Annotated in this window: 57 protein-coding genes, 1 tRNA gene and 1 riboswitch (2 of these 59 cut by a window edge); of the genes, 36 read left to right on the top strand and 22 right to left on the bottom strand. The window is 64.7% G+C overall.

The window, feature by feature from the left end; genetic code table 11:
- From malQ to GTW58_RS01065, 11 genes are all read left to right on the top strand, one after another.
- A protein-coding gene (malQ, locus tag GTW58_RS01015; RefSeq protein ID WP_119932207.1) for a 4-alpha-glucanotransferase crosses the window boundary here: on the top strand, window positions 1-88 show its 3' portion. It extends 2,240 nt beyond the left edge of the window; only the last 88 of its 2,328 coding nucleotides appear in the window; the start codon falls outside the window, past its left edge; the stop codon is at window positions 86-88.
- Between the two features lie 383 nt (window positions 89-471).
- On the top strand, window positions 472-708 hold the full coding sequence (gene rpmB, locus GTW58_RS01020) for a 50S ribosomal protein L28 (protein ID WP_047692204.1): 237 nt from the start codon (window positions 472-474) through the stop codon (window positions 706-708).
- A gap of 1 nt (window position 709) precedes the next feature.
- Complete coding sequence (gene rpmG / locus GTW58_RS01025) at window positions 710-877, top strand: 50S ribosomal protein L33 (RefSeq protein ID WP_047692205.1); 168 nt, start codon at window positions 710-712, stop codon at window positions 875-877.
- A gap of 3 nt (window positions 878-880) precedes the next feature.
- The gene (gene rpsN, locus GTW58_RS01030) at window positions 881-1,186 is read left to right on the top strand and encodes a 30S ribosomal protein S14 (protein ID WP_047692206.1); all 306 of its coding nucleotides are present in this window, start codon (window positions 881-883) and stop codon (window positions 1,184-1,186) included.
- A 66-nt stretch (window positions 1,187-1,252) separates the two neighbouring features.
- The gene (locus tag GTW58_RS01035) at window positions 1,253-1,537 is read left to right on the top strand and encodes an HU family DNA-binding protein (protein ID WP_047692207.1); all 285 of its coding nucleotides are present in this window, start codon (window positions 1,253-1,255) and stop codon (window positions 1,535-1,537) included.
- A gap of 348 nt (window positions 1,538-1,885) precedes the next feature.
- The gene (locus GTW58_RS01040) at window positions 1,886-2,668 is read left to right on the top strand and encodes a hypothetical protein (RefSeq protein ID WP_047692208.1); all 783 of its coding nucleotides are present in this window, start codon (window positions 1,886-1,888) and stop codon (window positions 2,666-2,668) included.
- Window positions 2,669-2,808: 140 nt separating this feature from the next.
- Complete coding sequence (locus tag GTW58_RS01045; protein ID WP_081994320.1) at window positions 2,809-3,480, top strand: copper resistance CopC family protein; 672 nt, start codon at window positions 2,809-2,811, stop codon at window positions 3,478-3,480.
- 52 nt (window positions 3,481-3,532) lie between these two features.
- A complete protein-coding gene (locus tag GTW58_RS01050; protein ID WP_119932172.1) occupies window positions 3,533-4,243 on the top strand; it encodes a copper chaperone PCu(A)C in 711 nt (236 codons plus the stop codon).
- Complete coding sequence (locus GTW58_RS01055; protein ID WP_232817919.1) at window positions 4,240-5,742, top strand: Dyp-type peroxidase; 1,503 nt, start codon at window positions 4,240-4,242, stop codon at window positions 5,740-5,742. The genes GTW58_RS01050 and GTW58_RS01055 overlap by 4 nt, the downstream gene beginning before the upstream one ends.
- The gene (locus GTW58_RS01060) at window positions 5,739-7,940 is read left to right on the top strand and encodes a bifunctional copper resistance protein CopD/cytochrome c oxidase assembly protein (protein WP_047692209.1); all 2,202 of its coding nucleotides are present in this window, start codon (window positions 5,739-5,741) and stop codon (window positions 7,938-7,940) included. Before GTW58_RS01055 ends, GTW58_RS01060 begins: the two co-directional genes overlap by 4 nt.
- A 240-nt stretch (window positions 7,941-8,180) precedes the next feature.
- Window positions 8,181-10,079 carry an NHL domain-containing thioredoxin family protein gene (locus tag GTW58_RS01065; protein WP_047688999.1) on the top strand — a complete coding sequence of 633 codons (1,899 nt, stop codon included), beginning with the start codon at window positions 8,181-8,183 and terminating at the stop codon, window positions 10,077-10,079.
- 107 nt (window positions 10,080-10,186) lie between these two features.
- Here the strand turns inward: GTW58_RS01065 and GTW58_RS01070 are convergent, their stop codons facing one another.
- The 3 genes from GTW58_RS01070 to GTW58_RS01080 form a co-directional block, all read right to left on the bottom strand.
- The gene (locus tag GTW58_RS01070) at window positions 10,187-10,543 is read right to left on the bottom strand and encodes a type II toxin-antitoxin system PemK/MazF family toxin (protein ID WP_119932173.1); all 357 of its coding nucleotides are present in this window, start codon (window positions 10,541-10,543) and stop codon (window positions 10,187-10,189) included.
- Window positions 10,540-10,773 (bottom strand): ribbon-helix-helix protein, encoded by a 234-nt coding sequence (locus GTW58_RS01075; protein WP_047689004.1) that lies wholly within the window; start codon window positions 10,771-10,773, stop codon window positions 10,540-10,542. The genes GTW58_RS01070 and GTW58_RS01075 overlap by 4 nt, the downstream gene beginning before the upstream one ends.
- Before the next feature lie 79 nt (window positions 10,774-10,852).
- Entirely contained in the window at window positions 10,853-11,845 is a 993-nt protein-coding gene (locus GTW58_RS01080) for a hypothetical protein (RefSeq protein WP_119932174.1), read from the bottom strand.
- A 145-nt stretch (window positions 11,846-11,990) separates the two neighbouring features.
- Here GTW58_RS01080 and GTW58_RS01085 point away from each other — a divergent pair, with 145 nt between their 5' ends.
- Entirely contained in the window at window positions 11,991-12,653 is a 663-nt protein-coding gene (locus tag GTW58_RS01085; RefSeq protein ID WP_119932175.1) for a hypothetical protein, read from the top strand.
- Window positions 12,654-12,792: 139 nt separating this feature from the next.
- Here the strand turns inward: GTW58_RS01085 and GTW58_RS01090 are convergent, their stop codons facing one another.
- The 8 genes from GTW58_RS01090 to GTW58_RS01125 form a co-directional block, all read right to left on the bottom strand.
- Window positions 12,793-14,046, bottom strand: a complete 1,254-nt coding sequence (locus GTW58_RS01090; RefSeq protein WP_047689008.1) for an ABC transporter ATP-binding protein — start codon at window positions 14,044-14,046, stop codon at window positions 12,793-12,795.
- Between the two features lie 59 nt (window positions 14,047-14,105).
- Entirely contained in the window at window positions 14,106-14,945 is an 840-nt protein-coding gene (locus GTW58_RS01095; protein ID WP_189587229.1) for a carbohydrate ABC transporter permease, read from the bottom strand.
- Window positions 14,945-15,898 carry a carbohydrate ABC transporter permease gene (locus GTW58_RS01100; protein ID WP_047689014.1) on the bottom strand — a complete coding sequence of 318 codons (954 nt, stop codon included), beginning with the start codon at window positions 15,896-15,898 and terminating at the stop codon, window positions 14,945-14,947. Before GTW58_RS01100 ends, GTW58_RS01095 begins: the two co-directional genes overlap by 1 nt.
- Window positions 15,895-17,214, bottom strand: a complete 1,320-nt coding sequence (locus tag GTW58_RS01105) for an extracellular solute-binding protein (RefSeq protein ID WP_119932177.1) — start codon at window positions 17,212-17,214, stop codon at window positions 15,895-15,897. Before GTW58_RS01105 ends, GTW58_RS01100 begins: the two co-directional genes overlap by 4 nt.
- 249 nt (window positions 17,215-17,463) lie before the next feature.
- The gene (locus GTW58_RS01110; RefSeq protein ID WP_119932178.1) at window positions 17,464-18,474 is read right to left on the bottom strand and encodes an AEC family transporter; all 1,011 of its coding nucleotides are present in this window, start codon (window positions 18,472-18,474) and stop codon (window positions 17,464-17,466) included.
- 5 nt (window positions 18,475-18,479) lie between these two features.
- Window positions 18,480-18,899: an aspartate 1-decarboxylase gene (gene panD, locus GTW58_RS01115; RefSeq protein ID WP_047689022.1), complete on the bottom strand. Its 420-nt coding sequence runs from the start codon at window positions 18,897-18,899 to the stop codon at window positions 18,480-18,482.
- A gap of 98 nt (window positions 18,900-18,997) precedes the next feature.
- Complete coding sequence (locus GTW58_RS01120) at window positions 18,998-19,675, bottom strand: class I SAM-dependent methyltransferase (protein WP_157980419.1); 678 nt, start codon at window positions 19,673-19,675, stop codon at window positions 18,998-19,000.
- Window positions 19,676-19,801: 126 nt separating this feature from the next.
- A tRNA-Gly gene (locus tag GTW58_RS01125) sits at window positions 19,802-19,875 on the bottom strand.
- A 129-nt stretch (window positions 19,876-20,004) separates the two neighbouring features.
- On the opposite strand from GTW58_RS01125, the gene dcd reads away from it, so the two are divergent.
- A complete protein-coding gene (gene dcd / locus GTW58_RS01130; RefSeq protein WP_119932209.1) occupies window positions 20,005-20,580 on the top strand; it encodes a dCTP deaminase in 576 nt (191 codons plus the stop codon).
- An 81-nt stretch (window positions 20,581-20,661) separates the two neighbouring features.
- On the opposite strand, the gene GTW58_RS01135 is transcribed toward dcd, so the two are convergent.
- The gene (locus GTW58_RS01135) at window positions 20,662-22,011 is read right to left on the bottom strand and encodes an MFS transporter (protein ID WP_232817920.1); all 1,350 of its coding nucleotides are present in this window, start codon (window positions 22,009-22,011) and stop codon (window positions 20,662-20,664) included.
- A gap of 208 nt (window positions 22,012-22,219) precedes the next feature.
- Here GTW58_RS01135 and GTW58_RS01140 point away from each other — a divergent pair, with 208 nt between their 5' ends.
- The 9 genes from GTW58_RS01140 (at window position 22,220) to GTW58_RS01180 (ending at window position 32,775) form a co-directional block, all read left to right on the top strand.
- Complete coding sequence (locus tag GTW58_RS01140) at window positions 22,220-25,306, top strand: Na+/H+ antiporter subunit A (protein WP_119932180.1); 3,087 nt, start codon at window positions 22,220-22,222, stop codon at window positions 25,304-25,306.
- Window positions 25,303-25,833: a Na(+)/H(+) antiporter subunit C gene (locus GTW58_RS01145; RefSeq protein WP_119932181.1), complete on the top strand. Its 531-nt coding sequence runs from the start codon at window positions 25,303-25,305 to the stop codon at window positions 25,831-25,833. The genes GTW58_RS01140 and GTW58_RS01145 overlap by 4 nt, the downstream gene beginning before the upstream one ends.
- Complete coding sequence (locus GTW58_RS01150) at window positions 25,830-27,614, top strand: Na+/H+ antiporter subunit D (protein WP_119932182.1); 1,785 nt, start codon at window positions 25,830-25,832, stop codon at window positions 27,612-27,614. The genes GTW58_RS01145 and GTW58_RS01150 overlap by 4 nt, the downstream gene beginning before the upstream one ends.
- Complete coding sequence (locus GTW58_RS01155; protein ID WP_119932183.1) at window positions 27,611-28,243, top strand: Na+/H+ antiporter subunit E; 633 nt, start codon at window positions 27,611-27,613, stop codon at window positions 28,241-28,243. The genes GTW58_RS01150 and GTW58_RS01155 overlap by 4 nt, the downstream gene beginning before the upstream one ends.
- Window positions 28,240-28,716 carry a monovalent cation/H+ antiporter complex subunit F gene (locus GTW58_RS14955; protein ID WP_081993655.1) on the top strand — a complete coding sequence of 159 codons (477 nt, stop codon included), beginning with the start codon at window positions 28,240-28,242 and terminating at the stop codon, window positions 28,714-28,716. Before GTW58_RS01155 ends, GTW58_RS14955 begins: the two co-directional genes overlap by 4 nt.
- 1 nt (window position 28,717) lies before the next feature.
- Window positions 28,718-29,116: a monovalent cation/H(+) antiporter subunit G gene (mnhG, locus tag GTW58_RS01165; protein WP_052209396.1), complete on the top strand. Its 399-nt coding sequence runs from the start codon at window positions 28,718-28,720 to the stop codon at window positions 29,114-29,116.
- Window positions 29,117-29,150: 34 nt separating this feature from the next.
- On the top strand, window positions 29,151-29,408 hold the full coding sequence (locus GTW58_RS01170; RefSeq protein ID WP_119932185.1) for a DUF4235 domain-containing protein: 258 nt from the start codon (window positions 29,151-29,153) through the stop codon (window positions 29,406-29,408).
- A 116-nt stretch (window positions 29,409-29,524) separates the two neighbouring features.
- A riboswitch (TPP riboswitch) is annotated at window positions 29,525-29,628 on the top strand.
- A gap of 85 nt (window positions 29,629-29,713) precedes the next feature.
- Window positions 29,714-30,361 (top strand): ECF transporter S component, encoded by a 648-nt coding sequence (locus tag GTW58_RS01175; protein ID WP_119932186.1) that lies wholly within the window; start codon window positions 29,714-29,716, stop codon window positions 30,359-30,361.
- Window positions 30,362-30,363: 2 nt separating this feature from the next.
- Entirely contained in the window at window positions 30,364-32,775 is a 2,412-nt protein-coding gene (locus GTW58_RS01180) for an ATP-binding cassette domain-containing protein (protein WP_304999790.1), read from the top strand.
- Between the two features lie 70 nt (window positions 32,776-32,845).
- Here GTW58_RS01180 and GTW58_RS01185 read toward each other — a convergent pair whose 3' ends face one another.
- The 3 genes from GTW58_RS01185 to GTW58_RS01195 all read right to left on the bottom strand — a co-directional run bounded on the left by GTW58_RS01185 (window position 32,846) and on the right by GTW58_RS01195 (window position 35,566).
- Window positions 32,846-33,439 (bottom strand): nucleoside/nucleotide kinase family protein, encoded by a 594-nt coding sequence (locus tag GTW58_RS01185; RefSeq protein ID WP_119932187.1) that lies wholly within the window; start codon window positions 33,437-33,439, stop codon window positions 32,846-32,848.
- A 3-nt stretch (window positions 33,440-33,442) separates the two neighbouring features.
- A complete protein-coding gene (locus tag GTW58_RS01190) occupies window positions 33,443-33,961 on the bottom strand; it encodes a low molecular weight protein-tyrosine-phosphatase (protein WP_119932188.1) in 519 nt (172 codons plus the stop codon).
- A 105-nt stretch (window positions 33,962-34,066) separates the two neighbouring features.
- Window positions 34,067-35,566, bottom strand: a complete 1,500-nt coding sequence (locus GTW58_RS01195) for a hypothetical protein (RefSeq protein WP_119932189.1) — start codon at window positions 35,564-35,566, stop codon at window positions 34,067-34,069.
- 250 nt (window positions 35,567-35,816) lie between these two features.
- Between GTW58_RS01195 and dnaK the strand changes: the two genes are divergently transcribed.
- The 4 genes from dnaK (at window position 35,817) to GTW58_RS01215 (ending at window position 40,061) form a co-directional block, all read left to right on the top strand.
- On the top strand, window positions 35,817-37,673 hold the full coding sequence (gene dnaK / locus GTW58_RS01200; RefSeq protein ID WP_119932190.1) for a molecular chaperone DnaK: 1,857 nt from the start codon (window positions 35,817-35,819) through the stop codon (window positions 37,671-37,673).
- A 105-nt stretch (window positions 37,674-37,778) separates the two neighbouring features.
- The gene (locus GTW58_RS01205; protein ID WP_119932191.1) at window positions 37,779-38,384 is read left to right on the top strand and encodes a nucleotide exchange factor GrpE; all 606 of its coding nucleotides are present in this window, start codon (window positions 37,779-37,781) and stop codon (window positions 38,382-38,384) included.
- Window positions 38,385-38,581: 197 nt separating this feature from the next.
- Window positions 38,582-39,580, top strand: a complete 999-nt coding sequence (locus GTW58_RS01210; RefSeq protein WP_119932192.1) for a DnaJ C-terminal domain-containing protein — start codon at window positions 38,582-38,584, stop codon at window positions 39,578-39,580.
- Window positions 39,581-39,605: 25 nt separating this feature from the next.
- Window positions 39,606-40,061, top strand: coding sequence for a heat shock protein transcriptional repressor HspR (locus GTW58_RS01215; protein ID WP_047690317.1), 456 nt, complete (start codon window positions 39,606-39,608; stop codon window positions 40,059-40,061).
- A gap of 52 nt (window positions 40,062-40,113) precedes the next feature.
- Here the strand turns inward: GTW58_RS01215 and GTW58_RS01220 are convergent, their stop codons facing one another.
- On the bottom strand, window positions 40,114-40,779 hold the full coding sequence (locus GTW58_RS01220; protein WP_119932210.1) for a MerR family transcriptional regulator: 666 nt from the start codon (window positions 40,777-40,779) through the stop codon (window positions 40,114-40,116).
- A gap of 80 nt (window positions 40,780-40,859) precedes the next feature.
- On the opposite strand from GTW58_RS01220, the gene GTW58_RS01225 reads away from it, so the two are divergent.
- The gene (locus tag GTW58_RS01225) at window positions 40,860-41,372 is read left to right on the top strand and encodes a DUF4188 domain-containing protein (protein ID WP_119932211.1); all 513 of its coding nucleotides are present in this window, start codon (window positions 40,860-40,862) and stop codon (window positions 41,370-41,372) included.
- Here GTW58_RS01225 and GTW58_RS01230 read toward each other — a convergent pair.
- A complete protein-coding gene (locus GTW58_RS01230) occupies window positions 41,333-43,345 on the bottom strand; it encodes a BCCT family transporter (RefSeq protein ID WP_119932193.1) in 2,013 nt (670 codons plus the stop codon). The genes GTW58_RS01225 and GTW58_RS01230 overlap by 40 nt on opposite strands.
- A 126-nt stretch (window positions 43,346-43,471) precedes the next feature.
- On the opposite strand from GTW58_RS01230, the gene GTW58_RS01235 reads away from it, so the two are divergent.
- Window positions 43,472-43,729: a ribbon-helix-helix protein, CopG family gene (locus GTW58_RS01235; protein ID WP_119932194.1), complete on the top strand. Its 258-nt coding sequence runs from the start codon at window positions 43,472-43,474 to the stop codon at window positions 43,727-43,729.
- Window positions 43,726-43,965, top strand: a complete 240-nt coding sequence (locus GTW58_RS14465; protein ID WP_119932195.1) for a DUF4258 domain-containing protein — start codon at window positions 43,726-43,728, stop codon at window positions 43,963-43,965. The genes GTW58_RS01235 and GTW58_RS14465 overlap by 4 nt, the downstream gene beginning before the upstream one ends.
- 13 nt (window positions 43,966-43,978) lie before the next feature.
- Here the strand turns inward: GTW58_RS14465 and trmB are convergent, their stop codons facing one another.
- Window positions 43,979-44,773 carry a tRNA (guanosine(46)-N7)-methyltransferase TrmB gene (gene trmB / locus GTW58_RS01245; protein WP_119932196.1) on the bottom strand — a complete coding sequence of 265 codons (795 nt, stop codon included), beginning with the start codon at window positions 44,771-44,773 and terminating at the stop codon, window positions 43,979-43,981.
- Between the two features lie 97 nt (window positions 44,774-44,870).
- Here trmB and GTW58_RS01250 point away from each other — a divergent pair, with 97 nt between their 5' ends.
- The 3 genes from GTW58_RS01250 to GTW58_RS01260 all read left to right on the top strand — a co-directional run bounded on the left by GTW58_RS01250 (window position 44,871) and on the right by GTW58_RS01260 (window position 48,709).
- Entirely contained in the window at window positions 44,871-46,091 is a 1,221-nt protein-coding gene (locus GTW58_RS01250) for a multidrug effflux MFS transporter (RefSeq protein ID WP_119932197.1), read from the top strand.
- A gap of 280 nt (window positions 46,092-46,371) precedes the next feature.
- Window positions 46,372-47,805 (top strand): alanine/glycine:cation symporter family protein, encoded by a 1,434-nt coding sequence (locus tag GTW58_RS01255; RefSeq protein ID WP_232817926.1) that lies wholly within the window; start codon window positions 46,372-46,374, stop codon window positions 47,803-47,805.
- A 70-nt stretch (window positions 47,806-47,875) separates the two neighbouring features.
- Window positions 47,876-48,709, top strand: a complete 834-nt coding sequence (locus tag GTW58_RS01260; protein WP_052209426.1) for a D-hexose-6-phosphate mutarotase — start codon at window positions 47,876-47,878, stop codon at window positions 48,707-48,709.
- 148 nt (window positions 48,710-48,857) lie between these two features.
- On the opposite strand, the gene GTW58_RS01265 is transcribed toward GTW58_RS01260, so the two are convergent.
- Window positions 48,858-49,259, bottom strand: a complete 402-nt coding sequence (locus GTW58_RS01265; protein ID WP_047689686.1) for a hypothetical protein — start codon at window positions 49,257-49,259, stop codon at window positions 48,858-48,860.
- 381 nt (window positions 49,260-49,640) lie between these two features.
- Between GTW58_RS01265 and GTW58_RS01270 the strand changes: the two genes are divergently transcribed.
- The 3 genes from GTW58_RS01270 to GTW58_RS01280 all read left to right on the top strand — a co-directional run bounded on the left by GTW58_RS01270 (window position 49,641) and on the right by GTW58_RS01280 (window position 52,439).
- On the top strand, window positions 49,641-51,296 hold the full coding sequence (locus tag GTW58_RS01270) for a DEAD/DEAH box helicase (protein WP_232818056.1): 1,656 nt from the start codon (window positions 49,641-49,643) through the stop codon (window positions 51,294-51,296).
- A 329-nt stretch (window positions 51,297-51,625) separates the two neighbouring features.
- The gene (locus GTW58_RS01275; RefSeq protein WP_047689681.1) at window positions 51,626-51,814 is read left to right on the top strand and encodes an antitoxin VbhA family protein; all 189 of its coding nucleotides are present in this window, start codon (window positions 51,626-51,628) and stop codon (window positions 51,812-51,814) included.
- A 34-nt stretch (window positions 51,815-51,848) separates the two neighbouring features.
- A complete protein-coding gene (locus GTW58_RS01280) occupies window positions 51,849-52,439 on the top strand; it encodes a Fic/DOC family protein (RefSeq protein WP_342453284.1) in 591 nt (196 codons plus the stop codon).
- Here the strand turns inward: GTW58_RS01280 and GTW58_RS01285 are convergent.
- Window positions 52,436-53,104, bottom strand: coding sequence for a TetR/AcrR family transcriptional regulator (locus GTW58_RS01285; RefSeq protein WP_119933155.1), 669 nt, complete (start codon window positions 53,102-53,104; stop codon window positions 52,436-52,438). The two genes, GTW58_RS01280 and GTW58_RS01285, sit on opposite strands and share 4 nt — an antisense overlap.
- Window positions 53,105-53,282: 178 nt before the next feature.
- On the opposite strand from GTW58_RS01285, the gene GTW58_RS01290 reads away from it, so the two are divergent.
- Complete coding sequence (locus GTW58_RS01290) at window positions 53,283-54,242, top strand: NAD-dependent epimerase/dehydratase family protein (RefSeq protein WP_119933156.1); 960 nt, start codon at window positions 53,283-53,285, stop codon at window positions 54,240-54,242.
- A gap of 46 nt (window positions 54,243-54,288) precedes the next feature.
- On the opposite strand, the gene GTW58_RS14470 is transcribed toward GTW58_RS01290, so the two are convergent.
- Together GTW58_RS14470 and GTW58_RS01300 are read right to left on the bottom strand one after the other, a co-directional pair.
- Window positions 54,289-55,710 (bottom strand): HAD family hydrolase, encoded by a 1,422-nt coding sequence (locus GTW58_RS14470; protein ID WP_232818057.1) that lies wholly within the window; start codon window positions 55,708-55,710, stop codon window positions 54,289-54,291.
- An 80-nt stretch (window positions 55,711-55,790) separates the two neighbouring features.
- Window positions 55,791-56,008, bottom strand: partial view of a cation diffusion facilitator family transporter gene (locus GTW58_RS01300; protein ID WP_342453285.1) — the 3' end only. 706 nt of this gene lie beyond the right edge of the window; the window shows 218 of its 924 coding nt (coding positions 707-924); its start codon lies beyond the right edge, outside the window; it ends in the stop codon at window positions 55,791-55,793.

The raw sequence follows: 56,008 nt of genomic DNA on the forward strand, positions 1-56,008 counted from the left end.
CCGCCTCCACGACACCGCTCAGGCACCGAAACAGCCACTGACCCAGGACTCCGGGTCCCCTGCCCATCCCTGGGGCGCCCAAGGGTGATTCCCGCCACCGGTGGTTGGCCGGGCGTGCCGTGTCGTCTAGACTTGCCTGTTGTCCCTGACCCGAAACACGTACGTTGTGCACCTTCACGGTGTGTCGCTACCGGGGCAGGGGCAAAAAGTTGCGGGCGCGTCACCTCAAGCCTATGATTTTAGGCTGTTGTATGGGGCAGTCCGCACCCGACACCAAGATCTTCACCGTCGTCGTGGCGAACCCGTAACCGGTTGCCACCGTGCGGAGGTCTGTTGGATCAGACCCCCGGGTTCATGAACGGTGGTTGCAACAAAAGGTGATGGGACGTTCGACTGCGCGGTACCGGTGACTGGTTCACCGGTGAGCGCCGGGATCGTGCCGTCATACGTCGACATTTGGAGGAGAGAACTATGGCAGCGCACTGCCAGGTGACCGGGGCCAAGCCGGGCTTCGGGCACAGCATTTCGCACTCGCACCGCCGCACCAAGCGCCGGTTCGATCCCAACATCCAGAAAAAGCGTTACTGGGTTCCGTCCCTGCGCCGCACCGTCACGCTGAACCTCAGCGCCAAGGGCATCAAGGTCATTGACGCCCGCGGAATTGATGCCGTCGTCGCAGAAATGATCGCCCGAGGGGAGAAGATCTGAGATGGCCAAGGACAAGGACGTACGTCCCATCATCAAGCTGAAGTCCACCGCGGGCACCGGGTTCACCTACGTGACGCGTAAGAACCGCCGGAACAACCCGGATCGCATCGTCCTCAAGAAGTACGATCCCGTGATCCGTAAGCACGTCGATTTCCGTGAGGAGCGCTGAGTAATGGCTAAGAAGTCCAAGATCGCCAAGAACGAGCAGCGCAAGGTCATCGTGGCTCGCTACGCTGCCAAGCGCGCTGAGCTGAAGAAGACCCTGGTTGACGAGAACGCCTCCCCGGAGGACCGTGAAGCCGCACGTCTGGGCCTGCAGAAGCTGCCCCGCGACGCTTCCCCCGCTCGTGTTCGCAACCGCGACCAGATTGATGGCCGCCCCCGTGGCACCTTCCAGAAGTTCGGAATCTCCCGAGTTCGCTTCCGCGAAATGGCGCACCGGGGCGAATTGCCGGGAATCACCAAGTCCAGCTGGTAATTTCCCCCTGTAGTGGGTTCTCACTAGGAGCCCCGATACAGACCCGACGTCCAGGAGGACATCAACATGGCTAAGAACCGCAGCGAGATCGTGGCCGAGGTTGCCGAGAAGGCCGGCACCACCCAGGCACAGGTCAACAGCGTGCTGGACGCACTGTTCCAGTCTCTGGAGACCTCCGTGGCCAACGGTGAGAAGGTCACCATCCCCGGCTGGCTGTCCGTGGAGCGCACCGAGCGCAAAGCACGCACCGGCCGCAACCCCCAGACCGGCGAGACCATCAACATCCCGGCCGGTCACAGCGTCAAGCTCTCCGCTGGTTCCAAGCTGAAGGCTGCTGCCTCCGGCAAGTGATCGAACAGGTCACGGTTGCTGACCGTTGACCATCAACGAGCGGTGACATCCCATCCGGGATGTCACCGCTCGTTTTTCATCTCCCGGGTGATGGCCGCCTGCCCCTGCCCCTGCTCCGTGTGCAGTTGCGCCAGGTCTGTATTCGGTTGCGCCACGTGGGGGCCGGATCAGTGGTTGAGACCGAACCCACAGGTGGCGCAACCGCGCTCAGGTCCCAGGGGGCGTGAGCTGCGGCGCAGGTTGCCACCACCGGGATCCCGGTTTGACGGCGGCGGCATAATGGAGGGGTTCTCACCCTGATCACGGGTGAGATGTGCTTGATGCGATCTTCAAGGAGAGGGGCAGTCCATGACACCGCGTGCGCTGCGCCTGATCCGGGGGTGGGCAGCCGCCTTTGTGGCCACCACTCTTGCCGTTCTGGCCCACGTGGCCGCCGGCGGGCAGTGGCCGTCCGTGATGTTGTACGTACTGTGCGTGGCGCTGGCCGCGCCGGTGTGCATGGTTCTGGCAGGACTGGGCACCCGGGACTCTGACCCCGGCCGCACGGCCCGTGCTGATCGCAGCGGTCTTTCCCGAGCGGTCCGCGGTGGCCGAAAGCACTTCTCGGGTCTGGCAGGGATGGCCGGACTGGGCCTGGCCGTGCTGGGCTCACAAACCCTGTTCCACGTTCTGCTGTCCTTGGCCGGCGGTTACGTCTCCACCACCGACCACACCGGTCACGCCGCCCACACGGCGGGCGCTGTGGGCACTCAGACCGTGGCGGCGTCTGCGCAGCTGGTTTTGGAACCGGTGACTTCCGTGTCCGGACACGCCGCCCACATGGCTCACGGAGTCGATGGTGTGAGTGCCGCTCAGGGTGTTCTGGCTGGTGGTCACACCATGCTGCTTCTGCACCTGGTGGCTGCGGCTGTGGCCTTTGTGGTGCTGCGCTACGGCGAGCTCGGCGTGCTCAAGGCCGTGGCCACCCTCCTGGTCCGGGCGGTGCGCCTGGCGGTGGCCGTTGCCATGCCGTGGGTCTCCGTTCGTCCGTGGCAACCGGGCTATCTTCAACCGCTTCCCGCCCGGGTTCTGATCTGGGCCCGTGGCTCTCTGCAATACCGGGGTCCTCCGCAGGCTGCTGTCCTGGCCTGACAGTTCCACCCCGCGGTACACACGTCCGTGAATTTTTGGCGAGCGTGCGCTGGTGGGCGCAAGCGTGGGCCAGGCAGCGCATCTGCACCGACCCCACAGAGATCACCCCGGACAGGGGTGCGCCATCAGAGAGAAGCCTCATGACTTTGAAACCCCGCTACAACCACGCAGACCACTCGTTTGAACTCGAACCGCAGGGGCGTCGTCGTCTCCGATCGAGGATCACAGGGGTGGCAGCGGCCGTGGGAACAGCGGCGCTGGTGGCCCTTCCGGGCCCGGTGTGGGCGCATGACACGTTGGTGTCCTCCAACCCGGGCGACGGTGCCCGGGCCACTGAAGCACCCGATGAGGTCGAGATGACGTTCTCGGCCGATCTGCTGGACGTGGGAACACAAGTGCGTGTGACTGACGCCCAGGGTGCAGACGTCACCGACGGCGAACCACAGGTGTCCGGAACCGCGGTCACCCAGAACGTCACCCCCTCGGAGCAAACGGATGACACCTACACCGTGGTGTGGCGTGTGGTCTCCTCCGACGGGCACCCCATTGAAGGCACGTTCAGCTACGACGTCGGTGAGGGGGCTGCCGCTGACCAGACCAGCGCCGGCTCGCCTGCACCCGACACGGCAGAGCCCACCACCGCCGGGGAGGCAACAGGGGAGACCCTGTCCACCCCTGCGGCCACGGAGGCCGGTGACGACGCCGGTGCCCCGGTCTTGCTCTACGCCGTGGGTGGCGCGGTCCTTGCCTTGCTGGTGCTGGGGGCAGTGGTCCTGGTTCGTCGGATCGGTAGAAACGACTCCGATCGCTGAGCCCACCCGAAGATTCGGATGAGCCCGGTACGAGCTTGAAAAGAGAACAACCATGAACACGATCACTTCGAACCGATCCGCACGATTCGCCCTGGCCACAGCAGCGGTGGGGGTCCTTGGCCTCAGCGGCTGTGCCGCCGGTGGCGGTGACGGTGAGTCCACAGCGGCTGCCACGGAGACATCCGCTGCAACCGCCGCGGCCACTGACACCGGCGCCGCCACGGATGGTGCGCAGCAGATGCTCACCGTGCAGGATCCGTGGATGAAGGCAGCTGATTCCGGGATGACGGCGGTCTTTGGCACCCTGACCAACGACGGTGACTCTGCCGTCACCCTCAGTGGGGCCGAGGCCACCGGGATCGCGGAGTCCGCGGAACTGCACGAGACCGTGATGGGTGAATCCACGGGTTCAACCGTCATGCAGGAGATGACCGACCCCCTGGTGATTGAGCCAGGTGAGTCGGTGACGTTGGAACCCGGTGCCGATCACATCATGCTGATGGATCTGACCTGTGCTCCCATGGCAGGGCAGAACCTGAACATCCAGTTGGCCTACGCCCATGGTGAGGATGGTGAGAACCAGACGGTGAAGGTTCCCGTGCGGGATTACCAGGGTGCCCAGGAGGAGTACTCGCATGAGGGTGGCGGGTCCACCATGTCACCCTCGGAGATGCCCTCCCACATGGCTTCTGCCATGCCCAGCATGGGAGCCATGCACTCTGACCAGGATGATGAGCTGCCGATGTGTCAGGAGTCCCAGTGACTTCTGAGCATGATTCGGCCACTCCGGTTGCCTCGGGCGGGTCTCACCACGGTGAGTCCCCGTCCGAGGCCCCCGAAGGTGGCCTGAACCAGCGGCCGGTGGCAGCGGAACAGGATTCCGCTGCCACCGGCAGTGCCGGTGGATCTTCAGGATTCAGCAGACGCGGTGTGTTGATCGCCGGAGGAACCGCCGGTGTGGGTGCTGCCGCGGGGCTGGGGGTGGCTGCTGCGCAGCGATCCGGGTTGTTGGGTGCAGCTGGATCCTCTGACCGTGAGGATTCCGGGACGGCGACTGAACCGGCACGGACGGAAGCTGTGGGGGCCCGCTCGGAAGCGTTCTACGGACCACGCCAAGCTGGGATCGACACCATGCCACAGTCGTTCGCGACCTTCTTGGCCGTGGACCAGGCCGAAGGCACCGAACGGGAAACCATTCGCCGGATGATGCGCGTGCTCACCCAGGATGCAGCGGCCCTCACGGGTGGTGACGCCCCCATCAACGACCAGGAACCGGAGCTGGCACTGAACCCGTCCCGGTTGACGGTGACCTTTGGCTTTGGTGCCCGCATCCTGAACCTGGTGGCACCTGAGCGGGCACCGGAATGGTTGCGGCCACTGCCCGCCTTCGGCATCGACCAACTCGAGGACCGATGGAACGACGGGGACCTCCTGATCCAAGTGTGCTGCGAGGACACCGTGAGCCTGGCGCACGCCCAGCGGGTGCTGCTCAAGAACCTCCGGTCATTCGGCACCGTGCGGTGGGTGCAGAACGGGTTCCGCTCCGTCCCCGGCGCTGAAGCAGCCGATCCGCCCAGCATGCGTAATCTGTTCGGCCAGGTGGACGGCACCGTGGACACCCAGCCGGACACCCCGGAACACGAGCAGATCGTGTGGGGCGTGGGGGAGCAGGCGTTCCAGCCCTGGATCCAGGACGGTACCTCTCTGGTGCTGCGCCGTATCCACATGAATCTGGACACCTGGGACGAGGCTGATCGCCCGGCACGCGAGGATTCCGTGGGCAGAACCCTGGACACGGGTGCGCCTTTGACGGGAACTGCCGAGCGTGATGAACCCGATTTCGAGGCCGTTGGCCCCCTGGGGTTCAAAATCATTCCGGACTACTCCCACATTCGCCGTTCCCGCCACCCGGATGACCGGGTCAGGATCCACCGGCGGCCCTACAACTACGACGTCCCCGTCATGGATGCCAGTGGTTTTGCCTCCGCGGGATCCAGTTCCGGTGGGGTGAGCGACTCCGGGCTGCTGTTCGCCTCCTATCAGGCGGACGTGGACCAACAGTTCGTCCCCATTCAACAGCGCCTGGATGACCTGGACATGCTCAATGTCTGGACCGTGCCGGTGGGATCCGCAGTGTTTGCGATTCCACCTGGCTGCCAGAAGGGCGGTTTTGTGGGGGACGTGTTGTTCAACGACGACGACGCCGCACGTGACGTTGATGCGCGTGATGGCCAAACCGCTGATGCAGAAGGTGGAGCATGAGTTCGAGTACCAGGGCACGCAGTGACGCTTCCGTGGATCGCTCCGACCAGAAACAGGGGCCGAAACCGAACGATCATTCGGTCTCGGTCGCCGGAATCTCCGTGTGGTGGTTGGCTGCTCCCGCTGTGCTCACGCTTCTGGCTCTGGCCGCAGCCCTGTCCTTCTCCGGGGCCGCGGCGCCCCAGCAGGTGGCTGACCCCGGTGCATTGGTCCGCTGGGGCCTGCCCCTGAGTGAAACGGTGCGCAACGTGGCACTGATTTCCACGATCGGTGCCCTTCTGGTGGCTGTGGGCGTGGTGCCCAACACTGTCCAGACCCGTGGACGGGGCAAGAATCGCAAGGACGAACCGGCTGAGGAACACCCTCTGTTCAGCAGAGTCTTGCAGTTGGCAGGGGGCAGCGCGGTGGTGTGGACCGTGGCAGCCGCCGTGGTGACGGTGTTCACCTACGCAGAGGTCTCCGGGGTTCGGCTGAGCCCGAGTACCGCCTACACCCAACAGCTGATCAGCTTTCTCACGGAGATCCCCACCGGGCAGGCCCTTGGCGTGGGTGTGGTGGTGGCCGCGGTGGTGACCACCCTGGTGTTCGGTGTCCGCTCACTGTTGGGTCTTTTGTTGACCACAGCACTGGCCTGCATCGCCCTGGTGACCATGGCCCTCAATGGGCACTCAGCCGGAGGCGATGACCACATGGGTGCCGTCAACTCCCTGGGCCTGCACCTGCTGGGGGTGTGCGCCTGGATGGGGGGCCTGATCGCTCTGGCTTGGATCTCGCCGCAGTTGGCACGGGATCGCACCACGGCCAGACTGCCGATCGGAACACGCGCCCGCCGGGATTCGGACACCGATCACGCGGCCCGTGGGCGCAAGGTCCCGTTGGAAGCCGTGGTGCTCAGCCGGTTCTCCCACCTGGCGCTGTGGAGCTTTGTGCTGGTGCTGGCCTCCGGGGTGATCAATGCCGCGGTGCGCATCGGGACCTTGGCGCAACTGGGCAGTGCGTATGGGACGCTCGTCGTCGTGAAACTGGTGTTGACCCTGGCACTGGGGGTGGCCGGGTACGTCCACCGGCGGGCCGTGATCCCGGCGTTGATCGCGCAGCGGATGAGCGGCCGCCGTGCGGTGTGGCAGATCATCCTGGGCGAGCTCTTGTTGATGGGTGCCCTGGTGGGGGTGGCCGTTGCGTTGGGCAACTCGGCCCCGCCGGTTCCGGAGGATCTGGCCCCAGATGCCACCCCGGCGCGCATTTTGACCTTCTACGACCTTCCCCCCGAGCCCACATGGGCCAATGCGATCACCCAGTGGCGCCCGGACTGGCTGTGGGTTGCCATCATCGCGCTGTTCGGCATCAGCTACGGGTGGGCCATGTTCAAGGTGGTCCGCACCGGTGGCAAGTGGTCCGTCTTGCGGGCCGTGTCCTGGTACATCGGACTCATCCTGCTGTTCCTGGCCACCTCCGGGCCCGTGGCCGTCTACGCCCGGGTGCTGTTCAGCTGGCACATGGTGGAACACATGTCCCTGACTATGATCATCCCCGTGTTCATGGTCCTGGGCTCGCCCGTGACACTGCTGCTGCGCGCCCTGGAACCACGCCAGGACGGCACCCGCGGCCCGCGCGAGTGGATCCTGCGTCTGGTGCACTCCACCTGGGGCAAGATCGTGACTCATCCGATTTTTGCGGCCGTGAACTTTGCGGGGTCGATCGTGCTGTTCTACTTCACGCCATTGCTGGGATTCACGCTGCGCACGCACGTGGGCCACGAGTTCATGATGGCCCACTTCCTGTTCACCGGGTACATGTTCGCCCTGGTGCTGGTGGGTCAGGACCCCATCCCCAAGCGTCCGGCCTACTTCATGCGCTTGATCATGCTGATCGCGACCATGGTCTACCACGCCTTTGTGGGGGTGGCCATCATGGGCATGGACTGGCTGCTGGAAGCCTCCTGGTTCGGCAACATGGGTCATGACTGGGGCATCACCGCCATTGCGGACCAGCAGCGTGGTGGCGCCCTGATGTGGGGCATCGGCGAACTGCCCACCGCCATCCTGGCCGTGGTGGTCATGGTCCAGTGGGCCATTGCCGGCAACCGGGAGAACCGCCGTGTGGACCGGGAAGCAGACCGCACCGATGGCGCCGAATTGAAGGCCTACAACGACATGATGGAACGCTTGGCGGAAGAAGATGCCAGAACCGGGCGCTGAGCCGGTTGAGACGCCGAAACCAGGCGCAGAGTCGGAATAGTTGACCCGCCTGGCGCTGTTGAGCCCATCAGTTGCAGTACCAGCCGTCAGTTGCAGTACCAGCCGTCAGTTGCAGTACCAGCCGTCAGTTGCAGTACCAGCCGTCAGTTGCAGTACCAGCCGTCAGTTGCAGTACCAGCCGTCAGTTGCAGTACCAGCCGTCAGTTGCAGTACCAGCCACCAAGATCGAAAGGGATCACCATGAGCACCATCTCGCGCGTGCGCGCCTCCGAACTGACGGGGCGCACCTGGCTCAACACGGGCGGCGAGTCCCTGGATTGGCAAAAGCTGCGCGGCAAGATCGTGATTCTGGACTTCTGGTCCTTCTGCTGCATCAACTGCCTGCACGTGTTGGATGAGTTGCGTCCGTTGGAGGAGCAGTACAAGGACGTTCTGGTGACGGTGGGAGTCCACTCGCCAAAGTTTGAACACGAGGCCGATCCGGACGCCCTGGCCGCGGCCGTGGACCGTTACGAAATCCACCACCCGGTGCTGGATGATCCCGAACTGGGCACGTGGGATGCGTTCACGGCCCGCGCCTGGCCCACGTTGGTGGTGGTGGACCCGGAGGGCTACATCGTGGCGCACCTCTCCGGAGAAGGTCATGTCCAGGGCCTGGTCTCCCTGGTTGAGGAGTTGGTGGCCAAACACCAGGCCAACGGCACCTTGCACCGCGGGGACGGCCCGTACGTGCCCCGCCCCCAGCCGGAGGGTGACCTCCGCTTCCCGGAGAAGGCCATTCTCCTGGAGGACCACAGCGTTCTGGTGGCTGACACCGGCCACCATCGTCTGGTCCAGATGGAGGAGGACCTGACCACCGTCCGCGCCACTTTCGGTGCCGGTACCAAGGGCCATCACGACGGCGGCCCCACCGCCGCCGAGTTCAACGAACCCCGTGGGCTCGCCCTGCTCCCGGCGCAGGTGCGCGAGCAGGTGGGTTGCGACGTCGTGGTGGCTGACACGGTCAATCACCGTCTGCGTGGGTTGAACCTGAGCACCGGTGAGGTGAGCACCCTGGCCGGAAACGGCGTCCAGCGGCTGTTGGACTCGGCGCGAGCGCAGGGTGTGGATCCCGACTTCATCGATCCCCAGGCCCAGCCCACTGATGTTGCGCTGTCCTCGCCGTGGGATGTCCTGTGGTCGGAGGCCACGGACCAATTGATCATCGCCATGGCTGGAACCCACCAGATCTTCGGCTTTGACCCACGCACCGGTGTGTTGTCCGTGCTGGCCGGAACCGGTGATGAGGGCCTGCTGGATGGTTCGGCTCGGGAGGCATGGTTTGCCCAGACCTCGGGTTTGGCGCAGTCCTCGGACGGTTCCGTGTGGATGGCGGACTCCGAGTCCTCGGCCCTGCGGGCACTGCGCGTTGCTGATGGCGCCGTTTCCTCCGTGGACTCAGCCGTGGGGCTTGGTCTGTATGACTTCGGTTTCCGTGACGGGGACTCCCAAAACGCTCGCCTCCAGCATCCGCTGGGTGTTGCCCCACTGCCGGATGGCTCGGTGGCGGTGGCGGACACCTACAACGGCGCCATCCGCCGGTGGGAACCCGGTGCGGGGAACCTGTCCACACTGACCCGCGGACTGGAGGAACCATCAGATCTCCTGCTGGACCTCACGGCTGAGACTCCCGTGCTGATCGTGGTGGAAACCAACCAGCACCGCCTGGTCCGCGTTCCCGTACCTGCGCAGGCTCTGGAAGCCGTGGATGAGGGAGCATCCGTCTCCCAACGTCAGCGCACCCCGGTGGCACCGGGTCAACTGCTGATCGATGTCCGCTTTGCCGCACCGGCAGGTCAGAAGCTGGATGACCGGTGGGGGGATCCCACCCAGCTGAAGATCTCCACCTCACCGGCAGAGGCGCTGGTCAGCGGTGATGGGACCGCTCAGGGTCTGCAGCGCCAACTGGTGCTGGCCGAAGGCGTCACGGAGGGTGTTCTGCACATCACGGCTCGCGCTGCCGCCTGCGACGGTGAGCCCGGCGGGCAGATCCCGGATCACGCGGCCTGCCATCTCTACCAGCAGGACTGGGGCATCCCGTTCACCGTGACCGAAGGTGCTGAGGACCAGCTGACCCTGGAGCTGCGCGGCCTGAACTGAGGGCACCGCCACGGACCGCCGAGGGGCAGCGTTCGTCCCACATCAAGCGTTGATGCGGGACAAACGCGGTGGCCGGGTGGAGGCCGGAATCAGCGGGTCATGTGTGTTCAGTACAGGGCCAGGAAATCCCGTAACCACATGTCGACCTCACGCATGCAGGAGCGATCCACCGTGCCTGCCATTCCCACCAGACGCTCGCGGCTGACGGTCCTGGGCTGCTCCGTCATGGCGAACGTGGGTCGGCCCAGGATGAGGTCAGGACCGCGCAGCAACACGTGGTTGGGCCAGCCGCGATCCGTGGTGGAAGCCGGGACGATCACCGCCAAGGTGTGGGCCTGTTGCAGGAAGAGATCACTGGCGATCACCAGGGCTGGGCGACGACCAGCTTGTTCCCGGCCGCGAACCGGGTCCAGCTCGGCCCAGACCACCTGACCTCGGTGCAGCTCTGAGGCAGACCGCGTCATGAGGTCGATGAGTGATCGGTGCTGTCCGTGATGACGTCCCAGGCCTGGAATTCATCCCAGTAGGTTGACTCCGCCTGCCGGAAGGAGCGTCCGAAGGCCTCCATGCGACGTCGGCGGTCGTGACCGTCCAGCAACGATTCGATGAATCCTGCCGCGGTCATCCCGCGGGCACGTGCATCACGGTTGAGCCGGTCGCGCAGATCTTCCGAGACTTTGATGGTGGTGGCCATGCCATCGAATATACCTGTGCGTATACCGGTGTGGAAGTGGGTCACCGGGACCAACATGTAGCCCGGGCCGAGACCGGAATCAGCGGGATACGGTCACCGCACCGGCGTCGTCGAAACCAAGCTCTGCGTCATAGGTGAAGGGCACGCGCTCGGTGACCTCCTCCGTGGAGCCGTCGTAGAGGTCCAGGGACGTGAAGCTGACCTCGGCAACACCGTTGGCGGGGGACAAGGACCAGCCGCGGGAGGAGTCGGCGGAGCCTGCTGAAACGGAGATGGAGGGTTCCGGCTTCTCCACGATCTTCCACGTGGGGGTGCCCTGCACCCGGCCGTCGAACTCATAGGAGAACGGGCAGCCTGACGGGTAAAGGCTCTGCTGATCCGTGCAGGTCTTGAGATCCGCGCTGATGGACTGCTGAACCTGGTCCTTCATGGCCTGTGAGGCGGATGGCTCCAAGGTCACGGACTCGTCCTGGTCAGCGGAGGTCAGTGCCACCGACTGCGGCTGGGCGTCGACGTACTCGGAGTTGTAGGAGGCCGTGTAGATCCCGGGGGGCAGCGCCGCGAACTCCTGCTGGGAGCCCGGCAGGGCGGCGGAGGTGCCGTTGATGTCCGCACTGGTCACACCGGGCATGGACACGGTGAGCGTGGGCAGGGGCGTTTCATCGAAGGCCCAGACGGTGAAGAAGCCCCACTGGGTTTGCGCCGGGTGCAGGTTGTAGTCCGTGGAGTGCTGCTCACCGGCCAGGGTGTATTCGGCGCGGACCACGGCACCCTCAGAGTCCTGGGAGATGGTGGAGATCCGGACATCCTCCAAGGTCTCCGTGGCCTGCTTCAGGGCATCACCATCCAACAGCGTGGCATCCGTGCCATCAGGTACCTGTCCGTTGATGGCACCCAGGGCACGGGCGCCGTCACCGTCCTCCAGGTGGTTGAAGTAGGAACGCACGTCCGTCTCCGGGCCGTACATGTATTCGTTGACCAGCGAAATCGTGACCCAGGCGGCCGCCACGGCCAACAGCACCATGAACAGCCAGACCATCAGCGCCCGGCTCACCCGATCATTGCGTTCCATCCGCACCACGGTAGCGGAACTTGCCTCCCGCTCCTTGTTGGTGACGCCCCTGTTGCTAGGGTCTAACCTGCCCGACGACGCGGCGGTTGAGCCTGCCGGTCGCCACCGCCTCCTGCAGCATTGCACCGAACCGAGGAGCCCATTCGTGGCCGACAACATCCGTCACATCCCTGGACGATTCGGTCAGGTCCGCCAGGTGTGGCACCCGCGCATCACCTCCATGGGAAGGCGGATCCTGGCGTGCTTCCCGGCGGCTGTCCTGGGGGTTCTCTGTCTGGTCATGCTGTGGATGCGCCGCCCGGCACCGGCCATCTCCGCGATCATCGTGGTGGTGGTGTTGGTCTGCATCGCCCTGTGCTGGGTGTGGTTGCGTCCCAACACCGTGGCGGTCACCTCCTCCCACGTCCTGGGCTCACGCGGGATCGGTTTCCGCAACGCAGTACGGGAGAAGGTGCGCGGGGCGGTCGTCGTCGAATCCCTGGAGCGGCCCGGGCAGGGGAGCAAACGTGGCGGCAAGGCCCCTAAGCGCGGCTTGGCAAGGCCCTTCCTGTGGCTGGTCGACGACGACGGTCGCAACCTGTTCCGCCTGGACGGAACCGTGTGGGATCTCAGGTCCATGCAGGAGCTGGCCACCTACTTGGGTGTGCCCACCACCCAGTTCCAACGCGTTGAGCCCAAGGCACTGGGGAACCGGTGGCCCAAGCTGGTCACGCCCTTGATGCGCTACCCGTGGATCAAGTCCGTTTTCACCGGTGCCGTGCTGATCGGCATCGTTGCTGCCGTGCATTGGCTGGCCTGGAACGCGTGAGAGCAAAGCTGGTGGCAGTTCGGTACGCCATCAGAGGCTGATGACGGACCGAACTGCCACCAGCTTGCGCATGGAGCACACCATGAAGGCGCCCACCCGGATGACCCGGATGGGCGCCTTCATGGTGTGAGGAGTCTGATCAGGACTCGTGGCGCTGCAGGCGCTCGATCTCTGCCTTGCGCTCCTCGTTGGCCTCGCGGGTCAACTCGGCTCCGGCTTCCTCGTCACGGGTCAGGTTCAGACCGGTCTCCGGGTCGAACACGTGCATCTTGCGGGTGTTCACCCACAGGTTGGCGTTGCTGCCACCGCGGATGCGGGAGGAAGCGTCCAACTCCACAACCACCTGGGCGGGCATTTCGTCCGCGTCCAGGTCCTTGGCCAGTTCATCCAGCTTGGCCTTGATGTCCTGGTCCTGCTCGTAGCGGACGTAACCGTACTGCTGGTTGCCCAACCACTCGGTGTGGGTCAGCTCGGCCTCGAACGTGGCACCCTTGGCGGCCCAGGGGGTGTCCTGGACGTCGCGGGCATCCGCGAAGTGCTCCGGGCGGACACCCAGGATCAGCAGCTCGCCTGCCGAGTCCAACCGGCCCTGAGCGTGCTCCGGAACCGGGATGTCACCGATCGGGGTGTGGAAGGTGTTGCCGTCACGACGGGCCGGCAGGAAGTTCATGGACGGGGCTCCGATGAAGCCTGCCACGAACAGGTTTGCCGGCTGCTCGTAGAGCTCACGCGGGGAGGCGATCTGCTGCAAACGGCCCTTCTTCAACACGGCCACACGGTCGCCCAAGGTCATGGCCTCGGTCTGGTCGTGGGTCACGTACAGGGAAGTGATGCCCAGGCGGCGCTGCAGCTGCGCGATTTCGGTGCGCATCTGGCCACGCAGCTTGGCGTCCAGGTTGGACAGGGGCTCGTCGAACAGGAACGCGTCGGCGTCCCGCACGATCGCACGGCCCATGGCCACACGCTGGCGCTGACCACCGGAGAGGTTGCCGGGCTTGCGCTCCAGGTGATCGTTGAGGTCCAGCAGCTCGGCTGCGTTGCGGACCTTCTTGTCGATCTCGTCATCGGAGAACTTGCCCTTGGCCAGACGCAGCGGGAACGCAATGTTCTCGTACACCGTCAGGAACGGGTAGAGCGCGTAGTTCTGGAACACCATGGACAGGTTGCGCTGACGCGGTTCCTTCTCGTTCACGCGGTTGCCGTCAATCAGCAGGTCACCGGAGGTGATGTCCTCCAGGCCGACCACCATGCGCAGCAGCGTGGACTTACCGCAGCCGGACGGGCCGACCAGGATCAGGAACTCGCCGTCAGCAATGTCGATCGAGACGTCGTTGACCGCAGGGAAACCGTCGTCGTACTTCTTGACGAGGTTGTTCATTGTGATGGATGCCATTTTGCAATGCCTCTCAAAGACTCAAAGTGAGGTGTCAGTCAGGGGGTGAGCGGGGCCGATCAGCCCTTGACCGCACCCTGGGTCAGGCCGGCAACGATCTGACGCTGGAAGGCCAGCACCAGGATGATGACCGGGATGGTCACGATGATCGCTGCGGCGGAGATGGCACCGGCCGGGTCCTCGAACTGCGAGGCGCCGGTGAAGAAGGCAAGGGCTGCCGGGACCGGGCGCGCTGCGCTGGTCGAGGTCAAACCGATGCCGAACACAAAGTCGTTCCAGGCGATGAAGAACGCGATGATCGCCGTGGTGAACACACCGGGTGCTGCCAGGGGCACGATCACCTTGCGGAAGGCCTGGAAGGAGGTTGCACCATCCACCTGGGCTGCGCGCTCAAGATCCCACGGGATCTGCTGGAAGAACGCAGCAAGGGTCCAGATGGAGATCGGAAGCGTCAGGGACAGGTACGGAAGGATCAAACCCAACCAGGTGTCGTAGAGACCGATCTGGCGCCACACGTTGAACAACGGGGTCACGATGGAGACCACCGGGAACATGGACACGGCCAACGCGGTGATCAGGATGATCCGCTTGCCGGGGAAGTCCAGGCGAGCAATCGCGTAGGCACACAGGGTGGCCAGCACCACGGCCACTGCGGTGGCGATCAGCGTGATGCCGATCGAGTTGCGCAGGGCCGGCAGGAACAGATCACGGGCGCCGCCCGTGAAAATCATCTGGTAGTTCTCCCACGTGTAGGTCTGGGGCAGGAAGCTGCCTCCACCGCCGGCGAATTCGCTGGCGGGCTTCAGGGAGTTGGCCAGGATCGAGACGACCGGGAAAAGGCTCCAGATCAGGACGACGACGATTGCGATCGCCCAACCGAGTTTCTGCTTGGTGGACATCAGCCCTTACCTCCTGCCAGATCGACCTTGAACACCTTGATCGCGGTGAAGGCGATCAGCAGCACGCACAGGAACAGGATCACGGACACGGCAGAACCGAGGCCGATCTCCAAACGCGTGATGGAGGTGCGGTAGGCCAGCAGGGAGAGCGTCTCCGTGCCGTACTGACCGTTGGTCATGATGAAAACGTTGTCGAAGATGCGGAAGGCATCCAGGGCGCGGAACACAACCGCAACCATGATGGCGGCCTTCATGGAGGGCAGGGTGACCTTGTACATCCGCTGCCACCACCCGGCGCCGTCCACCTTGGCGGCCTCGTTCAGCTCACCCGGGACCTGGGCCAGACCGGCCAGCAGGAGCAGGGAGATGAACGGGGTGGTCTTCCAGATCTCGGAAGCCATGATCACGAACAGTGCAGACCACTGCTGGCCGAACCAGTTGAAGTCCGAACCGATCCCCGGCAACCAACCGAACCAGTTGTTGACGTAGCCGGTGTTGATGTCGAAGGCGTAGAACCAGGCGAAGGCGGAGACCACCGTGATGATGCCGTAGGGCACCAGGATGGCGGTACGGACCACACCGCGGAAGGTCTTGATGACGCTGTTCATCACCAGTGCCAGGGCGAAACCGAGCACCAGCTCGATGGCCACGGTCACCACGGTAATCAACAGGGTCACGGCCAGGGCGGACCAGAACACGCCGTCGGAGAGCACGGTCATGTAGTTCTGGAGGAACACGAAGGAACGGTCCCCGGGTGCCGTCAGACGGTAGTTGAACATGGAGTCCCACAGCGCCTGCACGATCGGGTACATGGTGACCAGCAACATGACCAGGAAGGCGGGCCCTGCCAGCATCCAGCCGAGGCGGCGCTCGGCGCGGGTGCGGTCAGAGATGGGAGCCTTGTTTTCTTTGTTCCCCCGGCGTGTGGGGGACTGTTCGGCGACGGTGCTCACAGCAGCGACTCTCCCTTCAGCACGGACATGATGAACTCATCCGAGGCGGCGGGGGTGTCCTCGTTGACCTCGTAGATGGGCGTCCAGTTCTGCTGGATGCCGGAGGAGACCTCGCTGTAGTACGGGGTCTGCGGACGTGGTGCCGAAATGTCCAGGGAGTCCCGGATGGTGCCGTACATGGGGAAGGCTTCCTGAACGTCAGCGTCCTCATAGGCGGCGGCGGACGATGCCGGGTTGCCGTTGGTCACCATGTACTGAGCCTGGTTCTCCGGGCTCACAATGCACTTGATGGCGTCCCAGGCTTCTTCCTGGTGCTCGGAGTCGGCGCCCACACCCAGGTTGATGCCACCCAGCGGGGGAGCGGACTCGGTGTCCTCGTCAACTCGGGGCCAGGTGGTCCATCCGATGTCATCCAGCACGGACTGGTCCACGGAGCCCTCCTCCACGGAGGCAGCCGTTGCCGAGTAGATGAACGGCCAGTTCACCATGAAGGAACCCTTGTCCCCCTGGAACTGACCCATGGCGGCGTTCTCGTCCTGGGAGGAGATGCCGGGGCCGCCCAGGCCCTTCTCGCCAATGCCGCCCACGATCTCGGCAGCCTTTCGGCCTGCATCGGAGTCGAGGTTGACTTCCAGGGTGTCCACGCTGGCGGCGTCGCCCTCGATGATCGATCCACCGGCGGATTCCACCAGGCCGTTGACCCACACGGTCATGGACTCACCCTGGATGCCCTGAACGCCCAGGTACTTGTCCTGGGATTCGGCGGCATCCATGATTTCCTGCCAGGTCACCGGCTGGGACATGTCCAGACCAGCGGCCTCGGCCACGGACTTGCGGTAGAACAACAGCTGCGTGTTGGCCCAGAAGGGGATGGTCACGTATTCGTCGTTCCACTGCGCACCGGCAGCAGCACCTTCCAAGGTGTCACCGGTGGTCTCGTCCACCAGGTCTGAGGGAGGCATGGCCAGGAAGCCGGGCTCAGCCAGTTCGGGGATGAACGGCGGGTCCAGGCTCATGATGTCCATGGTGCTGTCCCCGGCTGCCAGGCGGCGAGCCAGCTGCTCACGCTGGCTGGCTGCATCGCGGGGAAGCAGCGATGTTTGAATGTTGTACTCGCCACCGGAAGCCTCTGAGCACTGCTGAGCGAGCTCAGCCTGTCCTCCGGCATCGGGGTTGATGTACCACGTCAGTTGGGCTGGTCCGCCGTCGTCGGATGCGCATCCTGCCATCACGAATGCGCCGACCGCGGCCACCGCAACCGCGCGAAGCGCGCGCCTGTGGGGTTTTGCTGTCACGAGTTCCTCCGTTGTTGTCATGCGCAGAGGAATTACCCGTAAAACCTCGGACAGTCCTCTGACAGTGAGCCAGGGTACTCCGCTGTGTGAAGCCCAACACAATCGAGAAACACTTGTTTCCGAGCTGTCTCCCAGGCGTCATCCAGGGTTTCGTGTATGTGAAGCCTTGGTGCTAGGGTGATCGTCGGTTCTTGCGAAGCGGACCGATACGCCAACTGCAGTGGATTGCGGTCGCTCGGACTGGGGGCGACCAGCCCGAATAGTGACGTGTCACGCCAGAACGAGTGCCACCACGGCCATGGTCAGCATGGCCACCACGGAGGTCACCAGCACGACATCTCGCGTCACAGGTTCTGCGGTTCTGTAACGCACGGACGCAACATAAACATTCTGTGCCGTCGGCAGGGAGGCCATCAGGACCACTCCGAACAGTGCTGTCCCCTCCAACCCCAAGGCCAGGCCGCACAACCACGCGAGTGTGGGCATGACCAGGAGCTTGAGGGCACTCAGCAGCGCCACTTGGGCCTGGTGCGATCTTGTCCCCTCAAGTGGCTTGTGTTGGGTCAAGGACATGCCGAAGGCCGCCAGCATGCACGGGATGGCTGCACCGGCAATCAACTCGACGGGTTGCAGGGCGATTTCTGGCAGTTGCCACCCGGTGGCGGAGAACAGCACTCCCAGCAAGGAGCCCATGACCATGGGGTTGGTGACCACGGAACGCAGGATGGAGCCGATGTTGGGCCGGCGCCCCAGCACCACCACATCCATGATGGTCAGGTACACCGGGGTGTTGATGGCCAACTGGAACAGGATCACCGGCACCACGTAGGAGGCATCTCCCAGCACAAACGTGGTCAGTGGGATCCCCAGATTGGCGGAGTTGACCTGGGAGGCGGCCTGACCGGACATCACGATCTGCCCAACGCCGGGGCGGTGTTCGTCGTCGCGAATCACCACACCATCCCGCGCCGTGGGGCAGGGGCGGCCGGCCCGCCCCGGTGCGCGACGACGACGTGACCACCGGTAGCTTCCATGGATCACCCACCACAGGACCGCCGTGGCCCATGCCGACACCATGGCCACCACCAACGGTGCGGAGAGGACCACGGCGATCTGCGCTTGGGAGACCGTGAGGAACAGCAGACAGGGGGAGGCCACCCAGAAGGCGAACTGGCTCAAGGTGCGCTGCGCACCATCGCCCAGCACACCGCAGCGTCCCACCAGGACCCCCACCAGGATGATGGACCAGATGACCGCGAATCCGGCCAGAACCCCTGCCACCGGTGTTAGCTGCCGGTGATGGCGCCGGCAGGTGTACGGACGTCGTCCAGAATCGCCTCTGCCGGGTCATCACCCAGGTGCACCGCGCGGTTGTGCGAATCCACGTGCACCACGTGGGGAACGTGGGCGCGGGCTTCGGCATCGTCCATCTGGGCGTAGGCAATCAGGATCACGGTGTCACCGGGATGGACCAGATGTGCTGCGGCACCGTTGATGCCGATGACCCCTGAGCCGCGCACACCGGCAATGGTGTAGGTCTCCAGGCGTGCACCGTTGGTGACGTCCACGATTTGAACCTGCTGACCGGGCAGGATGTTGGCTGCATCCAGCAGATCCAGGTCAACGGTCACCGAACCCACGTAGTCCAGATCCGCGTGGGTCACGGTGGCGCGGTGGATCTTGCCGGTGAACATGGTGCGCAGCATGGCGCCTCCGTAAAAGTGCTGTGGCCGCAGGGGCCAGATGAATATTGCCGCAGGGTCCAGAAGAATGTTGACGGGAGTGGGTGGGGCGCAGGAGACGGTCAGAGGTTCAGCACTGCCACCAGGAAGTCGCTGTCCCGGCGGTAGGGGTGCATCTCCCAGGTGGTAAACCGTTGAATGGTGGTGAATCCGGCCGATTCGGCGTCGTATAAGAACTGCTGAGGATCGTAGCCGCGGTTGGTGCCGAACCCCACCACGGCGCGGCCCTCCGGGGTGAGGTGGTCCCTGAAACCCTCCAGAACGGTGCGGTGGGTGCCTGCGGCCAGGAACGTCATGACGTTGCCGGCGCACACAATGGCATCGAACCCGTGAACACCCTTGGCTTGCTCCAGCGGCTCCAGCAGGTTCAAGTGGGCAAGATCCCCGTGCAGCCACGTGCCATCCGGGTGGTCCTGCTCGGCGGCACCGATCAGCACGGGATCAACGTCCACGCCAACCACCTGATGACCGCGGCGTATGAGCTCGCCGCCGATTCGGCCGGGGCCGCAGCCTGCATCCAGAATCTGGCTCCCACGGGGTGTCAGAGCATCGATGAACCGGGCTTCACCGTGAAGGTCGGTCCCGGCCTCACGCATCTTCTGGAAACGTTCGATGTAGCGCGTGGAATGCTCAGGGTCACGCTCCACCACGGACTCCCACAGGGTGATCAACCGGTCGGCCGGTGCACCCTTGGGTGACAAGGGGTGCGTTTGGGGGCCACCTACTTCACTGTGCTGCACGCTGCTCTCCATTCCAGCTGCCGCGGGGCCGGCGACAGCTCTTGTGATGGCAGGCTGCGGTTGCGCAGTCCGCTCAGACGCAAAATCGCCCGCAGGCGGATCAACGGCCACGGGCGATTTCAGAAGTGGAGCGGCTGACGGGAATCGAACCCGCGTATCAGGCTTGGGAAGCGTGCGCTCTACCATTGAGCTACAGCCGCAAGTTGTGTGTGGGAGCCTCAAATCTCCAACAGCGCACTGCCTGACTGTAGTGAGCTTGTCACAACGGCGTCAACTTGCGCAGGTACCGGTCAGCCATGAGTCAACGGTGGTGCGCTAGCGTGGCCTACGTGCTGCTCTCTGATAGTGCCATTCGCGCTGAACTGGAGGCCGGGCGGGTTGAACTGGACCCGTATCTGCCGGAGATGATTCAGCCGTCCAGTATTGACGTGCGCCTGGACCGGTTCTTCCGGTTGTTCGACAACCACAAGTACGCCGTGATCGACCCTGCCGAGGACCAGCCGGATCTCACGCGCCTGGTGGAGGTGGACCCCCATGAACCATTTGTTCTGCACCCGGGGGAGTTCGTGCTGGGAGCCACGTATGAGAAGGTCACGCTTCCCGACGACGTCGCCGCCCGACTGGAGGGCAAGTCATCCCTGGGGCGGTTGGGATTGTTGACCCATTCAACGGCCGGGTTCATCGACCCCGGGTTCTCCGGGCACGTCACGTTGGAGCTGTCCAACATGGCCACGCTGCCCATCAAGTTGTGGCCCGGGTCCAAGGTGGGGCAGCTGTGCTTTTTCCGATTGTCCTCACCTGCTGAATACCCGTACGGAACCGGCGATCACAAGAACCGATACCAGGGCCAGCGTGGCCCCACGGCCTCACGCTCCCACTTGAACTTCCACCGCACGCAGATCTGATCCCCCTTACACGCCGAGACCTCCGAGAAGCCCTTTTTCGGCTCTTGGGAGGGTCTTTACGGAGATCTCGACGGTGGTGACTCAGGGGAGGGTGGGGTCGGGCGCCGGTTTCACGTCACGACGACGCGGGTCCGGCAGTGGCAACAGCATGAACAGGCCCAACACCACCACGGTGAGGATCCCCAGGATTCCCCACCGTTGCTCCCCGGAGATGTAGATGGCCACGGTGAACAAGGCCGGGGCCAAGAAGCTGACCGCCCGGCCTGTGGTGGCGTAGAGGCCGTACAGAGAACCCTCCGTTCCGGCAGTGGTCAGACGCGCCAGATAGGCCCGGGAAGAAGCCTGCGCCGGGCCCACGGCAAGGCACAGTGCCAGCCCACAGACCCAGAACACGGTGTGCCCGTCCAGGAACAACAGCGGCAGGGCAAAGGCGATCACCAGGATCAGGGCTCCCACGATCACGGCTTTGGGCCCAACCCGGTCATCCAACTGGCCACCCAGGAGTGCCCCCAGGCCGGCGGCCAGATTCCCCGCGATGGCAAAGGTCATCACCTCTGCCAGCGTGAAACCAAAAGTGCCTGCAGCAATCACACCCCCAAAGGTGAAGATCCCGGACAGGCCGTCCCGGAACACGGCCGAGGCCATTAGGAAGAACAGGGCGGTGCGGTCCGTGTGCCACAGATCCTTCACCATGGCCCAGATCTCCCGGTACGGGCCCAAGGGTCCCGCAGCATTGGAAGTCTCGGTGACCCGTGGTGCCAGCATGCGCTCGCGGCGGTGCAGGGAGAGCACCAGCGGTACGGCGAACACTGCACACCAGGCGGCGCAAAACAGGGCGACGGCACGCACGTTGACGGCGTCGTCCGTGGGAAGGCCCACGAATCCGGGGGAGACAAAGCCGAACAGGACAAAGGTTGTGGCCAGGATCGAGCCGATGTAACCAGCGGCCCAGCCGCGGCCACTGATCCGGCCCACGCGCTCGGCTGAAGCCAAGCCAGGGAGGACCGCGTAGTAGTCCACGGCAGCCAGCTCCTTGGCAGCGTTGGCTGCCGAGAGAAGAATCACGCCCAACAGCAAGAACTGTTCGGCCGGGGCAACGAAAAAGCAGGCCGCCGTGGCCAGCACGCAGACCCCGGTGAGGGCTGCAATGGTGGGGGCGCGGCGCCCGCTGCGGTCCGAAAGTCGCCCGATCAGCGGGGCAAACAGGGCGATGGAGACAGCCGCGGTGGCCGTGCCGATGGACAGCACCTGGGAGGTGTGCTCGGTGGTGCCGAAAGCTGAACTGGTCAGATACGTGGTGAACACGAACGTGATCATGAGGGCGTCGATCACGGAGATCGCGACATCGTAGAAATACCAGGCCACAAGGGTCCTGCGCGGCGCTGTGGTGCCCGGTGTGTGGGAGGCCGGAGGGGCGGCCGTGGTGCTCATACCCATAGATTAAGGTGCTGTGCATCACAGTTGGACAGCACCCGGCCCGAATGGCCTGTCATAAGCCTTGATAGGATCGTCCCCGGCCCGATCGCGCCCGAACATTCCCCCACGTCGCCAGCGGGTGGGCATCTTCTCATTCTTGGCGCGGCAGGGCTGACACCCTTGAAGACCAATCTCCCGCGTACGTGTCGGCTTCGGAGGTCCCATGCTCGCAGTGCTAATCGCCCATGCTCTGGCGGCGCTGCTGGCACCCCTGATTTTCCAGCGCATCGGCCGTAACGCGTTTTACCTGTTGGCAGCCGTCCCCGGGGTCTCCTTCATCTGGCTGCTCCTGCAATGGCCTGCCGTCCGCGACGGTCAGGACCCCACGCAGCTGGTCAACTGGGTGCCTGCACTGGAGCTTGAACTCGCCTTCCGCATGGACGCGCTGGCCTGGGCCACCTCCCTGCTGGTGTTGGGTGTGGGCAGCCTGGTGCTGGCCTACTGCGCCCGCTACTTCTCCCCGGACTCCCCGGACACCGGAGGTTTTGGTGCCCAGCTGGTGGCTTTTGCCGGTGTGATGTTCGGCCTGGTCACCTCAGATGACCTGATGCTGATGTTCATCTTCTGGGAGATCACCTCCGTGCTCTCCTTCCTGCTCATCAGCTACGCACGCACCCGTATGTCTGCCCGCCGTGCCGCCATACAGGCCTTGGTGATCACCACTGCCGGTGGCTTGACCATGCTGGTGGGCGTGGTCATGTTGGGGCAGCTGGGCGGGACGTACCGAATCTCCGAGCTGCTGGCCAATGCACCGCAGATCATCGCCGAACACGAGGCCATGATCTCCGTGGCCATGGCGCTGATTCTGGTGGGCGCTGTCACCAAATCTGCCCTGATCCCGTTCCACTTCTGGCTGCCGGCCGCCATGGCAGCCCCCACCCCGGTCTCCGCCTATCTGCACGCCGCCGCCATGGTCAAGGCGGGTGTGTTCATCGTGGCGCGCTTTGCCCCCGAGTACGCGCAGACCGACGCCTGGCAGCCCATGATCATCATCTTGGGCCTGGGCACCATGCTCTTTGGCGGCTGGGTGGCACTGCGTCAGTACGACCTCAAGCTCATTCTGGCCTACGGCACCGTCAGCCAGTTGGGCTTCCTGATCCTGATCCTGGGGCAAGGAACTGCCGACGCCGCTCTGGCGGGTCTGGCCCTCATGCTGGCCCACGGTTGCTTCAAGGCCACCCTGTTCCTGGTGGTCGGCATCATTGACCACGAGACCGGTAGCCGTGACGTCCGCAAGCTTTCCGGGCTGTACCGGCCCATGAAGGGCTTGTTCGTGATCGCCCTGATCGGTGCCGCCTCCATGGCCGGGTTCCCGCTGCTGGGCGGATTCGTGGCCAAGGAATCCGTGCTGGAGGGGCTGCTGCACTCCGTGGAGGTCAACGGGGACCCCGCATCCTGGATCCGCCTGGTGGGTGTGCTGCTGGGATCGATCCTCACCGTGGCCTACAGCTCCCGATTCGTCTGGGGCGCCTTCGCCACCAAGCGAAGCGAATTCGCTGACCTTCCCGTGGGTGCCGACGGCCGTCCGGTGCGCACCCCCACCCACAGCGTCTCCTGGGCCTTCCAGGCTCCGGCAGCCGTATTGACCGTGGTCACCATTGCTTACGGCCTGTACCCCGGACCGGTGGAGACCTTTCTGACGCCCTGGGTCAACACCTTCGACGGCGAAACCACCACCTACCTGGCGTGGTGGCACGGTCTCACCCCGGCGCTGGGTCTCTCCGCCGGCGTCCTGGTGATCGGTCTGGTGCTGTTCTGGTTGCGGATCCCCGTGGCCAAGTTCCAGAATGCGTTGCCGCACCTGCCTGCCGGTGAGCGGGTCTACCGCGGTGTGATCGACGGATTGGACCGATTGGCCGTCAAGGTCACGGGCAGCACCCAGCGTGGTTCGCTGAGCTTCTACCTCTCCGTGATCCTGGTGACCGCAATCGTGGTGCCGGTGGTGGCACTGTTCCTGGAGGAGACCCCACCGCTGGGTGCCATGCGAGTGGCCGACTCCTGGGGCCAGGTGATTGCCGGAGCCATCATGGTGGTGGCAGCACTGGCTGTGATCAAGGTGCAGAAGCGCTTCCTGGCCGTGCTGCTGGTCTCCGTGACCGGCTTTGGCATGGTGCTGATCTTTGCCCTGCAGGGCGCCCCGGACCTGGCGCTGACTCAGATGCTGGTGGAGACCATCGCGCTGGTGGCCATCGTGTTGGCACTGCGTTCCCTGCCGGCACCTGTGTGGCACGGCAACAAGGACCGTTCGCGGGTGCCGCGGGCCATTGTGGCCGTGACCTTTGGCGTGTTCATGATGCTGCTGGCAGCCTTCTCCATGGCCTCCCGGACCGCGTCCCCGATCTCCCTGAACATGCCGAAAATGGCATATGAGCTGGGCAACGGCGCCAACGTGGTCAACGTGATCCTGGTGGACATCCGAGCCTGGGACACCTTCGGTGAGCTCACCGTGGTGGTGGTGGCCGCCACCGGCGTTGCCTCCCTGCTGTTCGTCCAGGGCCGTGGTGACCGTCTGGTGCGCCGTGCCGTTGCCCCTGACACCGCGCAGTTGGAGAAGATTCAGAATCGTGCCACCCAGGCGCTGGGCCCTGACGGGTACCGCTCCGCGCGCAACTTCAGCGTGGAGCCCTCCAGCCCCTACATTCTGGCAGGCAAGACCGTTGCCCCGGAGATCCGTTCGATCGTCCTGGAAGTCATCACCCGACTGCTCTTCCACACGATCATGCTGGTCTCCCTGTACCTGCTGATTGCAGGCCACAACCTCCCCGGTGGTGGCTTTGCCGCAGGGCTCACGGCCGGTCTGGCACTGACCCTGCGTTACCTGGCCGGTGGACGCTACGAACTGGAACGTGCCACCCCCATCAACGCCGGCACCATGCTGGGCCTGGGCCTGGCCATCTGCTGCCTCTACGCCGTGGTGCCCGTGTTCTTCGGCGGATCGATCATGCAGAGCTACACCCTGGCCGCAGATCTGCCGCTGTACGGCCACACCTACGTGGTGACCTCCGTGATCTTTGACATCGGGGTGTACCTGATCGTGATCGGCCTGGTCCTGGACATTCTGCGGTCGCTGGGCGGTCATGTGGATGAGCAGCATGAGGACGAAATCATGCGGCGTCGTCGTCGTGCCCAAGGAAAGGGTGCGCGGATTCGTGTGACCCGCGGCCCGGCTTCGGATGCCGGTGCCACCGGGACGGTGACCGTGACCCGGGAAGAACCGGTTGAACTGGCAGAGGAGGACTCCGCACGATGAGCGTCAATCTGACTCTGCTGGTGGTCATGGGTGTGCTGTACACCGTGGGCGTGTACCTGGTGCTGGAACGCTCCCTGACCCGGGTGCTGTTGGGCGTCATGTTGCTGACCAACGCCACCAACCTGCTGATCGTCCACGCTGCCGGAATGCCCGGGTTGGCGCCGCTGTATTCATCGGATGTGGACCCCCAGGACTACACGGACCCGTTGCCACAGGCGTTGGTGCTCACGGCCATTGTGATCGGCCTGGCCGTCACGGCCTTCCTGCTGGGTCTGATCTACCGCTCCTGGGTGCTCTCCCGCCGTGACGTGATCGCTGACGACGACGAAGACCGCCGCGTGGCCACGCAGTCCTCCTTCATCGACGAGGAAGACGCCGAACTGCCGGAGGACACCTCCGAGTTCGACGACGAACAACTCGAGGCCAACGAACGTGAAAGTGAGTTGCGCCACCAGCGTGAGGTGGAGTGGGCGCAATCGCAGAAGCATGACCGTGAGAACAACGACCGGGACGGAGGACAGCGATGACGATCGACATTGCTCAGCTGGCCCCGTTGGCCATCATCGTCCCGTTCGTGGGCGCGGCCCTGTCCTTGGTGCTTTTCCACCGCAACCGGATGCAGCGCGTGGTGGCCATCGGCGCGTTGGCGTTGTCCTTGGTGGTGGAGGTCCTGGTCCTGGCCAAGACCTGGGACGCCCCACCCACCTCGGTGAACCTGGGCGGATGGGAGGCGCCGTTCGGGATCGTGCTGATGGTGGATCAGCTTTCTGCCGTGATGCTGGTGGTTTCCACCATCGTGTCCCTGGCGGTGCTGATCTACGCCACGGGTCAGGGTGTGGCCGATGGTGATGCCGAAGGCCCCATTTCCATCTTCTACCCCACGTTCCTGATCCTGGTGGCAGGTGTTTCCAACGCCTTCCTGGCGGGGGACCTGTTCAACCTGTACGTGGGTTTTGAGATCTTCCTGGTGGCCTCTTACGTGCTGATGACCATGGGTGGCACCACACAGCGAATCCGTGCCGGTGTGACCTACGTGGTGGTCTCCATCATCTCCTCGGTGCTGTTCCTGATTGCCATCGGCATGATCTATGCCGCCACGGGCACCGTGAACATGGCTGATCTCTCCATCAAACTCGCGGAGCTTCCGGCCGGAACCCAGATGCAGTTGCACCTGATGCTGCTGGTGGCCTTCGGCATCAAGGCCGCCGTGTTCCCGCTGTCCTTCTGGCTGCCGGACTCCTACCCCACGGCCTCGGCCCCCGTCACGGCAGTGTTCGCGGGTCTGCTGACCAAGGTGGGCGTGTACGCGATCATCCGTACGGAGACCTTGCTGTTCACGGCGGACCGGATCAACACGCTGCTGATGTGGGTCTCCCTGCTGACCATGGTGGTGGGCATCCTGGGTGCACTGGCCCAGATCGACATCAAACGTATGTTGTCCTTCACGTTGGTCAGTCACATCGGTTACATGATCTTTGGCATTGCCGTGGGCACCACCGCTGCCTATTCCGCCGTGGTGTACTACGTGGCTCACCACATCATCATCCAGACCAGCCTGTTCCTGGTGGCGGGATTGATCGAGCGCCGCGGCGGGTCCACCAACACGGATCGCCTGGGTGGCATGGCGCGCTTGGCTCCCGTGCTGGCCCTGCTCTACATGATCCCTGCCCTGAACCTGGGCGGCATCCCGCCGTTCTCCGGGTTCCTGGGCAAGATCGGGCTGTTCCAGGCCGGCGTTGACGTGGCCACCTGGCAGACCTACGTGGTGATCGCTGGTGCCGTGCTGGCCTCTCTGCTGACCTTGATCGCCATGATGCGTGTGTGGAACCGCGTGTTCCTGCGCACCCCGGATGACGCCGATTTCCCCGACCCCGTCCTGCTGGCCACCACCCGTGAGGGCCACTGGGGAGCCGGCGCGCACCAGACCGTGACCAGCCGCAACGGGGATCCGGCGCAGAGTGTGAGCCTGCTGCCGCGTCTGATGGTGTGGCCCACCACCGGCCTGGTGGTGGTGGGTGTGGCCCTGACGGTGTTCGCTGGGCCGCTGTTTGCCGTGGCTGACAACGCCGCGGAGAACCTGACCAACCCGGAGGCCTACGTGCAAGCCGTGTTCGGCGCGGAGGGCCAGCCGGGCGGTGCTGTGGAGAACGGTGCAGATGACGGCGACGCCGGCTCAACCGGTGGCACCGGACTGCCCGGTGGTACGCAGTACGGCAATGGTGAGCAGGAAGGGTTGCAGGTGGACATCTACCCCGGGAACACCGCCAGCCCTGAACCGTCCGGAGCTGCAACGGAGGAGGCGCCATGAGCGGTGCAACTGCACAGGACAAGGTTCGCCGCCGCAATCACCGGTTCATCGTGGAGATTCCGCTGATCCTGTGGTTGGTGGCCGTGTGGGCGATCTTGTGGGGCGAGTTCAACATCACCAACCTGACGGTGGGTGTGATACTCGCGCTGTTGGTCACCCGGGTCATGGCACTGCCGCCGGTGACCCTGTCCCACCGGTTCAACATCTTCCACGGCCTGGTCATGGGCATCACCTTCATCTACCAGGTGACCAAGGCCAGCTTCCAGGTGCTGTGGGTGGCCATCAAGGAAGGCCCCAACGTCCGCAGCGCCATTGTGGGGGTGCAGTTGCGCACCGGCAATGACCTGTTGGTCACGGCGGTTGCCAACACCACGGGCCTGATCCCGGGTTCGGTGCTGATCGAGGTGGACCGTTCCACCGGCACATTGTTCTTCCACGTGCTCAACGTCAAGAACGAGGCCGAGGTGGAGTCCTTCCGCCAGGTGGTTCTGGACACGGAGGCCGCATGGATCCGCACCATGGGCAATGAGCACGAACTGGCTCTGCTGCACGCCGAGGACGAGCGCCTGGGCAAGAAGAACCCCATGGCGGTGCTGCATGCACCCGAGCAGTCAGGAGACCGGTCATGAACTCGATTGTGTTGCTGCTGGCCGTTGTGCTGCTGGCCGGTGCCGCAGCAGGTGTGCTCTACCGCTTGGTCAAGGGCCCGGCACTTTTGGATCGTGTGCTGGCCAGTGACGTCCTGTTGGCCATTGTGGCGGCCGCGGTGTGCGTGGACATGATCTGGCAGAAGAACACGGACTACCTGACGTTGACTGTGATGATCTCCTTGGTGGGCTTCCTGGCTTCCGTGACCTTTGCGCGTTTTGTGCAGACCCGTCCGTCCCAGCACCCGGATGCCGGGCGCAGCCGCTCCGAGTGGGAGGATGCCGAGGCGCCGTCGCGAGGCAATGAGCCCGGGACCGGCACCGGGGAGATCACCATCATCCATTCCCCGCAGACCGCGCGGGAGGCAGCCACCGGACCGTCGGTCGGCACCAGTTCCCACGGACAGGCTGCTGCTGGGTCGGATGATTCCAACGCCGGTGAGGGGGGACGCTGAGATGGATCTTGTCCTGGATGTGATCGGTTCCATCCTGCTGTTGGTGGGATGTCTGATGTCCTTTGCCGCCGGATTGGGCCTGGTGCGACTGCCGGACGTACTGACCCGGATGCACGCGGCCACCAAGCCGCAGGTGCTGGGGCTGCTGTGTGTGCTGCTGGCCGTGGTGATCATGAACCGGGCCTGGGAGTTGTTCCCCTTGGCCATGCTGGGCTGGGTGTTCATGTTGCTCACGGCCCCGGTCAACGCCCACATGGTGGGCCGGGCCAGCTACCGCAGCAAGCACGTCAAAGAGGAGGGCGTCACCAAGGACGAACTGGCCTTGGCACTCAAGGGCAACACTCCCGTGGAAACCCGCGTTGAGCAGATTGCTGACGATCCCGACGTCCAGTCACGCTAGGGTTGAGACGAACAATCCCGTTGAAGGAGAGAGCATGAACGACAAAGTTTTGGGTCTGGTGGGCACTGCTGCTTCCATGGCCGGCGTGACCGTGGCCAACAAGGGTCTCACCGCCGTGTGGGGCAAGATCACCGGCAACGAGCCCCCGGCCAAGAACCCGGATCCGGAGGAGCGCTGGGCTGACATCCTCCTGTGGGCCGTCATCACCGGTGTGGTGACCACCGTGATCAAGGTGGCCGTGACCCGCCAGGTGGCCAAGATGCAGGGCGACGGCAACCAGATCGGCGCCTGAGCACCACTTCTCACCGACGACGCCGGAGCCCCGGTGGCCGCCCGCACGCTCACCTGAGCTGTGGGTCAGCAACCGGGGCTCCGGCGTCGTTGTGTGCTTGCTAGAGTGTGGATGCACTGCAACGACAGGGGAGCGCGCGAGCGCTGAGAGTGCGGGAAACCGCAGACCCTCGAACCTGATCCGGTTAGTACCGGCGATAGGGAGTCGAGTATCTCGAGGTGCCTGGAGCTTTGACGAGCCCAGGTCGCCTCCCCCTCCTGAACGCACCAGGCGGCCGGTGCCCGCCACGGACCAGGAGGAATCCCATGAACAAGACCACCACGTCAGTGACCTCTGATACAGCCGGTCCCAGCGCAGCCGCCGGGGCGCGCGGCACAGGGCCCGGTCGATCCCGTCTGCAATGGCGGGTGGTGGACATCGTGGTGCTGGCGGTCCTTGCGGCCGCCTGCGGTGTGATCTTCTGGGCCTGGTCCAATCTGGTCTACCCCCTGATCACCAGCGCGGCGGTGGCCTACCCTCCGGCTTCGGGGCTCATGATGGGTGGCTGGCTGATTGCCGGCACCCTGGGTGGGCTGATCATCCGCAAACCGGGTGCAGCGGTGGTCTGTGAGCTGTTGGCTGCGGTGTTCCAGGCGCTGTTGGGAACCCATTTCGGGATGCTGGTGCTGGTTTCCGGTGCCATTCAGGGCTTGGGCTCCGAACTGATCTTTGCCACCACCGGTTACCGCCGATTCGGCCCGTTGGTGGCCACTGCGGCCGGAGCGCTGGCGGGTCTGTTCGGCAGTGTCTCCGAGTGCATCATCTACTACTACGAATGGCCGCTGGCTCATCAGAGCGTGTACGTCGTCTTCGCCACCGTCTCGGGCGCGGTGATTGCCGGGATTCTCATGTGGGCCCTGACCCGGGCTCTGCGTTCCACGGGTGTGCTCTCCGCACTGTCCTCGGGGCGTTGACGGTGAGCGGTGCTGAACTCACCGTTCGGAACTTCTCCTGGCATCACCCTGGCCGCACCCACCCAACCCCTGCGGGGCTGACTTTCAGCGTTGAACCGGGGGAGAAAGTGCTGGTGGTTGGGCCCAGTGGCGTGGGGAAGTCCACGTTGCTCCATGCGCTCAGCGGGGTGCTGGAGGCAGGTCCGCAGGATGCTTCCGCCACCGGTGTGGAGGGTGCGGGGATCTCAGGACCCAGCGGCCAGTTGCTGGTGAACGGGGTGGAGGCCGATCAGCGCCGGACCGTCACGGGCTTGCTGCAGCAAGATCCTGAATCCGGGATCGTGCTGGCACGCGTGGGGGATGACACCGCCTTCGGCCCGGAGAACCTGGCTGTGGGAGTGGATCAGATCTGGCAGCGGGTGGGCAGCTCCCTGGATGCCGTGGGCCTGGACGTGGCGCTGGACCGGCAGACGGATGCGCTCTCCGGTGGCCAGCAGCAGCGCCTGGCCCTGGCCGGTGTCACGGCCATGCAGCCGGAGCTGCTGCTGCTGGATGAGCCAACCGCCAACCTGGATCCTGAAGGGGTACGCACCGTGCGCGCCGCGGTGGAATCGGTGGTGGCCACCACGGGGGCCACCATGCTGGTGGTGGAGCACCGCACAGAGGTTTGGGCGGATCTGGTGGACCGGGTTCTGGTTCTGGGCCCGTACGGCGTGGAGCATGACGGCACCCCGGAGCAGATCTTTGGCAACCCTGACCTGCGCGAGTCCTTGATCCGGCAGGGGGTGTGGCTTCCTGGACGGTCCGTGCCTTCACCAGGTGCGGCCACGGCATCAACCACGCATGGCGGTTGCCCGGATGCTGCCCCGCCGGAAGCGCTGCTGAGCCTGCGGGGCCTGGAAGTCTCCCGCCACCAACCTTCCTCCCGCGCCCTGGCCCAACGACGACGTCGAATCCGTGCCTCCCGCACCGTGCCCCACCATGCGGTGGCCGCAACCCCCGTTGCCGAACCCGTTGATTTCACCGTTCGCCGCGGTGGCGCCACGGCTGTCACTGGGGTCAACGGGGCGGGCAAGTCCACGCTGGCTCTGACTCTTGCCGGCCTGCTGGTGCCGGCTGGGGGAACTGTCACGGCGGAACCCGCATTGGCGCGCGGGGCTGTCACGGATCCATCCGCATGGTCAGGCCCGGAACTGTTGACCCGGATCGGCACGGTGTTCCAGGAACCGGAACACCAGTTCTTGACCAACACTGTGCGCGCCGAACTGGCTGAAGGCCCCAGGAGGGCCGGCTGGGAGCCGGAGCGGATCCAGGCCACGGTGGACGGATTGCTGGAGCGGTTGGAGCTGACCGAGGTGGCCGACGCCAACCCGTTCACGCTCTCCGGTGGACAGAAGCGGCGGCTGTCCGTGGGAACGGTGATGGCGGCGGCCCCAGATGTGCTGGTGTTGGATGAACCCACGTTCGGTCAGGATGCCCGCACATGGTGGGCCGTGGTGACGTTGCTGGCCGATCAAGTGGCGGCCGGGCGGGCCGTGGTGGTGGTGACCCACGACCGGGACCTGATCCAGGCCTTGAACGCCACAGAACTTCAGGTACACCCGGTGGCAGCCGTTGCGCAGGCCGACACCCCTGCCGAGACTCCCGCGGTGCAGTTGCGGGGTTGGCTGGCAGGCCGCGATGCCCTGACCAAGCTGGTGTGCGCCCTGTTGCTGACCATCCCGCTGGTCATCTCTGCGGATCCCGTGACCTCCGGTGTGATCCTGGTGGGGGAGCTGGTGACTCTCAGCGTTGCCGGACAGCGTCCGTTGCGGCTTCTGGCGGTGGCCTGGCCCATTGTGGTGGCGGCCTTGCTCTCCGGATGGGGCACGGCACTGCTGGCGGAGAACTCAGGGGCCACCTTGCTCCATGCGGGCCCTGTGGAGATCTCGGAAGGTTCCTTGGCGGTCGGAGCCGCCATCGCGCTGCGCGGTCTGGCCCTGGCGCTGCCGGGGTTGGTGTTGTTGCTGACCACAGACCCCACGGACCTGGCCGACGGTTTGGCCAGGACGGCAAAACTCCCTGCCCGGTTCGTGATTGCTGCCCTGGTGGGATTGCGACTGATGACCGTCATGATCCGCCAGTGGCACGTCCTGGTGACGGCCAGGCGAGCTCGGGGCGCAGGTGCCTCCCGGAACCCTCGCATGATGCTTCAGGAGCTGTGGGGACGCGGTTTCGGGCTGCTGGTGCAGTCCTTGCGCCGTGCCACGCGGCTGGCGGTGACCATGGAGGTCCGTGGTTTCGGCTCTGTGGTGGCTGCCAAGCACCGCACCTGGGCCCGGCCCATTCGGCGCACTCGCGCTGATGCCGTGCTGCTGGCACTGACCGTTGTGTTGGGCTTGGGTGCCGTGAGCATTTCAGCGGTGACTGGGGCCCAACGTTTCATCTGGCAATGACCGTCTTGCCACAGGGATCAACGTGGTGGTTGCCCTGGGCCGGGGGCCAGATCGGTGCTGCGCACCGCCCTCAGGCCGTGGGGCCCGGTTGGATGATGTCTGCGCTCTCCCACACGGGATCAGCTTCCAGGTACTGGGACTCCTGTTGCGCCCAGCGCTCCCAGAACTCCTGGTAGGTGTTGCCGTCGCGGCTCAGAGCTCGGGTGCGGCGCTGGCTCTCCGGAAGCTCCACCCACACGGAGACGTCCAGGACTTCCCTGGCCACCCAGTTGCACGCGCCCACACCTTCCAGGATCACGATTTCAGCGCACCGGGTCAGTCTGGGACCTCCGGGGGAGTCAGCCAGCCAGTCCCATGCGGTCCAGTAGGCGTCCTGCTCCTCGCGCAGGCAGGCCAAGATGGAGTCGTTGTAGATCTCTATGCCCTGGGCCAGCCCGTCCCACCCGGGGTAGATGTCCTCCAGGTGGAAGGTCACCACGTCCCGGGTCACGGAAAGCACCTCGGAGAGCTGCTGGGCCAAGCTGGTCTTGCCGGCCCCGGAGCGCCCGTCAATGCCGATCAGATGCGGTTTGCGGACGGGATTTCCCAACTGGTGCACCAGGGCAAGACCCGATGGGTTGCGCTCGGCAATGCTGGGGTCCATCTGAAGCTCGACGTCCTGCACGCCTCAGTCCTCCGAACCCGTTGGGTTGCCCCGGTCGAGTTGGTCCCGAACATGGCCCACGATTCCGGGCAGGGCCTCGGAGATCATCTCCCAGGTGTCCTCGAATCCCGCGGCGTGGCCGTACCAAGGATCCGCAATGCCCTGGCTCTCGATCGCTTCTGCGGCCACGGCGGGGTCAAAGGAGCGGTACATGCGTACCTTGGCCCGCGCTTGGTCATCCGGTGCCATGGAGGTGAGGGCCCGGTAGTGCTGCACGTCCATGGCCAGGACCAAGTCGTGGTTGGAGAACCACTCGGTATCAAAAGTCTGTGCACTGTGGCCGTGGGGATCCAGTCCAACGCGTTCCAGGAGGCGCTGGGCGCGGGGATCGATCGGGTTGCCCAGTTCTTCGTCGGAGATCCCGGCGGAGTCAACGGCAACGTGGTCTGCCAGCTTCGCGTTCTGGAACGCGCGGCGTAGAGCCACCTCGGCCATGGGTGATCGGCAGATGTTGCCGGTGCACACGGTGGCGATTCGGTACATGCCCTTCAGTTTAGGCGTTCCGTATCTGCCCGTGAGCCGTGCAAGCCCGAGTTCCGGGCCTGCACGGCTTGCACGGCGTAACGATTTGGCAACCCGACCGTGGGCTCACTGGTAGCTGACGAACCAAGGCTTGGGGTCGACGTCGTAGGTCTCTTCCGGGCTGAACACGGGAGTGTCCTCGTCATAGAAGTTCTTCCACGCCATCCAGATGCCCTCCGGCAACCCGTTCTGCAGGGCCTCCCAGGTGGCCATCTTCAGCTCCGGACTCCCGTGGCCGTCAGCGTGCAGCGTAATGGCCAGCTCGTCGTGGGCGGTGTTGATCTGCTCCCGGTCCGTGATCATGGCCAACTTGAATTGGTGGAGGATCAGCACCTTCTGAGGCAGGTTGTTCTCAGCTGTGAGCTGGGCCAGCCAGTCGGAGACCTGGTTGATCTCATCAGCACTGACGGAGCCGATCTGTTCCATGTGGCGCTGACCGTCCTCCAGGCGCCACTCCGGGTCCAGAGCCAGGCCCACGTGCGGTTCCCGCAGCAGGTCCTCATACCGCTGGGCCTGGGACAAGAAGTCCACCCGGCCCGGTTGCAGGTCCAGGACCACGTACACACCGGCTTCCCCGGCGGCATCGATCCAGGGACGCAGGGTTTCCGGGTCCAACTCGTTGGTGTAGTTGCCGTCGGCTCCGGGTTCGGCGGAGGCAATGGTGGTGATGATCTCGAACGCCGGGATCACCTGCTCGTCGCTGTACGGCTGGTATTCGCGGGCCATCTCCTGCACCAGCTCAATGGTGGCATCCACGTCCTGCTCACCCAGGACTCCAAGTGCTGAGGTTCCGGGGGAGCCGTACACGGCGATCATGCGCCGTCCGGGAAAGGCCAGTTGACCGCCTCCGGGCAACTCGGCCGTGGTGTCCTGGGCGGCTTGCATGCGGGATTCCACGTCCTGGGAACTTCCGAAGCTCTCACCCAGGGCCAGGATGTTGTGGTCATCGGCGCTACGGGCCACCTCCACGGAATCCCCACTGACCCGGGGATCGCCACCCGGGACCTCCACCGCCGTGCCGCCGGCTGCGTTGACGGTGGCCACAGCAGCTTCAGTTGCTGCCGCTGCCTCCCCGTCCGTGTCCTGGGCTTGAGGATCAATCAGCACGACGCCGGTGCTCGCCTCCTGCGCCACGCTCACCTCCGGCAGATCCAGTTGATCCACCTGGGAGTCGGCCTGCACTTCCACCACGTCGCGGTCACCGATCTCCGGGGCGGACTCACCCTGGGCAACGATCACCGTCTGAGCCTGGAGTCGGTCAAGTTCCTGGCCCAGGGCGTCGTCGTCACCGCTGATCAGCAGCGGCACCTGCAGTTCCTGGGCCACCTTCCCCACATCGGAGACGGACTCCGGAGAGGAGACCACCACGGTCTGGGCGCGCGTGAAGGCCAGGTTGCTGGCAGCAACGGAGGTCTGCGTTGCGTTCTGACCGGGATCGGTCAGGACGGTCACCTCACCGGTGTCATCCGTGAACTGGACATCGGTGTTCTGGGATCCACCAGTGCCGCAGGATGCCAGGACAAGGCTCAGGGTCACGGTGCACGTGGTCAGGAGGGGGCGCTTCATGGGGGCCTCACGGGTGCTGGGGGGGACAGGAAACTCCAGCCTATTTGCGCAGCTTGCTGACAAGAATGGGGCGGCAACCCGCAGTGACGGAGAACACAGGCCAAACTTGACATGAACTGACTCAACTTTATTGACAGCTGATTCAGAAGGTCTATTCTTGAGTAAGGACAACTCAAGATTTGAGACCTCCGGGTCGCAGTGCGGCCCGGTTGCAGACTAGACAGCCCGTGAGGGCAGAGGAGGAATGGGAATGTCCCGTGCAGTAGGAATCGACCTCGGTACCACCAACTCGGTCGTCTCGACCCTCGAAGGTGGCGACCCCGTCGTCATCGCCAACGCCGAAGGTGCCCGCACCACCCCGTCCGTCGTCGCCTTTTCCAAGGACGGCGAGACGCTGGTGGGCGCCACGGCCAAGCGTCAGGCGGTCACCAACGTCGACCGCACCATCTCGTCCGTCAAGCGCCACATGGGCACCAACTGGACCCAGGAGATCGACGGCAAGAAGTACACCCCGCAGGAGATCTCGGCCCGCACGCTCATGAAGCTGAAGGCCGACGCCGAGTCCTACCTGGGTGACAAGGTCACGGACGCCGTGATCACCGTCCCGGCGTACTTCAACGACGCCGAGCGTCAGGCGACCAAGGAGGCCGGTGAGATCGCGGGCCTCAACGTCCTGCGCATCGTCAACGAGCCCACCGCGGCGGCCCTGGCTTACGGCCTGGAGAAGGGCAAGGAGGACGAGCTCATCCTGGTCTTCGACCTCGGTGGCGGCACCTTCGACGTCTCCCTGCTGGAAGTCGGCAAGGACGAGGACGACTTCTCCACCATTCAGGTGCGCGCCACCGCCGGTGACAACCGACTGGGCGGTGACGACTGGGACCAGCGGATCGTCGACTGGCTGCTCGAACAGGTCAAGTCCAAGACCGGTGCGGACCTGTCCAAGGACAAGATCGCCCTGCAGCGTCTCAAGGAGACCGCCGAGCAGGCCAAGAAGGAACTCTCCTCGGCCTCCTCGACCAACATCTCCCTGCAGTACCTCTCTGTGACCCCGGAGGGTCCCGTCCACCTGGACGAGACCCTGTCCCGCGCCAAGTTCGAGGACCTGACCAGCGACCTGCTGGCCCGGACCAAGAAGCCGTTCGAGGACGTCATCAAGGAAGCCGGCATCAAGCTCTCCGACATCGACCACGTCGTGCTCGTGGGCGGTTCCACCCGCATGCCGGCCGTGGTGGAAGAGGTCAAGAAGCTCTCCGGTGGCAAGGAGCCGAACAAGGGCGTGAACCCGGACGAGGTCGTGGCCATCGGTGCCGCCATCCAGGCCGGTGTGCTCAAGGGCGACCGCAAGGACGTCCTGCTGATTGACGTGACTCCGCTGTCCCTGGGCATCGAGACCAAGGGTGGCGTGATGAACAAGCTGATCGAGCGCAACACCGCGATCCCCACCAAGCGGTCGCAGGTCTACACCACCGCCGAGGACAACCAGCCGTCCGTGTCCATCCAGGTCTTCCAGGGCGAGCGCGAGTTCACCCGGGACAACAAGAACCTGGGCACCTTCGAGCTGACCGGTATCGCACCGGCCCCGCGCGGTGTGCCGCAGATCGAGGTCACCTTCGACATCGACGCGAACGGCATCGTGCACGTGTCCGCCAAGGACAAGGGCACCGGCACCGAGCAGTCGATGACCATCACCGGTGGCACCTCCCTGTCGCAGGAGGACATCGACCGCATGGTCAAGGACGCCGAGGCCAATGCCGAGGCCGACAAGGCTCGCCGCGAGGCCGCCGACATGCGCAACAACGCCGAGCAGCTGGCCTACTCGACCGAGAAGCTCATCAAGGACAACGACGAGAAGCTCTCCGAGGACGTCAAGACCGAGGTCCAGGGCGACGTCGACGCCGTCAAGACTGCTCTCGAGGGCGATGACGACGACGCCGTGAAGTCTGCGGTCGAGAAGCTGCAGGGCTCCATGGGCAAGATCGGTGAAGCCGTCTACGCCCAGCAGGACGCCGGTGCCGAGGGTGCCGAGGGTGCTGCTGCCGGTGCGGCTCAGGACGACGAGGACATCGTCGACGCCGAGGTCGTGGACGAGGACGACGACAAGAAGTGACCGGTGGGTCCCGTCGGTGCCGCCCGCGACACATGGCCGCGTGCGGCACCGACAGGGACCGGTCCTTCTTGTCCGTCATCTCGTTCCCACACGGAAGGTAGAGACATGAGCACTTCACCCGAAGAGCCCCAGAACCCTGAGCCCCGGGGTGGTGAGCAGGAGACCCCGCTGACGGCGGAGGAGATCCTGAACGCCGAGCAGACCGACGAAGCCCGCACGGCCGACCAGGCGGAAGGCGCGGCCGGCGACCACGATCCGGCGGTCGCGGGGGATGCCACCTCGGCAGAGGACAACGAGTTCGCTCGCTTGGCCGAGGACCGCCTCGAAGACCTCCGCCGGTTGCAGGCCGAGTTCATGAACTACAAGAACCGCACGGACCGTGAGCGCGCGCAGTTGCGTGACCACGTGGTCGGCGAGGTTCTGGGTTCGCTGATCCCGGTCTTCGACGACATCGACGCGGCTCGCGCCGCCGGGGATCTGGTCGACGGCCCGTTCGCCGCCATCGCGACCAAACTCGAGTCCCTGCTGGACAAGCAGGGTCTGGAGCGCATCGGTCAGATCGGTGAGGCCTTCGACCCCAACGTCCACGAGGCCGTGCTCCAGCAGCCGGCCGACGGCGTGGAGTCGGATCACATCTCCATGGTGCTGCGGTCAGGCTTCCGCGTCGGCACCCGCGTGGTCCGCGCCGCACAGGTCGCCGTCGCCCCCTGAGCGGGGAGCCGGTCGGGTCCCGCCAGGGGGCGTGACCGGCCGCGGGCACGACGACGGCCGGTGAGCGGGAGGACCCGCGCGCCGGCCGTCGTCGTAACCTCCCCGTCCCGGAACTCACGCGGAACAGCCGCGCAGAACCGCCACACAGCACAAACACACAGAACAATCCCCACGACCTGCCCCTGAAAGGAGGCGTCATGGCCAGCCAGGACTGGATCGACAAAGACTTTTACGACGTGCTGGGCGTCTCCAAGGAGGCGACCGATGCCGAGATCAAGAAGGCGTACCGGACGCTCGCCAAGAAGTACCACCCTGACCGCAACGCCGGGGATGCCGCGGCGGAGCAGAAGTTCAAAGAGATCTCGGAGGCTCACGACGTCCTCTCCGACCCCGAGGAACGCAAGGAGTACGACGCGATCCGTGCCATGGGTACGGGTGCCCGGTTCGCCGGCGGCAGTGACGGCGCCGGGTTCGAGGACCTCTTCGGCGACGTCTTCGGAGGCGGGCGCACCCGTGCGCGCTACTCCACGGGCGGTGCCCAGAACATCAATGTCGAGGACCTCTTCGGTGGAGGCGGTTTCGGGGGCTACGGTGGCGCCGGTGGCTACACGGGTGGTTACGACCCGCGTTACCAGGCACCGCAGCCCAAGGGTGAGGACATCACCACCAGCACGGTGATTCCCTTCCGTTCCGCGATGGAGGGCACCACGGTCAAGCTGCAGCGCGGCAACGGTTCGACGACCACCGTGCGCATTCCGCAGGGCGTGCGCGACGGACAGAAGCTCAAGGGCAAGGGCAAGGGCCACACGGGCCCGGGTGGCAACGGGGACCTCATCCTGACCGTCAAGGTGGGGGAGCACCCCGTGTTTGCGCGGCGTGAGGGCACCGACGACCTGTCCGTGACCGTGCCCGTGAGCTTCCCCGAGGCGGCATTGGGGGCCACCATCAAGGTGCCCACGTGGGACGGCCATCAGGTGTCCCTCAAGGTCCCCGCCGGTACCAGCTCCGGACGCAAGTTGCGGGTCAAGGGCAAGGGTGTGACCACCAAGAAGGGCACCGGCAACTTGATCGTGACCGTCGAGATCGAGGTCCCCAAGGACCTCGACGACGACGCCCGGCAGGCCGTGGAGGCCTTCGCCGCGGCCACCGCCGGCCACGACCCGCGGGCGCGCCTGATTGCGCGGGCCGGCGAATGAGGCGGGAACGTCAGGAGGGACAGAGATGACCGATCACAGCGAGGAACGCGCGCTCTTCGTGATCTCCGTGGCGGCCGAACTCGCGGACATGCACCCGCAGACCTTGCGCCAGTACGACCGCCTGGGGCTGGTCCAGCCCACCCGTGCCCCCGGGCGGTCACGGCGCTACTCCCAACGTGACATCGACAAACTGCGGGAGATCCAGAAGCTCGCCCAGGACGGGATCTCCTTGGAGGGGATCAAACGCATCATGCAGTTGGAGAACCAGGTGGCCGCACTGCAGCACCGCGTCACGGAGCTCACGGATGCCCTGGAGACTGCGCGGGACCAGTTGGATCACGACCACAGTGTGTGGGCGGCCTCCCCAACGGGTGAGGTGGTGCGTTACCCGCGTGGCTCCCGCCCGCCGGGTACCCCGCCCCGGCCCAAGTCCCGTGCCCTGGTGCTGTACCGTCCGCGCCGCACGGACTCCGGGCAGTGAGCACTGGCGTCATCATCTGACCGGGTGCTGTGGTGCCTACTGCGCGGGTGGATCAGTCCGTGGGTGGCTGCCTGGCTGTGATGGACAGGTGCTGTTGGGCCAATCTGCGCAGAATCTTGAGGACCGGGTCCACCAGCAGGGTTCCCAGGATCACCTGGTGGACGGCCCGGGCAGGATCAGCAGGCAGGGAGTTGATGTCCACGCGCGCGATTTTCTCCGCGGCGTCCGCGTAGACATGCAGTCGGCTGGCATCCACCCCCAGATCTGCTTGATCGCAGGCATCCCAGGCTTCATCCAACTGATCGATCAACGGATCCTGGGGATTGATGGTCCATTCACGTTCGGACAACCACCGGCGCGCACGGCTCGGCTCCTGTGAGTCCGGGCCGTCTGTGCTTTCGGCAGCCGGCGGTTCGTGACCCGGCGCCATGGTGGCCACGTCCGCGTTCTCCAAGGCGCGTTGGGCAGAACCCAGCAGGCCCAAACGCTCGATCTGGGGGTTCTCCAAGGTCTCCAGCACGCGCTGCACGGCATCAAGTTTGAGTTCTCCCACCTCCGTGAGGGCGCGCACCAGGCGGACACGATCCACGTGGGTGTGGTCGTAATCGGCTTGAGTGCGGGAAAGCTGACGTCCTGGTTGCAGCAACCCCTTGCGCAAATAGAACTTCAGCGTGGCCACCGGAACACCGGTTTGTGCAGAAAGCGCGGAAATTTTCATGATCACCCCTTGACGTTGGATAGTCTAACTCTCCAATATTGGATACTGTAACTATCCAGATGGTGACACCGGAGGCTGCCATGACCACCCCCTTGACTCACGCGCACACCGGCGGCGTCGTCGTTTTTCAGATCGGGATGACCGTGAAAAAGCCGCACAGGCCTGACTTGTGGGGGCCGGTGGCGCTGGCAATGTCCAGAATGCAGACCGAACTCAAGCGCAACATGGCCCAGGCCGAGCGGGGTGAGGCCGAGGATTTGGGCTTCATGGGTGGGGTCAATCTGCTGGGCGCCAGGGGACCCTGGTGTGTGCAGTACTGGCGCAGTGTTGAGCAGCTCTACGCCTATGCGGCCGACCCCCACCACGCACATCTACCGGCCTGGCGGAAGTTCAACCAGGCGGCACGCAAGAACCCGGGTGCTGTGGGGGTCTGGCACGAAACCTATGTGGTGGCCGAAAGCGGCATCGAGACCCTTTACGGCAACGGTGCGGTGGTGGGCCTGGGGGCCATGGCCGGGACCGTGCCGGTGGCCAAGCGTGGCCTGAAAGCTGCTCAGCGGTTGGGCTCGGCCCCGGACTCGCGCGTCAACTGATCCGGATCCACCTGGGGGATCTCCCCGGTGTAGGTGCCGGTTTCGTAGTCGTAGTCCAGGGGATTGCCGTCCTCATCCGTGCGCTGGTACCACTGCGTGTACTCGGGAGCCGCGGAGTCAAAATGCGCGGCTGTGGCCCACTTCTGATTGGCCCCGGAGGCGCGCTGAACACCCAGCATGAAGTCATCCCCGTAGTCATCAATGCCGTGACGCACCGCCTTGTCCAGGGCCCACCGGGTGTACTGGTCGCGCAGGATCAGGGGATCGCTGCGGAGGTCCTTGTGCAGTGCGAACACCATGGCGAACATGATCAGCGTGAACGGCAGCGCCGTGACGGTGATCAGGTTCTGCAGGCCCGTCAACGCGGATTCACCGCCCACCAGCAACATCACGACGGCGATGCCCGCCATGCACAGTCCCCAGAACACCGTGATCAGTTTGCGGGGTTCAGGGTCACCGCGCTGGGACATCTGGGAGGTCACCACGGAGGCGGAGTCTGCGGTGGTGATGAAGAAGATGGCCAGCATCAGAATCACCAAAATCGCCATGATGCCCGCCCCGGGCAGGGTGTCCAGCACCACAAAGAAGATCTCCTCAGGCGCGGGCAGGGAGTCGATGGTGCCATCCGGGGCAATGGTCTGGTTCTCCAGCTGTGCGCGGATCGCGGTTCCACCCACAATGGTGAACGCCAGAACCACAATGGTGGAGGGGATGAACAGCACCCCAAAGATGAACTGCCGGATGGTGCGGCCACGGGAAATCTTGGCCACAAAGATCCCCACGAACGGCGCCCAGGAGACCCACCACGCCCAGTAGAAATTGGTCCAGGCGGAGAGGAACGCCTCCATCTCCGGGCCGTCCGCCATGGAGGCCGAAAGCATGGTCGGCAGTTCCGCAAAGTAGGTGACCACCACGGACGGAATGAAGTTCAGCAGGAAGGCCGTGGGGCCCAGGACAAAAAAGAACAGGGCCAGGAAGATGGCCAGGACCATGTTGATGTTGGACAGCATCCGGATCCCTCGGGCCACCCCTGACACGGCGGAGGCGATGAACCCTGCCGTCAACACGGCAATGATGATCAATGCCACGGCGTTGCCGCCCTCCCCCCAGCCGGTGACAACCTCCACGCCACGCCCGATCTGCAGCGCACCGATGCCCAGGGCTGCCGCCGTGCCGAACAAGGTGGCGATGATCGCCAGCATGTCGATCACCCGCCCGCCCCAGGTGTCGGTCTTGCCGTCCCGGAAGAACGGTGCGAACACGGAACTCATCAGCGGCACCCGACCGCGGCGGTAGGAGGTGTAGGCAACAGCCAGGCCCACCAGGGCGTAGATGGCCCAGGCGTTCAGTCCCCAGTGCAGTGCGGCCTGAGCCGAGGCCAGCTTGACCGCCTCCTGCGTGACGGGATCCACTGATCCTGGGCGCGGGGAGAGAAAGTAGGTCATGGGTTCGAACGGACCGAAGAAGATGATGCCGATGCCAATGCCGGCCGCAAAGAGCATGGCCGCCCACGATGCCGTGGAGTACGTGGGCTTGTCCTCGTCCAGCCCCAAGGGGATGCGACCGTACTTGGACAGCGCCAGGTACAGCAGATAGACCGGCAGGATGATGGCCAGCGTGCTGAAGGCCCAGCCCAGATTCCCCATGGTCCAGGTCAGGGCGGCAGATGATGCCGTGGTCAGGGTTTGCGTGCTCAGCACACCCCACAGGATGAAGCCCAGGATCAGTGCGCCCGCCACACCGGAGACAAATCGGTCCACGCCGTAGCGGTTCTTCTGATCATCCACCGTGATGCCCGGAACCAGCGCGGGGTGGATGTTGTGCGGGTAGTTGATCTCATCCAGGAAGGACCTGGCGAAACCCGGCCGGTACGTTCCCCAGCGGATGTGCGGCGTGGAGGCCTGCTCTGCGCCTGCTGGCTTGCCGTCGGGGGAGGGTGCGGGGTGGGCGTCGTCGTTGTGTCCTGCGGGCATGGGGTGCTCAGATCCGTAGACAGTGTGGGCTGTCCAAGGTTAAGCCACAGCATGCTGATGGTTGCGTCTTGAGGTGATGACTCACCAAGGGTGGCGGCATGGTGATTTACGTATTACTTTAATTGCATGATTGAGCAGGAGACCATCGCTGGCGTGCCAGTGACTGAAGCGCAGATTGCAGTTTGGGCTGCCGAGGCCGAGGCAGGATACGACGCTCAAGTTTTGAAGAAGCGAGGCCGTGGGCGTCCAGGTCGCGGTGCCAAGCCGTCTCAAGTTGTTGCGTTGCGGCTGACTGTCGACGAGATTGCTGCGCTCGACACCCGGGCCGAACGCGAGGGAAAGTCTCGCTCCGAGGTGATCCGGGACGCCTTGGCTTCCACGTGAAAGTCCACACGTCGGCACGAATACACGGGATCAGCCCTGAGGACATCGTCCAGGCGGCGACATGGCCAACTTGGATTGAAGACCTTGACGACGACAGTCCGAGTAGGCAGCTCCGTCTCGGCTTCGACACTCGTGGCCGCATGCTGGAAACGGTTGTCCTCGTTTTCGACAGCGGCAATGAACTTGTCATCCACGCGATGAAAGCACGACCCCAAATGCTTGATTTGCTTCCCTGAACCAGTGCTCAGCTCAGTCCGTACGACGCCGGTAGGTCAGGTCCCGCGGGATGCGCCCGGCCTCGCGCGCCTTGCGTTCAAAGCTGGTGAGGGTGCGGCCCTCCCAGCGCGGGGCCCACCCCTGGTCCGGGGCCGAGTCCGTGGCCAGAGGACCGGGGTTGAGATTCTCGAACCGGCCGTCGGCCTCGATGACCTGACGCATCTGGATGGCGTACTCCTGCCAGTCCGTGGCCAGGCGCCACGTGCCGCCGGGCTTGATCACGGAGGCCACCTGGTCCACAAAGTGTGCGGAGACCAACCGCCGCTTGTGGTGCTTTTTCTTGTGCCAGGGATCCGGGAAGAACACCCACATCTCGTCCAAAGAAGCCGGCTCCAAGAAGTGGTCAAGAACCTCCGGGGCGTTGGCTTGCACCGCGCGAACGTTCTGGGACCCGTTGGCCGCTGACTTCATCAGCAGATCCGCCAGTCCTGGCGTGTAGACCTCCACGGCCAGGAAGTCGTGCTCCGGCACCTCGGCTGCACGGTGGGCCATGGCCTCACCCAAACCGGACCCGATTTCCACCACCAGCGGCGCCATGCGCCCGTACACCGATTCCTGGTCAAAGCTCGCATGCTCCGCAACGGAGGTGTCCGTGACCTGCCGGGGAACCTGCAGGATGCGCGATGGCGCCCACTGCTCCCACGCCTTTTCGCGGCGCGGGGTCAGGCGGTCGCCACGGCGCACGAAAGACAGCGGTTTGCGGTGGAACTTCTCGGGGACCTCTGAGGACTGGGAGGCATCGGATGCTGGGGTGTTGGTCTCACTCATCACCGCCAGAGTCTAGTCAGGGCTTAGCCTGGGGAGGTCCCACCCCACGTCTTGGGCATCGGACACTGCACCTCACCCGTTGTGATTGGGACTTTTCATGCGCGTTTCCTCCCGGCTGGGTCTGGCTCCGGGGCCGGACCGGGTGTTTTTTCTGCTGGCGCTGGGTGTGCTCAGTGCAGTCAGCCCCATGGCAACGGACATGTACCTGGCCTCCATGCCTGCCTTGGCGCAGTTCTACGGGGCACCGGCCTCCACCATCCAACTCTCCTTGAGCACCTACATGGTGGGCATGGCTGTGGGCCAGTTTCTGTTGGGGCCCATCTCCGATGTCTGGGGGCGCCACCGTCTGTTGGTGGCAGGCACCTCCGTGTTCCTGCTCTCCAGCCTGGGAATCGTGTTCTCCACAGATGTCACGGTGCTGCTGGTGTTGCGCGCCATACAGGGTTTTGCCGGTGCAGCCGGGGTGGTGATTGCCCGCGCCATAGTTTCAGACATCGCAAGCGGCATTGAGGCCGCCAAGCTCTACTCCCTGCTGGGCACCATCGTGTCCGTGGCACCGATTGTTGCTCCCGTTCTGGGCGGATTGATCGCCACATGGGCGCCCTGGCAGGTGGTGTTCTGGGTCCTGGCCGGATTCGGTGCCCTCATGGTGGCCTGCGTGGTGTTCGTGATCCCAGAAACCTTGCCACCACAGCGGCGTCGTGACGGCGGCATCCTGGGCACGCTGGGACTGGCCGGTGTCGTGGTGCGCAACCGCCCGTTCATGGCCTGGGCGGTGGCCATGTCCTTGAGCTTCGGTTCGCTGTTCTCTTACGTGTCAGCATCCTCGTTCGTGATGCAAAACGTGGTGGGGCTCTCCTCCATGGGCTACAGCCTGGCCTTTGCCGCTGCAGCATTCGGCTCGGTGGTGGCCGGGCTGGTCAACGTGCGGCTCCTCAACCGTTTCACCCCTGCCCAGATCATGATCGCCGCCCTGGCCGCCCAAGGGCTCATCAATGCTCTGGGTCTGGTTGGTGTCCTGGTCAACGCTCCCGACTGGACCATTGTGGTGCACACGGTCACCGCACAGACATGCGTGGGTTTCATGATCGGCAACGGCATTGCCCTGGCCCAGGCTCAGGTTCCCGGGCGTGCTGGATCGGGGTCGGCCGTCCAAGGTCTCATGCAGTTCATGGTGGGAGGTGCTGTCAGCCCTCTGGCCGGCCTGGGCGGGGAACACACGGCACTGCCCATGAGCATCCTCATGTTCGTGTTCACCACCGCTGCCCTGGCCACAGCACTCTTGGCATCCCGTCTCTCGGAGCCCCACAATGCCTGATTCAGGGTGCGTCCCGGTGGAGTCGTCGTCGTCGAACGGCCGGAGGATGAGGCAGCCGGTGGCAATTGCGGCGCAAGTAACAAGGCGGCAACGGTGTGTGTGGTTAGATACGCGAGTGACGAGCGCCATACGGCGGGGTCGCCGTTCGTCCACCCTCCACCTTCCTCACCTGTGTGAAGCGACCCCTGAGAGGAACTGAACAGTGAATGATCTGATTCAGAATCTGTTGGGTCAGTTCTCCGGAATCGGCACCTATTGCTTCACCCCCGGACAAACGGACATCGCGGAATGCTTCGGCTCCGCAGCGGGCATCATCTGGGGTCCGTTCCTCCTGATCCCGCTGCTGCTGGTCACGGGTCTCTACTTGAGCATCCGGCTCGGTTTCATACAGATCCTCAAGCTCGGCCCCGCCCTGCGGCTAGCACTGTTCGAGCGCAAGGACGCTGACGCACCCGGTGGTGACGTCTCCCAGTTCCAGGCCCTCACCACGGCCCTGGCTGCCACGGTGGGTACCGGCAACATCGTGGGTGTGGCCACTGCCATCTCCATCGGTGGCCCCGGTGCGCTGTTCTGGATGTGGGTGACCGGCATCTTGGGCATGGCCTCCAAGTACTCGGAAGCTTTCCTGGGTGTGCGCTACCGCACCACGGATGCCAAGGGTGAAATCTCCGGTGGTCCGCAGTACTACCTGCAGCGCGGCATCCGCGGCGGATTCGGCAAGTTCCTGGCCCTGTTCTTTGCCGTGGCCGCCGTGCTGGCCTCCTTCGGCATCGGCAATATGACCCAGGGCAACTCCATCTCCGGCAACGTCTCCGAATCCTTTGGCATCCCCACCTGGATCACCGGTCTGGTGCTGGCCATTATGACCATGGTGGTTCTGGTGGGTGGCATCAAGTCCATCGGCCGCGTGACTGCTGCGTTCGTGCCCGTCATGATCGTCTTCTACGTGCTGGGCGCCCTGTTCATCCTGCTGGTCAACGTGGGGGACATCCCCGCAGCCATCGCCTTGATCTTCACCGATGCCTTCACCGGCACCGCTGCCGTGGGCGGATTTGCAGGCTCCGCCATCATCTTGGCCATCCAGATGGGTGTTGCCCGCGGCATCTTCTCCAACGAGTCCGGCATGGGTTCTGCGGCCATCGCCGCAGCCTCCGCCCAGACCACCCACCCCGTGCGTCAGGGTTTGGTGTCCATGACGCAGACCTTCATCGACACCATCATCGTGGTCTCCTGCACCGGTCTGGTGATCATCACCACCGGTGTGTGGGAGCAGGGCAGTGACTTTGCGGCCACCATGACCGGTGAAGCCTTCACCCACGGTCTGCCCGGTGCCTGGGGGCACATCATTGTGACTCTCGGCCTGGTGATGTTCGCTTACTCCACCATCCTGGGCTGGGCTTACTACGGTGAGCGCTGCATGGAGCGTCTGGTGGGCCGCGGGGGTGTGATGCCGTACCGCGTGGTGTTCTCCATTGTGGTGTTCATCGGCGCCACTATCCCGCTGGCCGCCGTGTGGAACTTTGCTGACGTGATGAACGGCCTGATGGCACTGCCCAACCTGCTGGGTCTGCTGATCATGTCCGGGCTGATCGTGCGCGAGACCAAGCATTACCTCAAGAACGATCCCAAGCTGCGTGCCGGCAAGTCCGAGGTGGACTTGTTCATGCGGGGTCGCGACGGCGGTATCGACACCTATGAGGTCATCGGCCGCTGAGCTGCTTCCTCCCACGTAACGCCCCCGGTGACCGCTCAGGTTGCCGGGGGCGTTGCCATACCCTGGGGGCATGACTGCACTGCAACAGCCCCTTGCCCTGGCCAATGATTCCGGGATCGCCACCGTGTACCACCAGGGCGCTCATGTGGCTTCCTGGACGCCGTCGCGGCAGGATCCGGTCCTGTTCGTGTCACGTCAGGCGAATTTTGTGGAGGGCAAGGCCATCCGCGGCGGTGTGCCCATCTGCTTCCCCTGGTTCGGCCCCGGCCGCAACGGTGACCGCACCCCCGCCCACGGGTATGCCCGCACCACGCCGTGGCGTCTGGTTTCTTGCGACGACGCCGTGGCGGTGTTCGCGCTGTCCCAGGATGATTTCTCCGATGAGGCCCGCCAGGCGTTTCCGTATCCGTTCGCGTGTGAGTACACCGTCACGGTGGGCTCCACTCTGACGTTGGAATTGGCAACGACCAACACCGGGTCTGAGCCGTTGGAGATCGAAGAAGCTCTCCACACCTACCTGGCCGTGGGTGATCTCCGCTCCGTGAGTGTGGACGGCTTGGACGGGGTGGACTACGTGGACAAGGTCACCGGCCAGGAGTCCGTGCGCCAGGAGGGCCCTGTGACGTTCACCGGGGAGACTGATCGTGTCTACCGCAGCGGTGAGCCTCTGGTGGTCAACGATCCTCTGCTGGGGCGCAAGCTGCACATCACCATGACTGGTGCTGCCAACACGGTGGTCTGGAATCCATGGACGGAGAAGGCCAAGGAGATGGGGGATTTTGCGGACGAGGAGTGGACGCAGATGCTCTGCATTGAAGGCGCCAATGCCCTGGACGACTTTGTGACCGTGGCCCCCGGGGAGACTCACCGAATCACGTACAGCATTCAGGTGGAGACCGTCTGACCTCTTGCTGCGGAGGCGTCTGAGCCTCGACGGTTGAGGCCGAGCATGCACTGAGCGGTGGTGGGTTGCGCTGAAAGACTGGTTTCAGCGCAACCCACCACCGCTCAGTGCGATCACGAGCTCGGGCCTCAGACTGCCCTGAGCGGGATCACTTCTTGGACTGCAGCACCAGAGCCAGGCCGATGGCTGTCAGCCACGCGTCCTTGGACAGCGGGGTCCCCTCCTGGGACGGGCGGATGCCGTCTTCCTGGGTCATTTCGTCGTTGTTGAAGTACATGGTCAACATGCCGGCGGAGAACGCGGTCAGGGCGATTCCGGCCAGGCGCTTGGAGACGAACGGGGTCAACAGCAGGCCACCGATGGCAGCCTCAGAGATCCAGAGGAACTGACCAAAGGCCTTGGCGTCCCACTCCTTGAACTGGGGGATGCCGGTGGCGGCCATGCCCTGAAGGTGCTCGTAGACCTCCACCGGGGCGTCCTTCTTGCCCAGGCCGGACTGGAGCAGGTAGGCGCCGGAGACGCCGCGCAGGATTGCGTTGGACAAACGCATGCTGATGTCCTTTCACGTTTGGGGGAGGGCGTGATCCGCCCAATTTCCTCTCACGCTACCAGTTGATAAGCCGCCTTTCTCCGATGAGTGCTGCACGTCATGGTTGGGCTCATCCGCACTCGTGTAGTCTTCACGGGTTGCACATGGCACTGCCCCCACGCGACCCGCCCCGCAGGATGCGGGGCTCAAAGCGTCGTCGTGAACTCTGTTGAACACAGGGGATGGGCAGGCAGCGCGTCGAACATTCCTTGGGCCGTCTCATTCGGCCCGGCTGAGACCAGCCACGACCCTCGGGAACCGCAGGGTCCACCGGAATCGGATCGGCGCACCCGGCAGGCACACATGCCGCCGGGACATCCGATCGAAAGTGCGAACTTCCTCTTGACTACCTTTGTTGACCTCGGCGTGCCCGAGGCCCTCTCCCGTGTCCTCTCCCAGCAGGGAATCACGGACGCTTTCCCCATCCAATCCAAGACCCTCCCGGATTCGCTGTCCGGGCGTGACGTCCTGGGCCGCGGCCGCACCGGCTCCGGCAAGACCGTCGCATTCTCCCTGCCGCTGGTGGCCCGCCTTGCGGGTCTGACACAAGGTGCCTCCAAGGCCAGCCGACGCCCCAACCGCCCCACCGGACTGGTGCTGGCACCAACCCGCGAACTGGCCACCCAGATCGACCGCACCGTGGCACCGCTGGCCAAGGCCGCCGGGCTGAACACCACCGTGATCTACGGCGGTGTGTCCCAGAAGCACCAGGAGCGTGCCCTGGCTGCCGGTGTGGACATCGTGGTGGCCTGCCCGGGTCGCCTGGAGGACCTGCTCAAGCAGGGGGTCCTGACCCTGGACGACGTTCGCGTGACCGTGATTGATGAAGCCGACCACATGGCTGACATGGGCTTTTTGCCCGTTGTCACCCGCATCCTGCAGCGCACCCCCCGCGAGGGCCAGCGTCTGCTGTTCTCCGCAACGCTCGATGGCGGTGTGGACGTGTTGGTCAAGAAGTTCTTGGACAACCCCGTGACCCACTCTGTGGACGAGCCCAAGGCCACCGTTTCCACCATGGAGCACCACGTGCTGGTGGTGGACGCGAAGGAAAAACAGCAGCTGATCGAAACCCTGGCCTCCGGCACCGGGCGCCGCGTGATGTTCACCCGTACCAAGTACCGGGCCAAGAAGATGGCCAAGAAGCTCTCCCAGGCCGGGCTGCCCGCCGTGGACCTGCACGGCAACCTGTCCCAGAACGCCCGTGACCGAAACCTGGAGGCCTTCTCCACCGGTGAGGTTCGGGTTCTGGTGGCCACCGACGTCGCCGCCCGCGGCGTGCACGTGGACGACGTCGAACTGGTGGTCCACATCGATCCCCCCGCCGAGCACAAGTCCTACCTGCACCGCTCGGGCCGTACCGCCCGGGCCGGTGCTGAGGGTCAGGTCATCACCATCTCCACCACGGAGGAGCAGCGTGACGTCCAGAAGCTCATGAAGCAGGCCGGCGTGACCGCTGAGATCTCCCAGATCAACCCCGGTTCGCCCGTGGTGGCGGAGCTGGTGGGGGAACGCGCCGAGCGCGTTGCCTACGCACCTCCGGCCAAGGACACCGGGGGATCGGGCCGCGGCGGGTCCAACGGTTCCGGCAAGAGTTCCACCAAGGGTGGCGGCGGAGGAAAGAACGCGGGCCGACAGTCTCAGCGGTCTGACCGTTCCGAACGCTCCGGCGGGCGTGGCCAGGGCGGTCGTGCATCCTCCGATGGTTCCCGTCAGGGTGGCCAGCACGGACGCGGGGGCCAGAACGGTCGCCGTGGTGAGGGTCGCGGACGGGATCAGAATCGCGATCAGAACCAGGGCCGTAATCGTGGCCAGGGCCGCAACGATCAGCAGTCACGGTCTGCTGCTGCAGGCTCCGGGGCGCGGCGTTCCTATTCCGCAGCCTCGGCTGTGAACCTGCATTCCGCAGGCGCCTCCGCGGTAGACCGTTCCACGCAGGCCGCGGCACGACGTCGTAACCGCCGTGCCGGTGCTGCCACCGGCGCCCCTTCCGGCCGCTGAGCCTCACGCTCACCGGGCGCGCCGTCGAAATCCCACCGGGCGACCGAGCTCCCTCAGCTTTTTTGATTTCCCACTCTGTGGCGCTTTGACCCGCCTGACCGTGGGGAATCGCGGAGTTCGTGGGGGGCTGAGCAATCCGGTGGGGACTGAAAGCCCGCCTTCCGATTCCACTTGGGGAGAATCGGAGGGCGGGCTTTTCGCTGCCCTGAGCAGGCACCACGACGACGAACCCGTGGTCACCCAACCAATCGACAATGCTGGCCTGGGGTCGGCTGAAGTTTCAGTCAGTAGACTCAGCGGTACCTGTCTGACATGTGAAGGAGGCTGCCGTGTCCACCACCGCCAGTGTCGAGATCACCCGCCGTGAGCGGGAAGTGGCGGAAGCCATCCACTCTGGTGAGATGGAAGGTTTGCAAACCACCAGTGAGACTCGGGCTGATACAGGACAGTATGTTGCTGGTGAGATCAGCTTGACAGAGCTCGAGGCCCGGGTCCGGCGCCGGTACGGGATTGGTTGAATTCGTCGACCCTTACGTGGATCCATCCACCGGGGTGCTGAAGAACCTGGTTGACGCCCGCTTTCAAGCTGACCTGGACGCGGTTGAAGGTGACCTTGTGCCCGTCCGTACACTCCGGTTGAACCAGGATCCGCCGGAACCGACCGGTGACCTGTCTGAGTTGCGAGCGATTCATCGTTTCTTGTTCTCACCTATCTACGCCTGGGCAGGGGGATTGCGCACAGTTGACATTCGCAAAAACCTCCAGGGCGCGGACTTCTTTGTGCCTGTCCAGATGATTCAGCAGGTGGCCGGTATCGCAGCTGAGCATCTGCGGGCAGATGACTACCTCAGAGGCATGGGTCGCCCAACTTTCGTCGCCCGCCTGGCGCATCATTACGACCAGTTCAACTACATCCACCCCTTTCGCGATGGCAACGGTCGAACTCATCGCTGGTTTTGGGGGTGGATCGCTCGCGACGCCGGCTGGCAGTTGAATTGGCGCGCGGTGACTGGTGCAGCCAACGATTCTGCATCACGCGCTGCGGCCGAGCACCAGGATCTTGGACCACTCATTGCAATGTTCGATCAAGTCGTTGTGAGGCACGACGACGACGGCGGGGCTAGGTCACACGGTGTCGGCTAGGGACCTGTAGAGGGATCCAGGAGCTCAAAGGCGCGGTCGCACATGAAGGTGAAACGCGCCTGTGGGTCACCGAATTCAGGCCCCAGTTGGTTGAAGATCTCCGAGGACAGAGAACCCAGGACCAGGTTCCATGCCGCTACGGCGCGGGCTACGGACTCGGCGGGGAGACCCGCCACCAGGGGGTCATCCAGTAGGCCCCGGACAGCCGCGGGAGCCAGGTCTGAGGTGCTGGATCGCGGGTTGGTAGCGTGAGCTCTGATTGCGGACGACGCATCGCCCTGCACGTCTCTGACAAGGCCCGCAACCAACGCAAGGACTCGGGTGCCGGCGTGATTGGTGACCTCACCGGGTGCGCGATAATCGGGCACCGGTGAACCGTACAGGAGCGCGTAGTCGTGGGGGTGGGTCACGGCCCAGTGGCGAAAGGCGGAGGTCATCGCTTGCCAGCGCGCGTGGTGATCCAATCGCTGTGCTTCTGCCTCGGCTGCTTCCACGGCATCCCCCAGTTCATTGAAGGATTCGACGATCAAGGCGGTCAAGAGTTCATCACGGTTGGCGGTGTAGCGGAACAGTGCGGAGGGGGCCATGTTCATGTCACGGGCCATGGCGCGCAGCGACAACGCGGCGGCGCCATGTTCGGCCAGGTGGGACCGAGCGGTGGCCATCAGTCGAGCGTGGATTTCAGCTCGGTTCTGCGCGCGTTTTCCGCTCGGCGTCCGGGTGTTCACCCCACGAGAATAAAACCGCTGTCCAGCAACCACACAAAATGCGAACAGTGTTCTTGATTTTGGCGCCAACCCCGTGCACTATTCGAGAACAGCGATCACGCTTTAGGGGGCGGCCATGAAATACGTAGGAGTGGTTGGGGCTGGGGCCATAGGCCGTCTGACCGCTGCGGAGCTGGTACGCCGTGGACACAGGGTCACCATGATCAGTCGTTCCGGTCATCAGGCATCCCCCGATCAATGGGGGGCCTGGGCGGTTGATGCCCGCAACGGTCACGAACTCGCCCGCGCGTTGAAACGTGACATGGGCCTGTGCGACGTCGTCGTGAATGCGGTGAATCCGGTCTCCTACACCCGATGGGAGCGGGACTGGCCGCCCATGGCCCAAGGAATTGCCGATGCATGTGCCACGTTGGGCGCCGGGCACCTGATGGTGGGCAACCTCTACGGTTACGGATCCGTGAGCGGGTCGATTGCGGAAACCCGGCAGATGGACCCCTACGGGGTCAAGGGGCGGGTTCGCGCCCGAATGTGGGTTGACGCGTTGAGAGATCACCGCGCTGGGGGCGCGCCCGCTGTGGAGGTACGGGCCTCCGACTACTTCGGGGCAGCAGCCAGGCCGGGGGTCAGCCTGCTCATGGACTACGTGATTCGTCCGGTTCTGCGTGGCACGACCGCCTGGGTTCCGGTGGGAGACCTGGATGCTGAGCACTCCTGGACCTACCTGCCGGACATCGCCCGACTTGTGGCGGACCTGGTGGAGTCCGACACCGGTGGCCACCGCTGGGGGCGGGCATGGCACGTTCCCACCTCGGCTCCGCGCGCCATGCGGGCGGTTGCCCAGGACACCGCGCGATTGATGGGTGAGCGGGCCGGTGTGGTGCGGCGGGTGCCGCGAGCGATCATGGCAGCGGCTCGGATTCACCCGCTGGTGCGCGCTCTTGATGAAACCCGGCACCAGTTCGAATCACCGTGGATGTTGGACTCCACAGCGGCCCAGGTGGAGTTCGGGTGGTCGCCAACTCCGTGGGAGGAAGCGCTGGGGCGCACGGTACGGGAGCTGACGGCGGGGCAGTGAGGCCGCTCAGCAGCCCGTGCGGACCGGAGCTCCAGTGGTCAGCCGCTCACGGCCAGTTGACGGTCAGGATCTCCCCGGCTGGACGCCGGGTGGCCCCGTATTCCAATTTCTGCTCCGGCGGGCCGTCAGCCCGCGGCAGGTCCGGGATCAGGGGGCCGATCTGACGGATGCGTTCCAGGGTGACCTCCGTGTGAGCCTCGACCGGCACGAATCCCGGTTCCGGTTCCACGGGCTTGTCGCCCGGAACAAGGATCACGGGCATTCCGGCTGCAACAGCTGACTGGGCGCCGGCCTGGGAGTCCTCCAGCGCAATGCAGTCCTCGGCTGCGCACATCAGGCGCTCGGCCGCCATCTGGTACGGCTCTGCGGCGGGCTTGGGGTTCTCCACGTCCTCACGGGAGACTACGGCACGAATGTTCTCCGTCAGGGCGGCTGCCGTGGTGGTGACCACCGAGGCCAGGGCGTTGGTGACCAGGGCTGCCGGGATGCGTTCGTGGCGCAGTTCCTCCAGCAGTTCGGGGATGCCGGGGATCAAGGGGACGTCGTCGCGGATGGAGTCCACCACATGCGCCCCGATCCGCTCGGTGATCTCCTGGACGCCGCCCTCGGCGCCGCGGTCCACCATCATCTGAGCGGAGAACTGCACGGTCTGACCCAACCCCGCGTGATCGTCCTCGGTGGTCCAGTCCTGCCCGAATTCGGTGGCCACGGCTCGCTTGGCTGTGGCCCATTCGGGTTCGGTGTTGACCGCGGTTCCGTCGTGGTCCAGCAGCACGGCCTTGGGCCAGGAGGAGCGCTGCGGGTCCAACCACTGCAGCAGGGACAGCGTCACCTGACGGTGGTCGTTGACGTGCACGGTGCCCTGGTCTGCATCCACGGCAACAGCCCCGGGCAGCACCACAACGGTCATGCCGGCGGCCTGAGCCGCAGCCACACCGGACGGGGAGTCCTCCAGCACCACACATTCGGTGGGGTCAACGCGCAGTCTGCGGGCCGCTTCCAGGTACCCCTCAGGGGAGGGCTTGGGTGCCACTCCGCCTTCGGCTTCTTCATTGCCGATCACGACGTCGAACAGCCCCTCCGGGGCCAACGTGGCCGTGTGTTCACCCATCTCACGAGCAGCATTGGTCACGATCGCGGTGGGCAGTCCCGCGTCTGCGATCTCCTGCAGCAGCTCGGGCATACCGGCAATCAGTTCAAGCGGGGTGGCCCGGACTTCTTCCTCGGAAACCTTGAGCAGCCCGGTGATCAGGGCGTCGTCGTCGAGTTCGGTGACCCCGTTGGCGCGCAACCGGTCCACGGTCACGCGGGCGGGAAGGCCGATGGTGGCCAGGGTGTCGGCCTCGTCCCAGGTGCCACCGTTCTCTGCGGCGAACCGCGCTTTGGCCCGTCCCCAGATGGGTTCGGTGTCCACGAGCGTGCCGTCGTGATCGAAAAGGACTGCCTGGGGAAAAGTGCGCGGCGACATGGCCTCCACCCTATCGGCCCCGATGGTGCCTTTCAGTATTCGTTGCAGCGGCTGGCTTCACGGATGAGCCCCAGTCCAATTCACGACGACGCCCGGTGGGTCAGCGGGCCGTGTCCCAACACTTCGTGGTCCACGTGGGCTGATGGCTCCAGCTGGAAGGTGGCGTGTTCCACCGCCACGGGGAAGTGCTGTGCTGCACAGGCCTGCAGGGCATCCAGGATGCGCGGCGCACCGCCGTCGTGAAACGCGCTGTCCTCAATCACCACGTGGGCTGTCAGTACGGGAACCCCGGTGGCCA

Origin of the sequence: Kocuria subflava, from assembly GCF_012163155.1 — a bacterium.
Lineage (GTDB): Bacteria > Actinomycetota > Actinomycetes > Actinomycetales > Micrococcaceae > Kocuria > Kocuria subflava.

Coding starts and splice junctions, on each gene's coding strand:
- rpmB (WP_047692204.1), top strand. CDS start 472: ATGGCAGCGCACTGCCAGGTGACCGGGGCCAAGCCGGGCTTCGGGCAC.
- rpmG (WP_047692205.1), top strand. CDS start 710: ATGGCCAAGGACAAGGACGTACGTCCCATCATCAAGCTGAAGTCCACC.
- rpsN (WP_047692206.1), top strand. CDS start 881: ATGGCTAAGAAGTCCAAGATCGCCAAGAACGAGCAGCGCAAGGTCATC.
- GTW58_RS01035 (WP_047692207.1), top strand. CDS start 1,253: ATGGCTAAGAACCGCAGCGAGATCGTGGCCGAGGTTGCCGAGAAGGCC.
- GTW58_RS01040 (WP_047692208.1), top strand. CDS start 1,886: ATGACACCGCGTGCGCTGCGCCTGATCCGGGGGTGGGCAGCCGCCTTT.
- GTW58_RS01045 (WP_081994320.1), top strand. CDS start 2,809: ATGACTTTGAAACCCCGCTACAACCACGCAGACCACTCGTTTGAACTC.
- GTW58_RS01050 (WP_119932172.1), top strand. CDS start 3,533: ATGAACACGATCACTTCGAACCGATCCGCACGATTCGCCCTGGCCACA.
- GTW58_RS01060 (WP_047692209.1), top strand. CDS start 5,739: ATGAGTTCGAGTACCAGGGCACGCAGTGACGCTTCCGTGGATCGCTCC.
- GTW58_RS01065 (WP_047688999.1), top strand. CDS start 8,181: ATGAGCACCATCTCGCGCGTGCGCGCCTCCGAACTGACGGGGCGCACC.
- GTW58_RS01070 (WP_119932173.1), bottom strand. CDS start 10,543: ATGACGCGGTCTGCCTCAGAGCTGCACCGAGGTCAGGTGGTCTGGGCC.
- GTW58_RS01075 (WP_047689004.1), bottom strand. CDS start 10,773: ATGGCCACCACCATCAAAGTCTCGGAAGATCTGCGCGACCGGCTCAAC.
- GTW58_RS01080 (WP_119932174.1), bottom strand. CDS start 11,845: ATGGAACGCAATGATCGGGTGAGCCGGGCGCTGATGGTCTGGCTGTTC.
- GTW58_RS01090 (WP_047689008.1), bottom strand. CDS start 14,046: ATGGCATCCATCACAATGAACAACCTCGTCAAGAAGTACGACGACGGT.
- GTW58_RS01095 (WP_189587229.1), bottom strand. CDS start 14,945: ATGTCCACCAAGCAGAAACTCGGTTGGGCGATCGCAATCGTCGTCGTC.
- GTW58_RS01105 (WP_119932177.1), bottom strand. CDS start 17,214: ATGACAACAACGGAGGAACTCGTGACAGCAAAACCCCACAGGCGCGCG.
- panD (WP_047689022.1), bottom strand. CDS start 18,899: ATGCTGCGCACCATGTTCACCGGCAAGATCCACCGCGCCACCGTGACC.
- GTW58_RS01135 (WP_232817920.1), bottom strand. CDS start 22,011: ATGAGCACCACGGCCGCCCCTCCGGCCTCCCACACACCGGGCACCACA.
- GTW58_RS01140 (WP_119932180.1), top strand. CDS start 22,220: ATGCTCGCAGTGCTAATCGCCCATGCTCTGGCGGCGCTGCTGGCACCC.
- GTW58_RS01145 (WP_119932181.1), top strand. CDS start 25,303: ATGAGCGTCAATCTGACTCTGCTGGTGGTCATGGGTGTGCTGTACACC.
- GTW58_RS01150 (WP_119932182.1), top strand. CDS start 25,830: ATGACGATCGACATTGCTCAGCTGGCCCCGTTGGCCATCATCGTCCCG.
- GTW58_RS01155 (WP_119932183.1), top strand. CDS start 27,611: ATGAGCGGTGCAACTGCACAGGACAAGGTTCGCCGCCGCAATCACCGG.
- GTW58_RS14955 (WP_081993655.1), top strand. CDS start 28,240: ATGAACTCGATTGTGTTGCTGCTGGCCGTTGTGCTGCTGGCCGGTGCC.
- mnhG (WP_052209396.1), top strand. CDS start 28,718: ATGGATCTTGTCCTGGATGTGATCGGTTCCATCCTGCTGTTGGTGGGA.
- GTW58_RS01170 (WP_119932185.1), top strand. CDS start 29,151: ATGAACGACAAAGTTTTGGGTCTGGTGGGCACTGCTGCTTCCATGGCC.
- GTW58_RS01175 (WP_119932186.1), top strand. CDS start 29,714: ATGAACAAGACCACCACGTCAGTGACCTCTGATACAGCCGGTCCCAGC.
- GTW58_RS01190 (WP_119932188.1), bottom strand. CDS start 33,961: ATGTACCGAATCGCCACCGTGTGCACCGGCAACATCTGCCGATCACCC.
- GTW58_RS01195 (WP_119932189.1), bottom strand. CDS start 35,566: ATGAAGCGCCCCCTCCTGACCACGTGCACCGTGACCCTGAGCCTTGTC.
- dnaK (WP_119932190.1), top strand. CDS start 35,817: ATGTCCCGTGCAGTAGGAATCGACCTCGGTACCACCAACTCGGTCGTC.
- GTW58_RS01205 (WP_119932191.1), top strand. CDS start 37,779: ATGAGCACTTCACCCGAAGAGCCCCAGAACCCTGAGCCCCGGGGTGGT.
- GTW58_RS01210 (WP_119932192.1), top strand. CDS start 38,582: ATGGCCAGCCAGGACTGGATCGACAAAGACTTTTACGACGTGCTGGGC.
- GTW58_RS01215 (WP_047690317.1), top strand. CDS start 39,606: ATGACCGATCACAGCGAGGAACGCGCGCTCTTCGTGATCTCCGTGGCG.
- GTW58_RS01220 (WP_119932210.1), bottom strand. CDS start 40,779: ATGAAAATTTCCGCGCTTTCTGCACAAACCGGTGTTCCGGTGGCCACG.
- GTW58_RS01225 (WP_119932211.1), top strand. CDS start 40,860: ATGACCACCCCCTTGACTCACGCGCACACCGGCGGCGTCGTCGTTTTT.
- GTW58_RS01230 (WP_119932193.1), bottom strand. CDS start 43,345: ATGCCCGCAGGACACAACGACGACGCCCACCCCGCACCCTCCCCCGAC.
- GTW58_RS01235 (WP_119932194.1), top strand. CDS start 43,472: ATGATTGAGCAGGAGACCATCGCTGGCGTGCCAGTGACTGAAGCGCAG.
- trmB (WP_119932196.1), bottom strand. CDS start 44,773: ATGAGTGAGACCAACACCCCAGCATCCGATGCCTCCCAGTCCTCAGAG.
- GTW58_RS01250 (WP_119932197.1), top strand. CDS start 44,871: ATGCGCGTTTCCTCCCGGCTGGGTCTGGCTCCGGGGCCGGACCGGGTG.
- GTW58_RS01260 (WP_052209426.1), top strand. CDS start 47,876: ATGACTGCACTGCAACAGCCCCTTGCCCTGGCCAATGATTCCGGGATC.
- GTW58_RS01265 (WP_047689686.1), bottom strand. CDS start 49,259: ATGCGTTTGTCCAACGCAATCCTGCGCGGCGTCTCCGGCGCCTACCTG.
- GTW58_RS01285 (WP_119933155.1), bottom strand. CDS start 53,104: ATGGCCACCGCTCGGTCCCACCTGGCCGAACATGGCGCCGCCGCGTTG.
- GTW58_RS01290 (WP_119933156.1), top strand. CDS start 53,283: ATGAAATACGTAGGAGTGGTTGGGGCTGGGGCCATAGGCCGTCTGACC.
- GTW58_RS14470 (WP_232818057.1), bottom strand. CDS start 55,710: ATGTCGCCGCGCACTTTTCCCCAGGCAGTCCTTTTCGATCACGACGGC.